54 protein-coding genes and 1 tRNA gene (2 of these 55 cut by a window edge) are annotated in these 56740 nt (G+C 58.4%); 19 read left to right on the top strand and 36 right to left on the bottom strand.

Annotated elements, in window-relative coordinates; translation table 11 throughout:
* The 11 genes from HMPREF2875_RS06180 to HMPREF2875_RS06130 form a co-directional block, all read right to left on the bottom strand.
* Positions 1–2276, bottom strand: partial view of a DEAD/DEAH box helicase gene (locus HMPREF2875_RS06180; protein WP_070671272.1) — the 5' portion only. The gene continues 523 nt to the left of window position 1, outside the view; 2276 of the gene's 2799 nt are visible here — the first part of the coding sequence; its start codon is at positions 2274–2276; the stop codon falls past the left edge of the window.
* A 78-nt stretch (positions 2277–2354) separates the two neighbouring features.
* Complete coding sequence (gene tatC, locus HMPREF2875_RS06175) at positions 2355–3308, bottom strand: twin-arginine translocase subunit TatC (protein WP_070671270.1); 954 nt, start codon at positions 3306–3308, stop codon at positions 2355–2357.
* Between the two features lie 155 nt (positions 3309–3463).
* Positions 3464–3724 (bottom strand): Sec-independent protein translocase subunit TatA, encoded by a 261-nt coding sequence (gene tatA / locus HMPREF2875_RS06170; protein WP_070671268.1) that lies wholly within the window; start codon positions 3722–3724, stop codon positions 3464–3466.
* 73 nt (positions 3725–3797) lie between these two features.
* Positions 3798–4760: a helix-turn-helix transcriptional regulator gene (locus HMPREF2875_RS06165; RefSeq protein ID WP_070671266.1), complete on the bottom strand. Its 963-nt coding sequence runs from the start codon at positions 4758–4760 to the stop codon at positions 3798–3800.
* Entirely contained in the window at positions 4753–5751 is a 999-nt protein-coding gene (locus tag HMPREF2875_RS06160; protein WP_070671264.1) for a helix-turn-helix transcriptional regulator, read from the bottom strand. Before HMPREF2875_RS06160 ends, HMPREF2875_RS06165 begins: the two co-directional genes overlap by 8 nt.
* A 58-nt stretch (positions 5752–5809) precedes the next feature.
* Positions 5810–7192, bottom strand: a complete 1383-nt coding sequence (pafA, locus tag HMPREF2875_RS06155; RefSeq protein ID WP_070671394.1) for a Pup--protein ligase — start codon at positions 7190–7192, stop codon at positions 5810–5812.
* 47 nt (positions 7193–7239) lie between these two features.
* Positions 7240–7431, bottom strand: a complete 192-nt coding sequence (locus tag HMPREF2875_RS06150; protein ID WP_070671263.1) for a ubiquitin-like protein Pup — start codon at positions 7429–7431, stop codon at positions 7240–7242.
* 56 nt (positions 7432–7487) lie between these two features.
* Complete coding sequence (dop, locus tag HMPREF2875_RS06145; protein WP_070671392.1) at positions 7488–9032, bottom strand: depupylase/deamidase Dop; 1545 nt, start codon at positions 9030–9032, stop codon at positions 7488–7490.
* Positions 9033–9043: 11 nt separating this feature from the next.
* Positions 9044–10600: a proteasome ATPase gene (gene arc / locus HMPREF2875_RS06140; RefSeq protein WP_070671260.1), complete on the bottom strand. Its 1557-nt coding sequence runs from the start codon at positions 10598–10600 to the stop codon at positions 9044–9046.
* 36 nt (positions 10601–10636) lie between these two features.
* Positions 10637–11473, bottom strand: coding sequence for a tRNA (adenine-N1)-methyltransferase (locus tag HMPREF2875_RS06135; protein ID WP_070671258.1), 837 nt, complete (start codon positions 11471–11473; stop codon positions 10637–10639).
* Positions 11474–11514: 41 nt separating this feature from the next.
* Positions 11515–12786: a M18 family aminopeptidase gene (locus tag HMPREF2875_RS06130; protein ID WP_070671256.1), complete on the bottom strand. Its 1272-nt coding sequence runs from the start codon at positions 12784–12786 to the stop codon at positions 11515–11517.
* An 89-nt stretch (positions 12787–12875) separates the two neighbouring features.
* On the opposite strand from HMPREF2875_RS06130, the gene HMPREF2875_RS06125 reads away from it, so the two are divergent.
* Positions 12876–13670: a RecB family exonuclease gene (locus tag HMPREF2875_RS06125; RefSeq protein WP_070671254.1), complete on the top strand. Its 795-nt coding sequence runs from the start codon at positions 12876–12878 to the stop codon at positions 13668–13670.
* A gap of 58 nt (positions 13671–13728) precedes the next feature.
* On the opposite strand, the gene HMPREF2875_RS06120 is transcribed toward HMPREF2875_RS06125, so the two are convergent.
* The 9 genes from HMPREF2875_RS06120 to HMPREF2875_RS06080 all read right to left on the bottom strand — a co-directional run bounded on the left by HMPREF2875_RS06120 (position 13729) and on the right by HMPREF2875_RS06080 (position 23191).
* Positions 13729–15396, bottom strand: coding sequence for a formate--tetrahydrofolate ligase (locus tag HMPREF2875_RS06120; protein WP_070671252.1), 1668 nt, complete (start codon positions 15394–15396; stop codon positions 13729–13731).
* Between the two features lie 47 nt (positions 15397–15443).
* A complete protein-coding gene (locus HMPREF2875_RS06115; protein WP_070671251.1) occupies positions 15444–16751 on the bottom strand; it encodes an anaerobic C4-dicarboxylate transporter in 1308 nt (435 codons plus the stop codon).
* A gap of 357 nt (positions 16752–17108) precedes the next feature.
* A complete protein-coding gene (gene aspA, locus HMPREF2875_RS06110; RefSeq protein WP_070671249.1) occupies positions 17109–18632 on the bottom strand; it encodes an aspartate ammonia-lyase in 1524 nt (507 codons plus the stop codon).
* Positions 18633–18723: 91 nt separating this feature from the next.
* Complete coding sequence (gene hisG, locus HMPREF2875_RS06105) at positions 18724–19569, bottom strand: ATP phosphoribosyltransferase (RefSeq protein ID WP_070671247.1); 846 nt, start codon at positions 19567–19569, stop codon at positions 18724–18726.
* A 14-nt stretch (positions 19570–19583) separates the two neighbouring features.
* Complete coding sequence (locus tag HMPREF2875_RS06100; protein ID WP_070671245.1) at positions 19584–19847, bottom strand: phosphoribosyl-ATP diphosphatase; 264 nt, start codon at positions 19845–19847, stop codon at positions 19584–19586.
* A 77-nt stretch (positions 19848–19924) separates the two neighbouring features.
* Positions 19925–20626 (bottom strand): HAD family hydrolase, encoded by a 702-nt coding sequence (locus HMPREF2875_RS06095; protein WP_256389705.1) that lies wholly within the window; start codon positions 20624–20626, stop codon positions 19925–19927.
* Positions 20627–21010 (bottom strand): hypothetical protein, encoded by a 384-nt coding sequence (locus HMPREF2875_RS06090; protein WP_070671239.1) that lies wholly within the window; start codon positions 21008–21010, stop codon positions 20627–20629.
* Positions 21011–21034: 24 nt separating this feature from the next.
* Complete coding sequence (gene mshC / locus HMPREF2875_RS06085) at positions 21035–22294, bottom strand: cysteine--1-D-myo-inosityl 2-amino-2-deoxy-alpha-D-glucopyranoside ligase (protein WP_070671237.1); 1260 nt, start codon at positions 22292–22294, stop codon at positions 21035–21037.
* Between the two features lie 72 nt (positions 22295–22366).
* Positions 22367–23191, bottom strand: coding sequence for an undecaprenyl-diphosphate phosphatase (locus HMPREF2875_RS06080; RefSeq protein WP_210388164.1), 825 nt, complete (start codon positions 23189–23191; stop codon positions 22367–22369).
* Positions 23192–23293: 102 nt separating this feature from the next.
* On the opposite strand from HMPREF2875_RS06080, the gene HMPREF2875_RS06075 reads away from it, so the two are divergent.
* The gene (locus HMPREF2875_RS06075; RefSeq protein WP_070671233.1) at positions 23294–24319 is read left to right on the top strand and encodes an NHL repeat-containing protein; all 1026 of its coding nucleotides are present in this window, start codon (positions 23294–23296) and stop codon (positions 24317–24319) included.
* Between the two features lie 96 nt (positions 24320–24415).
* Positions 24416–25528: a quinone-dependent dihydroorotate dehydrogenase gene (locus HMPREF2875_RS06070; RefSeq protein ID WP_070671231.1), complete on the top strand. Its 1113-nt coding sequence runs from the start codon at positions 24416–24418 to the stop codon at positions 25526–25528.
* On the opposite strand, the gene HMPREF2875_RS06065 is transcribed toward HMPREF2875_RS06070, so the two are convergent.
* Positions 25525–25908 (bottom strand): hypothetical protein, encoded by a 384-nt coding sequence (locus HMPREF2875_RS06065; protein WP_070671229.1) that lies wholly within the window; start codon positions 25906–25908, stop codon positions 25525–25527. The genes HMPREF2875_RS06070 and HMPREF2875_RS06065 overlap by 4 nt on opposite strands.
* 23 nt (positions 25909–25931) lie before the next feature.
* The gene (locus tag HMPREF2875_RS06060) at positions 25932–26507 is read right to left on the bottom strand and encodes a YbhB/YbcL family Raf kinase inhibitor-like protein (RefSeq protein WP_070671227.1); all 576 of its coding nucleotides are present in this window, start codon (positions 26505–26507) and stop codon (positions 25932–25934) included.
* Between the two features lie 183 nt (positions 26508–26690).
* Here HMPREF2875_RS06060 and HMPREF2875_RS06055 point away from each other — a divergent pair.
* Together HMPREF2875_RS06055 and HMPREF2875_RS06050 are read left to right on the top strand one after the other, a co-directional pair.
* Positions 26691–26776, top strand: a tRNA-Leu gene (locus tag HMPREF2875_RS06055).
* A gap of 475 nt (positions 26777–27251) precedes the next feature.
* Positions 27252–27521 carry a hypothetical protein gene (locus HMPREF2875_RS06050; RefSeq protein ID WP_070671225.1) on the top strand — a complete coding sequence of 90 codons (270 nt, stop codon included), beginning with the start codon at positions 27252–27254 and terminating at the stop codon, positions 27519–27521.
* A 31-nt stretch (positions 27522–27552) separates the two neighbouring features.
* Here HMPREF2875_RS06050 and HMPREF2875_RS06045 read toward each other — a convergent pair whose 3' ends face one another.
* Positions 27553–28212, bottom strand: a complete 660-nt coding sequence (locus tag HMPREF2875_RS06045) for a DedA family protein (RefSeq protein WP_210388155.1) — start codon at positions 28210–28212, stop codon at positions 27553–27555.
* Between the two features lie 184 nt (positions 28213–28396).
* Here HMPREF2875_RS06045 and HMPREF2875_RS06040 point away from each other — a divergent pair, with 184 nt between their 5' ends.
* Positions 28397–29137: a TVP38/TMEM64 family protein gene (locus HMPREF2875_RS06040; protein WP_070671223.1), complete on the top strand. Its 741-nt coding sequence runs from the start codon at positions 28397–28399 to the stop codon at positions 29135–29137.
* A gap of 37 nt (positions 29138–29174) precedes the next feature.
* Positions 29175–29750 carry a MarR family transcriptional regulator gene (locus HMPREF2875_RS06035; RefSeq protein WP_070671222.1) on the top strand — a complete coding sequence of 192 codons (576 nt, stop codon included), beginning with the start codon at positions 29175–29177 and terminating at the stop codon, positions 29748–29750.
* A 15-nt stretch (positions 29751–29765) separates the two neighbouring features.
* Here the strand turns inward: HMPREF2875_RS06035 and HMPREF2875_RS06030 are convergent, their stop codons facing one another.
* Entirely contained in the window at positions 29766–30614 is an 849-nt protein-coding gene (locus HMPREF2875_RS06030; protein WP_070671221.1) for a DUF3097 domain-containing protein, read from the bottom strand.
* Positions 30615–30647: 33 nt separating this feature from the next.
* Between HMPREF2875_RS06030 and HMPREF2875_RS06025 the strand changes: the two genes are divergently transcribed.
* Positions 30648–31415, top strand: a complete 768-nt coding sequence (locus HMPREF2875_RS06025) for a hypothetical protein (RefSeq protein ID WP_070671219.1) — start codon at positions 30648–30650, stop codon at positions 31413–31415.
* Here the strand turns inward: HMPREF2875_RS06025 and HMPREF2875_RS06020 are convergent.
* The 3 genes from HMPREF2875_RS06020 to HMPREF2875_RS06010 all read right to left on the bottom strand — a co-directional run bounded on the left by HMPREF2875_RS06020 (position 31412) and on the right by HMPREF2875_RS06010 (position 36642).
* Positions 31412–32530, bottom strand: coding sequence for a ferrochelatase (locus HMPREF2875_RS06020; protein ID WP_070671216.1), 1119 nt, complete (start codon positions 32528–32530; stop codon positions 31412–31414). The two genes, HMPREF2875_RS06025 and HMPREF2875_RS06020, sit on opposite strands and share 4 nt — an antisense overlap.
* 26 nt (positions 32531–32556) lie before the next feature.
* Positions 32557–34416: a DIP1281 family NlpC/P60 protein gene (locus HMPREF2875_RS06015; RefSeq protein ID WP_070671213.1), complete on the bottom strand. Its 1860-nt coding sequence runs from the start codon at positions 34414–34416 to the stop codon at positions 32557–32559.
* Positions 34417–36135: 1719 nt separating this feature from the next.
* A complete protein-coding gene (locus HMPREF2875_RS06010; protein WP_070671211.1) occupies positions 36136–36642 on the bottom strand; it encodes an Rv1476 family membrane protein in 507 nt (168 codons plus the stop codon).
* Positions 36643–36927: 285 nt separating this feature from the next.
* Between HMPREF2875_RS06010 and can the strand changes: the two genes are divergently transcribed.
* The 6 genes from can to HMPREF2875_RS05980 all read left to right on the top strand — a co-directional run bounded on the left by can (position 36928) and on the right by HMPREF2875_RS05980 (position 43889).
* On the top strand, positions 36928–39744 hold the full coding sequence (can, locus tag HMPREF2875_RS06005) for an aconitate hydratase (protein ID WP_210388154.1): 2817 nt from the start codon (positions 36928–36930) through the stop codon (positions 39742–39744).
* Between the two features lie 219 nt (positions 39745–39963).
* The gene (locus HMPREF2875_RS06000) at positions 39964–40533 is read left to right on the top strand and encodes a TetR/AcrR family transcriptional regulator (RefSeq protein ID WP_070671206.1); all 570 of its coding nucleotides are present in this window, start codon (positions 39964–39966) and stop codon (positions 40531–40533) included.
* A 371-nt stretch (positions 40534–40904) separates the two neighbouring features.
* Positions 40905–41390, top strand: coding sequence for a hypothetical protein (locus tag HMPREF2875_RS13930; RefSeq protein WP_246817045.1), 486 nt, complete (start codon positions 40905–40907; stop codon positions 41388–41390).
* A gap of 105 nt (positions 41391–41495) precedes the next feature.
* Positions 41496–42278: a hypothetical protein gene (locus HMPREF2875_RS05990; RefSeq protein ID WP_070671202.1), complete on the top strand. Its 783-nt coding sequence runs from the start codon at positions 41496–41498 to the stop codon at positions 42276–42278.
* An 86-nt stretch (positions 42279–42364) separates the two neighbouring features.
* The gene (locus HMPREF2875_RS05985; RefSeq protein ID WP_141754580.1) at positions 42365–43024 is read left to right on the top strand and encodes a hypothetical protein; all 660 of its coding nucleotides are present in this window, start codon (positions 42365–42367) and stop codon (positions 43022–43024) included.
* Between the two features lie 199 nt (positions 43025–43223).
* On the top strand, positions 43224–43889 hold the full coding sequence (locus HMPREF2875_RS05980; protein WP_083311864.1) for a hypothetical protein: 666 nt from the start codon (positions 43224–43226) through the stop codon (positions 43887–43889).
* Here the strand turns inward: HMPREF2875_RS05980 and HMPREF2875_RS05975 are convergent.
* Positions 43886–44575: an NAD(P)H-binding protein gene (locus HMPREF2875_RS05975; protein ID WP_070671199.1), complete on the bottom strand. Its 690-nt coding sequence runs from the start codon at positions 44573–44575 to the stop codon at positions 43886–43888. The two genes, HMPREF2875_RS05980 and HMPREF2875_RS05975, sit on opposite strands and share 4 nt — an antisense overlap.
* A gap of 79 nt (positions 44576–44654) precedes the next feature.
* On the opposite strand from HMPREF2875_RS05975, the gene HMPREF2875_RS05970 reads away from it, so the two are divergent.
* The 4 genes from HMPREF2875_RS05970 (at position 44655) to HMPREF2875_RS05955 (ending at position 47643) form a co-directional block, all read left to right on the top strand.
* Positions 44655–44924: an ACT domain-containing protein gene (locus HMPREF2875_RS05970; protein ID WP_070671198.1), complete on the top strand. Its 270-nt coding sequence runs from the start codon at positions 44655–44657 to the stop codon at positions 44922–44924.
* A gap of 15 nt (positions 44925–44939) precedes the next feature.
* Positions 44940–46304, top strand: coding sequence for a PFL family protein (locus tag HMPREF2875_RS05965; RefSeq protein WP_070671197.1), 1365 nt, complete (start codon positions 44940–44942; stop codon positions 46302–46304).
* A 72-nt stretch (positions 46305–46376) separates the two neighbouring features.
* Positions 46377–46868 (top strand): MerR family transcriptional regulator, encoded by a 492-nt coding sequence (locus HMPREF2875_RS05960; RefSeq protein ID WP_246817044.1) that lies wholly within the window; start codon positions 46377–46379, stop codon positions 46866–46868.
* A 190-nt stretch (positions 46869–47058) separates the two neighbouring features.
* The gene (locus HMPREF2875_RS05955; protein ID WP_070671195.1) at positions 47059–47643 is read left to right on the top strand and encodes a hypothetical protein; all 585 of its coding nucleotides are present in this window, start codon (positions 47059–47061) and stop codon (positions 47641–47643) included.
* On the opposite strand, the gene HMPREF2875_RS05950 is transcribed toward HMPREF2875_RS05955, so the two are convergent.
* Together HMPREF2875_RS05950 and HMPREF2875_RS05945 are read right to left on the bottom strand one after the other, a co-directional pair.
* Positions 47622–48377, bottom strand: a complete 756-nt coding sequence (locus tag HMPREF2875_RS05950) for a hypothetical protein (protein WP_070671194.1) — start codon at positions 48375–48377, stop codon at positions 47622–47624. The two genes, HMPREF2875_RS05955 and HMPREF2875_RS05950, sit on opposite strands and share 22 nt — an antisense overlap.
* Before the next feature lie 168 nt (positions 48378–48545).
* Positions 48546–50177 (bottom strand): ABC-F family ATP-binding cassette domain-containing protein, encoded by a 1632-nt coding sequence (locus tag HMPREF2875_RS05945; protein WP_070671193.1) that lies wholly within the window; start codon positions 50175–50177, stop codon positions 48546–48548.
* A 161-nt stretch (positions 50178–50338) separates the two neighbouring features.
* Between HMPREF2875_RS05945 and HMPREF2875_RS05940 the strand changes: the two genes are divergently transcribed.
* Positions 50339–52339 (top strand): fructose-specific PTS transporter subunit EIIC, encoded by a 2001-nt coding sequence (locus tag HMPREF2875_RS05940; protein WP_070671192.1) that lies wholly within the window; start codon positions 50339–50341, stop codon positions 52337–52339.
* 120 nt (positions 52340–52459) lie between these two features.
* Here HMPREF2875_RS05940 and HMPREF2875_RS05935 read toward each other — a convergent pair whose 3' ends face one another.
* From HMPREF2875_RS05935 to sufB, 6 genes are all read right to left on the bottom strand, one after another.
* Positions 52460–52885 carry a metal-sulfur cluster assembly factor gene (locus HMPREF2875_RS05935; RefSeq protein ID WP_070671191.1) on the bottom strand — a complete coding sequence of 142 codons (426 nt, stop codon included), beginning with the start codon at positions 52883–52885 and terminating at the stop codon, positions 52460–52462.
* Positions 52886–53335, bottom strand: coding sequence for a Fe-S cluster assembly sulfur transfer protein SufU (sufU, locus tag HMPREF2875_RS05930; RefSeq protein WP_070671190.1), 450 nt, complete (start codon positions 53333–53335; stop codon positions 52886–52888).
* Entirely contained in the window at positions 53332–54579 is a 1248-nt protein-coding gene (locus HMPREF2875_RS05925) for a cysteine desulfurase (protein ID WP_070671189.1), read from the bottom strand. The genes sufU and HMPREF2875_RS05925 overlap by 4 nt, the downstream gene beginning before the upstream one ends.
* Positions 54580–54647: 68 nt before the next feature.
* Positions 54648–55406, bottom strand: coding sequence for a Fe-S cluster assembly ATPase SufC (sufC, locus tag HMPREF2875_RS05920; protein WP_070671187.1), 759 nt, complete (start codon positions 55404–55406; stop codon positions 54648–54650).
* 27 nt (positions 55407–55433) lie between these two features.
* A complete protein-coding gene (sufD, locus tag HMPREF2875_RS05915; RefSeq protein ID WP_070671185.1) occupies positions 55434–56624 on the bottom strand; it encodes a Fe-S cluster assembly protein SufD in 1191 nt (396 codons plus the stop codon).
* A protein-coding gene (gene sufB / locus HMPREF2875_RS05910; RefSeq protein WP_070671183.1) for a Fe-S cluster assembly protein SufB crosses the window boundary here: on the bottom strand, positions 56625–56740 show its end. The gene runs 1330 nt beyond the window's last position; 116 of the gene's 1446 nt are visible here — the last part of the coding sequence; the start codon falls outside the window, past its right edge; it ends in the stop codon at positions 56625–56627.

Raw genomic sequence — 56740 nt, 5'->3', positions numbered from 1 at the left:
CGGTCATCACCGTAGCCCTCAAACTCGACGTAATCCATCTCAGCGAGAAGATCAACGATGCGCTCGAAGGTGCGGCCCAAGGTATCCGTGGCACGTTCCACCTTGGCTTCGAGCTTTTCCAAGTCCCGCTCACGACGAGCCAACTTCTGGGCCACCCCAGCGAGCTGTTCACGGTCAGTAGCCGGCCAGTGGTGGACTGGGTGCTGGCGAATCGCGTCGCGCAGCTCTCCCACCTTTTTATTGGGACGGTTTCGTGGTTCCGTGCGCATCTTCTTCGGCCGCTTATAGAAGTCCCGCTTGAAGGCATCCTGAACATATTTGTTGTTGCGGCGCGGATTCTTCTGCACTCCGCGTGGCAGCTTCATGTGGCCCACGGTGATGGGCGGGTTCTCAATACCTTCGGCGTCGATGCGCCCGGACCACCCTGTTTCGGTGGTGACCCACGGGCGGGGATCAGCGGTTTGATTAGCTGGAGTAATGACGACTGCCAAGGTGGGGCGCTTGCGCGTGGCGATGGCAATGACGTCACCTACCTGGAGGCGCGCAAGGACAGTGGCGACTTCCTTGCGGCGTTCGTGTTTCTTAGTGGCCTGGGCGGCCTTCTCTTCATCAGACAGTGCCCGGCGAAGGCGCATATAGTCCATAAGGACCTCGGCGGCATCTTCGCCGTCGGTTGTGGGCGGCGCCAAATGGGAAATGGCATCCTCAAGTTGCGCTCTAAGTTCGCGCACGCGGTGCTCTGCACGTTCAATCTCACGGGTCTCCTCCACTACGGAACCGTCGGCTTGGAACTGAGCGAAGGACTTCTCCAGCAAACGGAGAGACTCGTCAAAGCCGAGCATGCCGAGCAAGTTAATCGCCATGTTGTAGCCCGGCTCAAAGGTGGAAATAAGCGGGTAGGTGCGCGTAGAGGCAAGCCCGGCGACGGCCTGCGGGTCCATAGCCGGCGCCCACTGGACAACTGCATTGCCCTGGGTATCGATACCGCGGCGTCCCGCGCGTCCGGTGAGCTGCGTGTATTGTCCCGGGGTGAGATCGACGTGAGCCTCACCGTTGAATTTGATGAGTTTCTCCAGCACCACCGTGCGCGCAGGCATATTAATGCCAAGGGCCAAGGTCTCAGTGGCAAAAACAGCCCTGACCAAACCTTTGACGAAAAGCTCCTCCACGATGTGCCGGAACGCCGGCAACATACCGGCATGGTGGGCGGCGAACCCACGGGACAGCGCTTCGCGCCAACGCTTAAAGTCCAAGACCTGCAAGTCTTCTTCCGGGATTCCTTCCACTCCGCGGTCCACAATGGCCTTGATTTCAGTTGCTTCCTCCGGAGTGGTCAGAACCATGCGGGAGCGCAAGCACTGGTAAAGGGCACCATCGCAGCCAGCGCGGGAGAAGATAAAAGTAATTGCCGGCAGCATGTTCATGGACTGCAGCTCTTTGAGCACCTCTGGGCGGCCGAGCGGTCGGTAGCGATCCTGGGCGCGGGGCGCTCCGCTGCGCCTGTCGCCACCTTTGTGGCGTGCGCGAGAGCGAAAGCTGGCACGCTTGTACTCGTAGCGGTCGTTGCCGTGATCGGATGTGCGCTCCCCTGATTCGAGCCGCTCAATGCGGCGCGCCAATTCAGTGTTGACCTGTCCGCCGGAATCCGGTTCGAAGAGCGGGTAAATCTTACGCCCCACCATCATCCATTGGTCCAGCGGGACTGGACGCTTCTCAGACACGATGACGGTGGTATCGCCACGCACGGTGCTCAACCAGCGTCCAAACTCTTCCGAATTAGACACGGTTGCGGAAAGTCCAATGATGGAGACGTGCTCATCAAGGTTGAGGATGACCTCTTCCCACACGGCGCCACGGGAGGCATCTGCAAGGAAATGGATCTCATCCATGACCACGTGGGTCAGCCGGTCGAGTGCTCCGGAGCCGGCATAAATCATGTTGCGCAGGACCTCAGTCGTCATCACCAGGATGTCTGCGGAGGAGTTGATGGAAACGTCACCAGTCAGTAGGCCAACAGCGTCGTCACCGTGGGCTTCGACGAGATCGTGGTATTTCTGGTTGCTCAGGGCCTTAATCGGCGTGGTATAGAAACAACGTGTGCCCTGGCTCAGCGCTAGGGACACGGCAAACTCACCGACGATAGTCTTACCTGCGCCCGTTGGCGCACAGACCAAGACACCGTGGCCGTCCTCGACGGCCTGGCAACCTTCGATCTGGAAGTCATCCAGGGAGTACGGCAGGGCGCGGGTAAACTCATCCAGATGCGTCAGTGTCATAAGCACCCAGGGTACCTGCCCAGCGCACCTTCGGCGCAGTGAGGCGCCTGTCTCAATTAGAAGTTGGAAACGGCAGGTTTAGAGAACGTCGTCGAAGAACCCACCCTGGGGCGGCTGTGTACTTGGCTGGGAGCTCTGCGGAGTGGCCTTGGAGGGCGATGGAGACGCCGAGACACTCGTCGGGGCTTCAACGGGAGTCGGTGCCTCAATGCCGCCTGGCCCCTCGCCCAGTGGAGAGGCTGTCTCATCGTCGAGGTCCATCCACTCTGGGCGCTTACGGTTGTTGCGCTTGTCGTTGATACGGCAAAACTGGAAAGCGATTTCTACGAGCAAGACCAGTGCCAACGCCAAGACCAGCATGGAGAAAGGATCCTGGCCCGGGGTGACCACCGCTGCAAACACCATGATCACGACGATGACGATGCGGCGTTTGTCTTTAACGTGCTGGTACTCCAAAACGCCGACTAAATTGAGGCACACGATGAGCAGCGGGATTTCGAAGCTCACGCCGAAAATCATGAGCAGCGCCAGCAGGAAGTAGAAATACCGTTCGCCGGTGAGCGCTGCAGTTTGGTACTCAGAACCCATTCCCATGAGAAACTCGAGTCCTACAGAAAGGATGAAGTAGGCCAGCACAGCTCCAAGCACGAAGAGGACCACGGCGGAGGTCACGAAGAAAAAGGTGAAGCGCCGTTCGTTCTTATGCAGGCCAGGAACGACAAAGGCCCACACTTGGTAGAGCCAGATTGGTGAAGCCAAGACAACCCCAGCCAGTGCGCCAACCTTCATACGCAGCATCAGCATTTCAAAGGGGCTAGTAGCCAGAAGGCGGCATTCGCCGTCAGCAGTAAAGGAAACGCGACTTTCCTCAGGCAGCGAACAGTATGGTCCGCGAAGGATTTCGCCGAGCGGCGCTATGTTAAACGGGGCGTTCTGATACCAGACAAAGCCGATGATGGTGCCCACAATGAGCGCCAGCAGAGAGATGACGATACGCCTGCGTAGTTCTTGCAGGTGCTGAACTAGGGTCATCTCCCCGGTAGGGTTCTTAGGCTTGCGGCGAAGCTTTGAGGTCCATTTCTGCCTGCGAGACGTCGTCGTAGTAGTTGGTGGTGTGCTCCTATCGCTCAAGGCACACGTCCTCCCCTCTCAGGCAGAAAATTCTAGTAGTGGTGTGAGGACCGCGCCTAGTCTTGCGTGCCGTCAACCGGCTTGGTCGAGCGCGGCTGCATCTCTGGGCTATTCCAGAAGTCCTCGTCGTTCTTCTTCGATGTAGCGATCTGACCCTGCTCGTTAGTGGTGTTGTTCTCGTCCTTCATCTCCTTGACCTCGGACTTGAAGATGCGCATAGAGCGTCCCAACGAACGTGCTAGCTCGGGCAACTTTTTGGCGCCGAAGAGCAACACTACGATTAGGATGATGATTGCCCATTCCCAAGGTCCCGGCATGAGATTCCTCATTTCATTCTGTTAAGTGATTGAGTCACGGAATCACCTTTGTGAAAGCCGACCGTGCTCCCATTTACGAGCCACTAGTATAACGCTCCACGGCGCGTTTTCTATGCTGCGAAATCGTCTTAACCAGTTTCTCAGGCCCCACAACACGCAACCTATCGCCCTGACCAAGGGCAAAACGGCTAAACCAGTCTTCCGATCCGACCGGCATCGTCGCAGCTATGAGGCCATTTCCTAACTCTTCACCGAGAGTGATGTCATAGTGCTCTGCTAGCCAGGTGAACTCTTGGTGAATCTCAATCTGAGCGGTGAGAGTGTGATCTAGACCAAAGGGTGAATCGGGGTTGAAGTCCAACTCCCTCAAGTGAGGGGTCGCGGCAGCATCGAGAACCTCAACATTGTGCATGCGGTCAAGGCGGAACGTGCGGTGCTCCCCCGCTGGGTCATCCCACGCCGCCAGATAGGGTTCACCATCCACGATGAAGATACGAGCTGGGTGAACCGTGCGTTCGGTGGTGCGGTTAGAGGACCTGCTCCAGTACGTGAAACGTACTTGCTGGCGCTTGTCGACGGCCCTCGCAAGCGCCGCCTGCACCTCGGATTCCTCGGGGTCTGTGGTGGCCAGGGAATCGTAGATGGCGGCAGTCTTGTCATCCATAATGGCGCGCAACTTGGAAGCGGCGGAATGGACCGCGGAGACGTCGACAAGCCCCGGCATTGCTTCCAAGGATTCGAGGGTGAGCAGCAGCGCGCCGGCTTCCGTTGGCGTAAGGCGTAGCGCTTGGGTTAAGCCCTGGTCATTGTAGATTTCAATGCCATCGCGGTAGCTGAAGCTCAAATCAATGAGGTCTTCAGTATTGCGCCCCACACCGGAGCAAAAGAGCCTATCGATGGCGTCTTTAAGCTCCACGGGCGTCATCCCGAGGTCCTCAGCAGCTTCCATAGGACTCAGACCCGGATGGTTGCGCAGATACGGGATCAGGTTGAGGGAGCGCACGAGCGCCTGCAACTTGTGGGACTGATCAGCCATGGGCTTCTTCCTCCCTACCTTGGCGAAGCAAAAACAGGATGTCAGCGCGGACGTCCTCAGGCTCAAGGACAACAACGTCCGGTGCGTAGCCTGCGGCAGTGCGGATGAGCCAATCACGATCGACGTCGCAAAGCTCGACGCGCTCATCCGAGCGCCGCGTCCCCGCATCCACTAATTCCGCGGCCTGGCCTTGAGGTACCTCGAGCACCGCAGTGACGGTTTCACCTCGCTGTAGGGCTGCGACGACGAGGTCTTGCAGTGGTGCACTCTGCTCGAGATGCGTGGCCTCTTGGCGGGAACGGCGGACATCATCGATACGTGTAGCGCGAAAGGTGCGTGGAGCCTCACGGTCAGCGTCCCAGCCCACGAGGTAGACACGGTCACGGTGATTGACCAGGCCCCAGGGATCCATGAGTCGGCGCACCGGTTCGGAGGCCGGAGTGGCGTAGTAGTCAAAGGAAATGCGCACGCCAGCGCGGACGGCGGTGAGAACAGCCTTGACCAGCTCCGGGCTAAGCTTGGTCATGTCATTGACGGCCGTGTATACGGGTGCTCCAGAAAGGTCACGGGAAGCGCCCGAGGCAGCAATCTTGGTCCACGCGGACAAACTGAAGTCGCTAAGACCCCCAGGCGTGCCAATACCTCCGGCCACGCCAAGGACCATGGCTTCCTCGGGAGTGAAATCGACCGGCGGAAGCTGGTAGTCCTCCGGGTTGAGCCGGTAAAGCGGCCCCTCAGCACCACTGGAATGCACCACCGGCACACCGGCGCGCTGCAGTGTACGTATATCGCGGGAGAGCAGCTTGCTAAAGGCATCGTCGCTTTTGTCCTGGTAGCCCTCGACATGGCTGCGAATCCAAGACGCACTCCGGTCTGGAACACCTCCCTGGTGAGCGGCACCGTGCAACGCGAAGGTGAGGTTGGTGAGCCTTTCGATAGCCATATCCCGTGCAGGAGCCCGGGTGGCTGTGCGGTCAGTGGACGACGGCATAGTGCTAGGCTCCTTCAGGCTCAAGACGGCGGCTTTTCAATGGGGCGTGAGCTAAGCGCTAAACGCTGTGGTGCGAACGCATGTAGTCTAACAATCCATCCAAGCGCGGGTCCGCGGACACGAAGGGCTCGGAAAACTCTTCTGTCATGGGCTCTGGACGGTTGACCTTCATCCGTGTCCAATCCACCGTGATGGCCGCATTGAGCTCACGCGCGGTGGCAAGGAACTCACCGCGCAGCTTGGCACGCGTAGTCTGAGGCGGCTCCTCAACGGCAGCAGCGATGGCAGCATCATCAATCCAGCGCTTAACCATGCCTCGCTGCTCGAGCACGCTATAGAGCCCGCGTCCGGGGCGAATATCGTGGTAGGTCAGGTCAACTTGGGCCAGCTTGGGGTGGCTCCACTCCCCTCCTAGGCGGGTGCGGTAGCGCTCCAGAAGGCTTCGCTTGATGACCCAATCGATCTCGCGGTCAATTCCGGAAAAATCCTGGAGCTCGATGGCCGCGAGCGTACGCTGCCACAGGTCAACCACGCGTGCCATCTCCGCGGTAGGGGTACCGGCATCCTCGCGGTGGTCAAGCCAACGCGCAGCAGCATCGCACAAGGCCTGTTGGACCTCTAGGGAGGTGACCGTGGAGCCATCGTCAAGCGGCAGAGCCGTGCTCCCCGTGGGATCGAGAGCAATTGCGCGAATGTGGTGGATAGGATCCTGTACGGAAAACTGCGGTACGTCGAAGCCTGCCTCAAGCATCTCCAGCATCAGCAGGGCGGAGCCTACCTTAAGCGCCATTGTCGGTTCCGCCATGTTCGAGTCACCCACGATGACGTGCATGCGCCGGTAAAGCTTGGAATTGCCGTGGGGCTCATCGCGCGTATTGATGATGGGCCTTGATCGAGTCGTCGCCGAGGACACGCCTTCCCATACCTGGTCGGCGCGTTGCGACAGCACGAAACGTGCCGGCTCATCGCCCTTAGCCTTCTGGATCATTCCAGCGCCACAGATGAGCTGGCGGGTAATCAAGAACGGCAGCAGCGCCTGGCCCAAGTCCTTGAGCACAATCTGGCGGCCAATGAGGTAGTTCTCATGGCAGCCATAAGAGTTTCCAGCGGAGTCCACGTTATTTTTGAACAGGTAGACTGCGCGTTCTTCGCCTTGTGCGGCGAGAGCCTCTTCTGCTTGTCGAGCTAGGCGGTCCACCATCACATCACCAGCGCGCTCGTAGGCGATGAGCTGGCTCAAGCTATCGCACTCCGCCGTAGCAACTTCTGGGTGGGACCCCACATCGAGGTAGAGGCGCGACGCATTGGGAGCGAAAATATTTGAGGAAGAGTACTCCGCCACGACGGGGCGAAAAAGCAGGCGGGCAATCTCATCTGGGGACAATGCCCGCTGACCGGAAGCCGTTGAGGCGGTGATACCGTACTCGGTTTCAATGCCCATGATGCGCCGAGCGTATACAGGCGCAGTATCGGCGGTGTTCTCCACCTTTATTCGCCGCCCTTTTGGACGTAGGAGCGCACAAACTCTTCGGCGTTGGACTCCAGCAAGCCATCGATCTCATCGAGGAGATCGTCGGTACCAGCGGTGTTGATGCTGACCTGACCGGACTCGAACTCTTCGGCGTTTTCGCCGGAGTTGTTGCCGCCTCCGGCATTGATCTGGGATTGGTTGCCACTCATGGTGAAGGCTCCTTTCGTGAGCTACAAACGAGATGACGCAGGTTAAGACGCGCGCTCTAATACAACGTAGGGTACTCGATGGGCACGCCCAGCTGGCGTAGTCCCTCCACGAGTTCTTTCGCGTGCGCGCTGGATTCGAGCAGCGTGCCGACGTCTTCCCTCCCCAGCCGCGTGGTCACATCGAGGGGAACATGGGCAGCGCCAGACTCGGCGCCATTGGATTCGCCAACGTGGAATGTCAGCGATTGCCAGGAAGCGGCGAGGACGTCCTCACCAAACTTCTGAGTGGCGAGCCCGCGCAGGTAGGCGCGAGTATCACTCGGTGGATTCTCGGCGGCGTGGATAAGCTCCTCTTCGGTGACGAGCGTGCGCATCTGCCCTTTGCGCACGAGCGCGTGGTGCAGTGACTTGGCGGGATCGATGTCGGTGTACTGAAGATCGATGAGCGCGAGCTTGGGATCCTCAGGGGCGACACCACGGTCGAGGTAGCCCTTAATAAGGCGGTACTTGGCTACCCAATCCAGCAGGTGCGCAGCTTTCAAAGGGTCGTCAGCAAGAAGTGCCACAACCTCGTCCCAGGCAGCGAGAACCTTCTCATCTGCCACCGAGGTGGCGGTGACGCGTTCGCGGTAGTCACGGAGGATGTCGAGGGCGGTGAGGCGGCGGCCGTCATGAAGCACCAGCTCATGGCTCAAGGTGAGGTCGCGGCTGACACGCTGAACCTCTGCCACGGGATCTGCCAAGCGCAGGTCACTAAAGTCGATGCCGTCCTCGATGGCATCGAGCACAAGCGAGGTCATGCCGAGCTTGAGAAGATTCGAGGTCTGGGACATGTTGGCGTCACCAATGATGACGTGGAGGCGGCCAAAGTCTTCTGCCACCGCATGCGGCTCGTCGCGGGTATTGATAATGCCGCGGTTGAGCGTGGTTTCTAGGGAAATCTCGGTCTCGATATAGTCCGCGCGTTGGGAAATCTGGAAACCGGGTTCATCGCCATCGGGTCCTAGGCCGATGCGGCCGGCGCCGGTCACCACCTGGCGGGTCACGAAGAAGGGAATCAATCCCTGGGCAATGTCCTCAAAATCGGTGCCACGGGAGTACTGGTAGTTCTCGTGGCTGCCATAGGATGCACCTTTGCCGTCGACGTTGTTTTTGTAGAACTTCAACGGCGGGCACGGGTCGTGGTGTGCGAGGACCGAGGTGCCCTGGGCTGTGAGCTCGTTGACGGCGTCCGCGGCGCGGCGCAGGATGAGGTCCCCGGCGGCGTCGTACAGCATGGCATCCCACGCGTTTGTGCATTCTGGCGAAGAGTACTCCGGGTGCGCATGATCGACATAGAAACGGGCACCATTGGCGGTGACTACGTTGGCGACGCCGATCGCATTCGGATCTACGACGGGAACGGTGTGATAGCGCTTGAGATCAAACCCTCGGCTATCGCGCAGCGGGTGTTCCTCGCGGAAATCCCAGCGCGAACGTGCCCCGGTGTGCAGCGCGGCATAGGCTACGACGGCATGCGTTGAGGTCACGATGGGAGACAATGCTGGGTTTGACGGGGTAGCAATACCGTACTCGGTTTCAGTCCCCATGACTCGGTTGATACGGCTCATTGTTATGCTCCCATCACTTCGACGCCGGTGACGTGTGCGCCGGCAGAGGTTCCGGCGACGATCTTGGCCCATTCTTCCGGTGTGGCGGAAGTAGGCACATACTCGGATTCGGCCTGCTCCGCGGCGATGGCCTCGTGGAGGTGCTGTGCGGTAATTCCAGGACCAGTTCCATCGGCTGAGTCGAGCGCTTCTTTAAGGGCGAGTTTCTTCGCACGAGAGACGATATTGGCAATCATCGCACCAGAGACGAAATCGCGGTAATGCAGCACGCGCGGCTCAGTATTGGCGTAGAGCAGCCGAACGAAGGGGCGGTCAGCGTAGAGATCGTCCACGGCGGCGTCGATAAGCTCCGCGAGGTCCCCCTCGTGTGGCACCGTCTCTGGGAAGTGGCGGGCAAAGATCTCGCGCGCGCCGTCTTTCGTGGGACGGTTGATGCGAATCTTGATGTCGAGGCGCCCTGGGCGCATGATGGCCGGATCTATGAGCTCTTCACGGTTGGTCGCACCGATGACGATGACATTGTTGAGCTTTTCCACGCCGTCGAGCTCCGTAAGCAGCTGCGGAACCACTGTGGTTTCCATATCGGAGGACACGCCGGAGCCGCGAGTGCGGAAAATGGATTCCATCTCATCGAAGAAGATGATCACTGGGCGTAGGCTGCCGTCTTCGGAAGGCTCAGAGGCCAGCTCGCGGGCGCGTTCAAAGATGAGTCGGATGCGGCGCTCGGTTTCGCCAACATACTTGTTGAGCAGCTCCGGGCCCTTGACGTTGAGGAAGTAGCTGGGCGCAGTCGTGCCTAAGGAGGTGGACAGAGAATGCGCCACAGCCTTGGCAATGAGGGTCTTGCCGCATCCCGGGGGACCATAGAGCAGCACGCCTTTGGGCGGCTGAAGATCGTATTGGCGGTAGAGGTCTGGGTGGAGGAAAGGCAGCTCTACAGAGTCCCTAATCTGCGAAATCTGTTCATCAAGTCCGCCAATGTCATCGTAAGAGACGTCTGGAACTTCCTCGAGGGTCAGCTGCGCCACCTCAGTTTTGTGCACGCGTTCGGCCGCGACGGCGGACTTCGGCTCGATAAGAAGGGTATCGCCGGCGCGCACATTGTCCCGCAGGTGCGCGGCGAGCACAACGACCTGCTCCTCCCCTGCGGAGTTGGTGATGACTGCACGGTCGGTGCCGAGGCGCTCGTGAAGCGTGGCAAGCGAGCCCGTGTTGACCGGTGCACAAGCTTCCACCACAACGAAACCTTCGCCCAAGCGCACCTGCTGGCCTACCTTTAAAGAGCCAGGCTCGAGGTTGGGCGAAATCTTCACACGCATGACGCGGCCATTGGTATACACCTCGGCATCGCGGCGCGAATCGTGTGGCCGGCCGGAATAGCTTAGGAAGACTCCATACGTGGAGGCAGGTTCCGCCAAAGCGTCAACTTCAGCCAGAAGCTGCTGGAGCTTGACGCGCGCATCCTTCAACAAGGCGGCGAGCTTGGTGTTGCGCTCAGAGAGTTGATCTATCTGCCGGCGCAACTGGGTGTGCTCGGAGGCGTTGGTGGCATCGTTCATAGGATCCACCCTAGCGCGCGGGCAGGCCCTTACCCCCTACTTTCGTGCGCGGCGCTGTGGGCGGGGCGGCGTGACGCCGTCGGCAAGCCGGCGCGTCCAAATAAGGAAGGCCGTGTGGGCGTTCATGCGGTGCTCCGGGCGTGTAGCTAGGCCCTCCACCTTCCACTCGCGCACGAGTGACTCCCACGCCTTGGGCTCGGTAAAGCACTTAAGCTCACGGATGCCTTCCATCACCTTCATAAGCTGTGGCACGGTGGCCACATAGGTCATGAACACGCCACCCGGAATGAGGATGTCACGTACCTTTTCAAGATGCTCCCACGGCTCGAGCATGTCGAGGATGACGCGGTCCACAGGGCCGTCCAGATCCTCGACGGTCACATCTGCCAAGTCCCCCAGGCGCGGGCTCCACCACTCGGGCTGCTCGCCGAAGTATTCCTTGACGTTGTCCACGGCGTATTCGAGGTGATCATCGCGGACTTCATAGGAGTACACGTGGCCCTGTGGGCCCACGGCTCGCAGCAACGTCATGGACAACGCACCGGACCCGGCACCGGCCTCCAGCACGCGGGCACCCATGAAAATATCGCCTTCGACCAGGATCTGTGCGGAGTCCTTGGGGTAAATCACTGCTGCACCGCGCGGCATGGAGAGCACGTGATCCACCATGAGGTGGCGGAAGAGCAGGAAGGAGCTGCCCAGGGTGGAGTCGATGACCGATCCTTCATCGAGCCCGACGATGTCATCGTGATTGATGATGCCCTTGTGCGAGTGGAACTGGCCTCCCTCTTCGAGGACGATGGTGTAGTGACGGCGCTTAGCATCGGTGAGCTGCACGCGGTCGCCGTAGCTGAAGGGGCCAGAATATGCCATAGCGTTAAGGACCTTTCACAAGTGAGGGAGGGATGTCCGGGTTAACCCACCAAGTATGCCTCAAGAGCCTGCCCGAGCCATAGTTGGTCACGTTCGCCCACAAGCTCGCGGGCGGAGTGCATCGACAGCATCGGCACACCGACATCCACAGTGGGGATACCCAAGCGCGTGGCGGAGATAGGACCAATCGTGGAACCACACGGCACATCATTATTGCCCACGAAGCGCTGGTACGGAACACCTGCGCGGCGGCACGCGTCCTCCCAGAGGTTCACCGTGACAGCATCGGAGGCATAGCGTTGGTTGCCGTTGATCTTGGTCACTGGACCCTGGCCGATGATCGGGTGGTGCGTAGGATCGTGCTTGTCCGCATAGTTCGGATGCACCGAGTGCGCTGCATCTGCTGATACACAGCTGGAGCGGGCGAACATTTGGAAACGCTGTTCCTCGTTCGCGCCGAGCGCACGCGCGGTCCGCGTGAGCACGTCTCCCAGGATGGGGCCGCCGGCACCATATCGGGAGGAGGAGCCGACCTCTTCGTGGTCAAATGCGGCCATTACCAGGATGTCTTGGTTGTTAGGCGCTGTGCTTGACGACGCCACTCCAACCATCGCCCGCAGTGAGGCATGAACGGAGGACAAATTATCCATACGCCCGGCAGCGATGAGCTTCTCCCCCGCGCCGAAGACCTCCCCGCGCTGGGCATCCGCAGTAATGAGATTGAAGGAACCAATGTCATCGGGTTCAATGCCGAGCTGGTTGCCGATCACGCCCATCACGGAGGTCTCCGGCGTACCTACGGAGAGCACCGGCTGCATGTGGCGTTGACGGTCGGGCTTGAATTCATCCTTGCGGTAGAGGTGGATGGCCAGCGACGGCAGGCGCAGGAGTGGACCAGTGTTGACGAGGTGGCGGGCACCATCCTTAGTCAAAACTTGACCGCCCACGGTGAGCTCGCGATCAAACCAACTGTGCAACAAAACGCCGCCATAGACTTCCACAGCTACCTGTTGCCACCCAGCGGAATCGAAGTCCGGAGTGGGCTTGAGGGCAAGGCCTGGGGAGTCGGTATGAGAACCGATGATGCGGAATCCGGACTCCGGGCTAGCTCCTTCCGGCACATACCACGCCATGACTGCGCCTCCCCGCACCATGACGTGTCCACCGGGTTCGGCTGACCACTCCTCGTTTTCCTCCTGGCGGCGAAATCCCGCCTCCGTCAGCTGGCGCGCTACTTCTTCAGCAGCATGGTAGGAGGAGGGGCTGGCAGCGATGAAGTCGAGAAAGTCTTTCGTGGTATCCGTCGTAGTCATACCTTCTAGCTTGCCACGGTTAGCAGCAGTGCGTCCTCAAGTATGCGCAGCAGGGTTTTCATGAGCCGTGCGCTAGGCTAGGCAGCATCATGCCGAAACGACTAGCCCTCTCCCCTTCCCGCGCGTCCGACTACAACCAGTGCCCTTTGCTCTATCGCTTTAGGGCTATTGACAAACTCCCTGAGCCCAAGACCAGGGCGCAGGTCAAGGGAACGCTGGTTCATGCTGTTTTGGAAAATATGCATAAGCTCCCCCGCGCGGAACGTGACTACCCGGCCGCAGTAAAGATGATTAAGCCGGAATGGTCCACGATGATTGAGGCCGACCCTGATTTGAGGGAGCTCGTCCCTGCCGAGGAAGAACTAGACTTCTTCGTCGAGGCACGTGAACTGGTCAAGGGTTATTTCCAGATGGAGAACCCACAGGGCTTCGATGCCCACGAGTGCGAGATGTACGTGGATACGGTTTTGCCCAATGGTGTGCCCGTCCGCGGCTTCATTGATCGCGTTGATGTAGCACCCACCGGAGAAGTACGTGTAGTGGACTACAAGACCGGTAAAAAGCCTCTTCCCCGGTATTCACACGATGCGCAGTTCCAGATGCGTTTCTATGCACTCGTGTATTGGCGGCTTATGGGCACGATTCCGGCGCAGTTGCGCCTGATGTATCTCAAGGTGCTGGACTCAATGTTCCTTACCCCAGGGCCCGAGGAACTCGAATATTTCGAGCGTGACTTGGGTGAGCTCTGGGCGAAAATCGAAGGTGATGGCAAGGCTGGCGTTTTTCGCCCCAAGACCTCGAAGCTGTGCGGCTGGTGCTCATTTCAGGACCTGTGCCCGGCCTTTGGCGGAACGCCGCCCGAGTACCCCGGCTGGCCGGAGTAGAACGGTCGAATAGCCGCTCTACTAGCGTCCACACAACCCAGCCGCACCGGGCCTAGCCTTAAAACAGGCCGGAAATCGTTCCATCTGCAGCAACATCGATGTTGTTCGCTGCTGGCTTCTTAGGCAAGCCCGGCATGGTCATCACATCACCCGTCAACGCCACGATGAAGCCGGCGCCAGTGCGCGGCTGGAGCTCGCGGACGTGCAAGGTATGTCCCTCCGGTGCACCGAGTTGGCTCGGGTCGTCAGAGAAGGAGTACTGGGTCTTAGAAATCACTACTGGGTAGTTTTCCCAGCCGTTGTCCTTAATGTACTTCAGATCCTTGAGAGCCTTGGAAGAGTACTCAACGTTCTCAGCGCGGTAGATCGTGGTGGCAATGGTCTGGATAGACGCCTCAATGCCCTCTTCAGGATCGTAGAGCTGCTTCGAGCTGCCCTCAGAGAGATTCTCGAGCAACAGCTGTGCAAGGTCGATTGCGCCCTCGCCACCTTTGGCCCAGACATCAGCCTCCTCGAGAGCGACACCGAATTCCTTGGCCCACTGACGCATGAAGTCACGCTCCGCGTTGGTATCGCTGCCGAACAGGTTGAGGGCAACAACTGGGGTCAGTCCGAAGCTGCGGAGATTCTCTACGTGGCGCTCGAGATTGACCACGCCCTTCTTCAACGCGTCAAGGTTCTCTGTAGTGAGTTCCTCGCGCGGCTGGCCACCGTTGTATTTCTGCGAACGAATAGTGGCCACAACCACGGCACCGGCTACATCAAGATCACCAAAGCGGGCCTTGATATCCATAAACTTCTCGCCGCCGAGGTCAGCGCCAAAGCCAGCTTCAGTCAGGACGATGTCACCAAAGCGCATTGCAGTCTGGGTTGCGAGCAGAGTATTGCAACCGTGGGCGATGTTGGCGAAGGGGCCTCCGTGGACGAAGGCCGGCGTCCCAGCCAAGGTCTGTACCAGGTTTGGGTTAAGTGCGTCCCGCATAAGCGCAGTCAAGGCACCTTCGGCATCCAGTTCGCGCGCTGTCACTGGCTTCTGGTCGTAGGTGTAGCCCACCGTGATGTCACCAAGGCGCTTCTTCAGATCAGCGAGGTCCGTAGCAAGACCCAAGATTGCCATGATTTCAGAGGCTGCCGTAATGGTGAAGCCAGTCTCCCCCGGCACGCCGTGGGCCGGTCCGCCCAAACCAGTAACGACGTTGCGCAGGGCACGGTCGTTGACGTCGACGCAGCGCTGCCACGTTACGCGACGCGGATCGATGTTGAGCGCATTGCCTTGGTGGATGTGGTTATCAATGATGGCTGCCAACGTGTTGGTGGCAGCAGCGATAGCATGAAAGTCACCGGTGAAGTGGAGGTTGATGTCCTCCATAGGCACAACCTGTGAATATCCACCACCTGCAGCGCCGCCCTTGATACCCATGACGGGACCCTGGGATGGCTCACGCAGAGCGACAATAGCCTTGTTGCCTAGTGAGGCAAGGGCATCAGTGAGGCCAATGAGAACCGTCGATTTACCTTCGCCGGCCGGAGTTGGCGACACACCAGTGACGAGAACAAGCTTTCCTTTCGTGGGCATGTCCTCGATCTGGGTGATATCCACTTTGGCCTTGGTGTGGCCGTATGGAATCAGTGCTGAATCTGGAATACCGGCGCGGGCAGCGATCGAAGTAATCGGTTCCAGTTGGTGGGCTTGGGCAATTTCAACGTCTGAAGGTTGCGTACTCATGCCCACCAGTTTAGCGCGGTGAGGGGCCGATTTTTAGCGTGCTCCGGCTAGATAATGACGGCGCCGAAGACGTAGCAGAGAACAATCGACAGAACGATGTTCAGCACGCCCGGAACGATGAATGGGTGGTTGAAGACTGCCTTGCCAATACGCGTCGAACCGGTATCGTCCATCTCCACTGCTGCGAGCAGAGTCGGGTAGGTCGGCAGGATGAACAGTGCGGACACTGCCGGGAAGGCAGCAACAGCGGTAAGTGGGTTAACACCAAGCGCCAACGCAGCCGGCATGAGGGCCTTGGTGGTGGCTGCCTGCGAGTACAGGAGAGCCGCAGCGAAGAAGAGAACGAGTGCCAGCAGCCACGGTGCCGATGCGATGACTTCTCCGGAAAGCGCCTGGATATCCTCCATATAGTGGTTAATCAGTGAGGTGCCCAGCCAGGCGACGCCCAGCACGCAAATACATGCGGACATACCGGACTTGAAAACCGGGGTATTGAGTACATCGCCGGCCGGAACCTTAGTCAGCATCACAATCAGGGTTGCTGCGGTAAGCATCACCGTCATGATGGCCTCATTGCGCGGCAGCGTTGGCTCCTCGATGAGTCCCACCTGCGACGAGGTCAGCGTAGCCCACAGCATGACGATGACGATGGCCACCAGGAAGATGATGACGGAAGACTTCGCACCCTGCACTGGGCTGTAGTTGGAAGCTCCTTGCGAAAGCTTGACGAGGCCCTGTTCCTTACGCTGCTGGTATACGGGATCGTCCTCAAGTTCAACACCCGCGCGGTTGGCTACCCATGCTGCCGGGAAGATCGAGAGGAACGTTGCAGGGATTAGAACGGCCAAAATCTGGAGGTAGCCCACGCCCATTGGCTCAAGCAACGAGGCCAAGAGGACGACTGCTGCAGAAATCGGCGACGCACAGATCGCCATCTGCGAAGCTACAACAGAAATGGACAATGGACGGGACGGGCGAACCTTTCCTTCCTTGGCCACCTCGACAATGACCGGGAGGGTAGAAAAGGCGGTGTGACCAGTACCGGCAAGTACGGTCATGAGCCAGGTAACTACTGGTGCATAGAAGGTGATTCGCTTTGGATTCTTACGAAGGAATTTCTCGGCGAGATAGACCAAGTAATCCATACCGCCCGCGCGCTGCATGGCAGCGATGGCGGCGATAACGGTCATGATGATACCGATGACGTCGAAAGGAATGTCTTCGCGGGTAATGGGAACGCCGGTTAGACCGAGAACCAAGACGCCAAGACCACCGGCCATACCGATTCCGATGGAACCGATTCGGGCACCCAGGTAAATCGCCGCTAGGACAATAAGAATGTGCACAACAACCATTGTGTGACTCCAATATTCGCAGCAGTACTGCAAGACAAGGTGGGTAAGTCGCGCCCTACCCGATGCCTGTGGGGTCAAGCACGACAACTGACTGTTTTTATTCTGCCCTATTTGAGCGAAAGAATGAGTACTTAAGCCCGATTGTGTCCACCTACACACCCGTAAGGAGGTTCCCCCTTCTCTCCTCCCCTCTTCTTTTCCGCATACCGCAAAGAGTTGCCCGAAAAATCTCGGCGTATCTTTGCCCAACCATCGAAGAGACGAATCAGCGCCCGCACACGCCAGTTATGGCGGTGCGAGCGCTGGAGGTAGCAGCCCTTGACACCCTCACGTGCAGGGGGGTGTCAACGCTGTGATTTACTCGTCAACGTAAAGCTGGCCACGGAACTCTGGGTGCATCAGGTTCTCAACAGACAGCACACGGTTGAGGGTCTCTTCGTCGAGCAGGCCCTTCTCCAGGACCAGTTCCTTGACGCCCTTGCCGGTCTCGAGGGATTCCTTGGCAATGAGGTCACCATTGTGGTGGCCGATGAACGGGTTCAGGTAGGTGACGATACCGATGGAGTTCTCGACGTAAGCACGGCAGACGTCAGCGTTGGCGGTAATACCCTCAACGCACTTCTCACGCAGGGTATCTACGGCATTGCCCATAATGCGGATGGACTGGAAGAGTGCTTCACCGATAACCGGCTCCATGACGTTGAGCTGGAGCTGGCCGGCTTCAGCAGCCATGGTCACGACGTGGTCGTTACCGAAGATCTTGAAGCACACTTGGTTGACAACCTCTGGGATAACCGGGTTGACCTTACCCGGCATGATGGAGGAACCAGCCTGACGCGGTGGGAGGTTGATCTCTGCCAGACCAGCGCGCGGACCCGAGGACAGAAGGCGCAGGTCATTACAGATCTTGGCGAGCTTCATGGCGGCACGCTTGATCGTGGAGTGCAGAAGCACGTAAGCACCGCAGTCAGAGGTTGCCTCGATGAGATCGCGAGCGGTCTTGATTTCCAGACCGGTGACCTCAGACAGGGCGGCGGTGACCTGGTGGCGGTAGCCAGCCGGCGTATTCACACCGGTACCGATGGCGGTTGCACCCAGGTTGATCTCGAGGAGACGCTTCTGAGAATCGCGCAGAATGGCCTGCTCCTCCGCAAGATTGTGAGCGAAGGCCTTGAACTCGTCACCGAGAGTCATCGGAACGGCGTCCTGGAGCTGGGTGCGGCCCATCTTCAGGATGTCGTAGAAGTCGTTGCCCTTGGCATGGAAAGCGGCCTGCAGGGCATCGATACGGTCAATGAGGTCCTCCATGGCGTAGTACAGGCCTAGGCGGAAGCCAGTCGGGTACGCATCGTTGGTGGACTGAGACATATTGACGTCATCATTAGGGTTAATGACGTCGTAGGCGCCCTTTTCCTCACCGAGGTGCTCAAGTGCCAAGTTAGCCACGACCTCATTGGTGTTCATGTTGAGGGAGGTGCCGGCGCCGCCCTGGAAGACATCCAGCGGGAACTGATCCATGCAGCGACCCTCTTCCAAGATCTGGTCACACGCCCAGATGATGGCTTCTGCCTTCTTCTTTGGCAGTACGTGAAGGCGGCGGTTGGCCATTGCGGTGGCCTTCTTAACCTGAACCATGCCGCGGATAAAGTCCGGAATGGTGTTGATGGTTACGTAGGAAATCTGGAAGTTCTCAATTGCGCGCAACGTATGGACGCCGTAGTACGCGTTGTTGGGAACCTCCATGGAGCCGAGGAGGTCGGTTTCAGTACGAGTCTTTTTGGTGCTCGTAGTCTTCGGGGCCTTATTCGTGGCCTTCTCCTCAACCTCAGACTTGGCGGCCTTGGTCTCGGTCTGAGCATCCTTCTTAGTGGACTTTGCCATGATGGCTGACTCCTTGCATATAAATCGAAGAACGACGGTGGTCACCCTTCATCGTAGCCAGGAGTACGAATAAAATGTTTGGAATCTGCCCCTAAAATCGGGCAATACGGAGATCTGACGCGAGAATTGCTTCAGCTCCGAGCTCGGCAAGGCTGTCCATGACCTGGTTAGCCATCTTGCGGGGAACCATCACACGGACTGCTACCCATCCTTCACGTGCCAACGGGGAAATTGTCGGACCTGTTAAACCGGGCGTGACAGCTTCGACATCCGGGAGATTCTCCTTGGCCACATTGTAATCGAGCATGACGTAGTGACGGGCGTTGAGGATGCCGCGAATACGGCCGAGCACAACGTTTTCTTCATCGTTCAGTTCTTCCCCCGCGCGTTTTATGACAACAGCTTCCGATGCCACAATGGGGTCACCGAAAGGCGCGAGACCCTGCTGGCGAAGTGTGGCTCCCGTCGAGACGACGTCGGCAATCACATCGGCCACGCCCAGGTGGATGGAAATCTCGACCGCTCCGTCAAGGCGGATGACCTCTGCCGAGATGCCATTGGCAGCCAAGTGGTCGCGGACAACGTTGGGGTACGAGGTGGCAATACGCTTGCCCTGCAGCTTGGCCACAGTCCATTCTTCACCAGCGGGCGCTGCATACCGAAACGTGGAAGCCCCAAACCCAAGGTTAAGCACCTCGTTGAACTTGGCGCGGGAGTCTTGGGCAAGGTCACGGCCCGTAATGCCTAGGTCAAGCACGCCTTGAGCAACGTAGATGGCGATATCCTTGGGGCGCAGGAAGAAGAATTCAACGCCGTTCTCCTCATCAACGACGTTGAGAGACTTATTGTGTCCGCGGCCTTTGTAGCCTGCCTCCTTGAGGATTTCGAGAGCAGACTCGGACAGGGAACCTTTGTTGGGAACAGCAATTTTTATCATGGATGTGGCTTTCTCTAGAGGTAGCGGTAAATGTCGTCGAGCTTCAGGCCGCGCTTATGCGCCATGACCTGCAGCCAATACAGCAGCTGTGACATTTCCTCAGCGAGTTCCTCATCGGACTGGTATTCCGCGGCGATCCATACCTCACCAGCCTCTTCGATGATCTTCTTGCCCAGATGGTGAATGCCTTTGTCAAAGGCCTCCACGGTGCCAGAGCCTTCAGGCCTCGCGGTGATCTTCTGGGACAATTCCTCAAACAGGCTCTCAAAATTCTTCACAAGCGCATATTCTTCCACACCGCTGCATAGAATTCTGCTCTCCGGCCGAAATTGATACTGCCGAACTCTATGTGGTGTTAGCGCTGGATGCGGGTGAACCAGGAATACACATCGTCGGCAGTAGCACCTACAAGGTGACGCGCAGAATGCAGGTGGGAAATCTCGGTTGCTTCTGGTGGAACCTCAACGTGGTCACCTTCAGGAAGAGCGATGACGACACAGCCGGCGTCGACAGCCGCACGCATTCCGGCAGCAGAGTCTTCAAACACGAGGCACTCCCCTGGTTCTAGGCCGAGTCGGCGTGCGGCCTCGGCATACATATCCGGAGCAGGTTTGCCATGGGGTACCTCGTCACCGCATATGGTGTCCACAAAGTAGCTGCGGCCCAGCGCCTCAATAGCAGAATCCGCCACATAGCGTTCCGTATTGGTCGTCACCATCATCGGCATGCCGTGTGACTTGAGTTCGCTGAGCAGCTCAGGAACGCCAGGGAAAATCTCGAGGTGTTGAGCAAACAGCGATTTAACGTAGTCAAACATGAGCGTGCGATAGCGCTCCGTATCGCCTGGCTGCAAAGTCACGCCAGCCTTATCGGCGCAGATATCCAGCGTGTCCTCAAAGGTCGCGCCCACAGTGGCAAGACGCTCAGTTGGCGTGAGACGGCGTCCCAAGCTCTCTGAGAGATGGAACGTGGCCTCTTCCCACAACGGCTCGGAATTGGTAAGTGTGCCATCCATATCCCAGAAGATTGCGGATGGTCGACGAATCTGCACAGTCAATTAGAAGTCTAGCTCCGGAAGCTGCGAGAGGGCCTCATCGTCGGCGCCTGTGGCAGCCGAGGCAGAGTGAATAAGCTCGGTCAGCTCTTCCTTCTCCTCTGGCTCCAAAACAGCATCGGCATTCTTACGGTTGAAGGCTCCAAGCTTCTCTACTGATGGCTTCACTGCAGCGCTCAGAATCGGACCTTCTGGGTCATCTGGAAGCTTGTCCAAATTATCGAGGAAACCTTCGATAATCTCCTTCAGTTCCGGGAGGACTGCGGCATCGAAAGGTGCCTCCCAGAACTCCTTCTCATCCTCCTTGAGGTAATCGCCGGTGGCGAAGGATTGAAGGTTAGAAATGAACTCGTCAACGGTGGGCTGGAATTCTGCGCGAATGCTCATGAGCTAGATAATGCCTGAAGATCTCTAGAGGCGCACGCCCAACAGAGAATTAACTGCGGTGCGGATGAGTGAGGCAGCGTCTGCAGTGCTCTCTTCGCTGGTATCAGCGCTTTCATTGATTGCCTCAGCTGCCCAGGCGTCAAGGGTTTCAAGCGCTCGTGGGGTGTCAAGATCGTCGGCCAAAGCTGCTCGCACATCCTGGATTACCGTCTGCACGGACTCCACAGAGCGTGGGCTCTTTGCGGCAGCACGCCAGTGCGTCAAACGCTCTTGAGCGGCACCAAGCACCTCATCAGACCAATCACGGTCTCCGCGGTAGTGGCCGGCATACACTCCGAGACGGATCGCAGAGGGGTCCACGCCAGCTTCAACTAGCTTGTGCACGAAGACGAGGTTTCCCAGTGACTTCGACATCTTCGTGCCCTCCAGTCCAATCATGCCGGAGTGGACGTAGACCTGTGCCATGCGTTCAACCTGGAGTGCAGCTTCTGCGTGGGCTGCGGAGAACTCGTGGTGCGGGAATTTCAAATCAGAGCCACCACCTTGAATCGTGAAGGTGGAACCAAGCCGGTTGGTGGCAATAGCAGAGCACTCGATGTGCCATCCCGGGCGGCCAGGACCGAAGGGAGACTCCCAGGCGGGTTCGCCGTCACGGTGTGCCCGCCAAATCAGAGCATCAAGGGGGTCACGCTTGCCGGGGCGGTCGGGGTCACCGCCACGCTCGGCAAAGAATGTCTCCATCTGCCCGCGCGAGTAGTTGGACTCATAACCAAAGTTATCCGTGGCCTGGATTGACGCGTAGACATCGGGATACTCTGGGTCATCGACGGTGTAGGCCGCGCCGACGTCGAGAAGCTTCTGCACCATCTCCGTAATCTCATCAATAGCTTCCATCGCTCCGATGAAATGCTGCGGTGGGATCACAGACAATAGCTCCATATCGGAGCGGAAGAGATTAATCTGCGAAGTACCCAACTCGCGCCAATCCACGCCATCGCGCTCGGCCCTTTCAAAAAGTGGGTCGTCGACGTCGGTGATGTTTTGCGCGTAGTTGACCTTATAGCCGTTGTCCAGCAGCTGGCGATAAATAAGGTCAAAGGTAAGATACGTTGCCGCATGGCCCAAATGAGTGGAGTCGTACGGCGTAATGCCACAGACGTATATGCTGGCGGTATCACCCGTGATGTCTACCTTTGAGACAACCTCATCGGCCGAATCATAAAGGTGAAGCGGGGCGGGAGTGCCAGGTACAGAATCGACGTGGGGTGTAGGCCAAGAATGCATGTCCACAATCCTAACGCGCGCCCTGCTCTGATGACACGACCGCAGCCAGCAAGCCACGCCTCAAGGCAATCGTTAGGGCGCGAGCACTCCCAGAGCCAGCAAGATCATGACGATGATGCCGACTGGGATACGGTAAGCAGCGAACCACTCGAAGGAGTGGTTACCCACAAACTTCAGCAACCATGCGATGGAGGCGTAACCGACGATGAAGGCAATGCCTGTTCCCACGAGCAACTGCATACCGGTAGCGGACTGACCAACGGTGGGGCCGAAGGCGTCGCCCAGCGAGAAGAGCCCGGAAGCCATCACCGCCGGAATGGCCAGAAGGAAGCTGAAACGGGTAGCTACCTCGCGGTCAAGGCCAAGGAAAAGGCCACCAGAAATCGTACCGCCGGAGCGGGACACACCGGGGATAAGCGCAAGGCACTGGCACAGGCCCATGACGATGGCATCACGCATGGTTAGTTCCTCAAAGCTGCGGGTCTTTTTACCCATGCGCTCAGCCGCGATGAAGACGAAAGAAAAGAGCACCAACATAGAAGCCGTGATCCACAAATTGCGCAGATTGTCACGGATAAGGTCTTTGCCAAGGACGCCAAGGACACCAATAGGAATGGAGCCGACGATAACCATCCACCCCATGCGATAGTCCTGACCGCGCTTGTCTTTGTTGGCAAGGCCAATGAACCAACCTTTGAGGATCTGCCAGATCATGCCGGCAAAATACACGATGACGGCGAGCTCGGTACCGAGCTGAATGACAGCGGTAAAGGAAGCGCCTGCGTCCTGCCCCCAGAAGAGCGTAGAGACGATTCGCAGGTGGCCAGACGAGCTCACGGGCAAGAATTCAGTAAGGCCTTGGACAAGGGACAGGACAATGACCTGCATCCATGTCATGGCGTCAGAAGCAGCTGTTGTAGTCACTCGCGACAGCCTACTCGTCGCACGTGCGGCTTCCGGTGTGCACCACGCTGGCTGCTAGGATGAGGAATCGTGAAAATGCGTCGAGTTTTGCTTTCTTGTGCCCTCCTCACCAGCGCGTCTGCCCTCGCAGCGTGTGATCCCACGGTGGGAGTAGGAGGAGATCCCGACTCGGCCGTCTACGGCCAAGCAGAACCTGTCGACTCCCCTGCTACGCAGGACCCGGCTGGCAAGGTCGTGGATTTCGACAAGGTTACTGACTCCGCTGCGTTAGGTGACGTTCTCGCAGTCCGTACCGCAGAAGTCCTCACGGTAGGCACTCAGTCTGACTTTGAGGCGGATAAGGCGACGCGCGTGGACATCGATAAGCACTGTGGAGACCTCACCGCATCTTCCTCTCATTTTGTCGTAGCCTGCGGCGATAAAGTTCTTCTCATTGATCCACAGCAGCCAGCTTCTCCGCAGGAGCTTGCGGTGGATGAGGAAGCACCAGTGACAGTCGCCGCCGAAACCTCTACTGGTGAGATCTTCGTGAGCTCGGCGGATTCTGCGACTGTGGGCGTCTACGAGGATGGCGAGCGGACCGGCACTATCACAGTAGAAGCAGGCAGTGACCAGCTTATTTCCGTGCCTAATCCGGATGGGGCGGATGGCGTCGTCCGCGTTCTGCGCCAGGACTCCACAATCCAATCCCTGGATTGGGAGAAGGACCGCGCCGGCGGCCGTTTGCGCGTGGGCCAGGGTGTTGGTCAGATTGCCGGCGGTGACGGAGCGGTGGTCGTCGCTTCGGATACCGTAGGCAAACGTGTGGCAATTTACACTGCGAGCGACGTCATCCGTCTCCACCAATTCGGCAACACGGAGGGCACGCCCTGGGCTGTAGCCTGGGACAATGAACGGGAACTGGCCTGGGTCACGACCACCGACAACAACCTGCTTCATGCCTACACTGTCTCCTCCGGAGTTCCGGAACTCGTCGGAAGCGTTGAAACGGTAGCGGGCGCGCAGAATATTGCCGTGCTTAGCGACGGCACACTGGTCGCCGCTTCTGTCAGCGGTGACGGTCTGCAGTTCATCAACGATCCGGAGCTTGGCGACTCCTAGGCACGTCCAGCAACTGAGTCACAGAGACACTAACGGCAGTTATCCCATTCCATCACTTACTCTTCCACCAGCCACTACGGATTAGAAGGATTCTCCATGCAGTATTCCGCGCTCGACCGCGCTCGCCACACCGCCTATCAGGTAGCTCTTAAGGGAATGTTCCGGCTGAGCCCGGAGCGCATCCACGGCATCATCACCATGGGACTTGCTGGACTGCAGGCAGCGGGTCCCGCAAACCGATTGTTGGCGAAAGTACTTCCCGTCACTGATCCCATACTGGAACAAGAAGTATTCGGTGTGCGGTTCCCCCGCCCGCTGGGTCTTGCTGCTGGCTTCGATAAGAATGCCTCCTCCCCAGACGCGTGGGCGCCCATCGGCTTCGGATACGCGGAGTTGGGCACCATTACGCCGAAGGCTCAGCCAGGTAACCCGGCTCCCCGCCTATTCCGTCTTAAACCAGACAAGGCAATCCTCAACCGCATGGGCTTCAACAACGAAGGAGCTCTCCATGCCGCGCGCAACCTGCGCAAGCGCCGCTACAACGACGTCATCGGCATCAATATTGGTAAAAACAAGGTGACCGCCCCTGAGCATGCTGTGGACGATTACCGCCAGTGTGCGTCGGTCCTTGGGGACCTGGTTGACTTTGTGGTGGTCAACGTCTCCTCCCCCAACACACCTGGTTTGCGTGACTTGCAGGCGGTGGAATCCTTGCGCCCAATTATGGAGGCAGTCGTGGAGTCCACGTCTCGCCCTGTCTTGGTGAAGATTGCTCCCGATCTGTCGGACGAAGACATTGATGCAGTGGCTGACATGGCTGTCGAGGTTGGCCTCGCTGGCATCGTGGCAACCAACACGACGATTTCTCGCGAGGGTCTTCGTACGCCTGCTGATGATGTGGCCGCGATGGGCGCCGGCGGCGTGTCTGGACCGCCGGTTGCAGCACGTTCCCTCGAGGTGCTCAAGCGCCTCAATGCCCGCGTGGGTGATGAGCTCGTTCTCATCTCCGTGGGTGGTATTTCTACCCCTGAAGAGGCATGGGAACGTATCACCGCCGGAGCCTCACTTCTGCAGGGCTATACCGGCATGATTTACGGTGGACCAGACTGGATTCGGGATATTCACCGTGGCATTGCGCTCCAGCTTCGCAACCACGGTCTACGGAATATTTCCGAGGCCGTGGGGTCTGGCCTGGGATGGATTGATTAATGCACTGTGCGGCGGATGACCGCCGCACATAGGCCTGCGCCCGCAGCGTAGAGGAAGACCACGTATTGCCCCATTGTGGTGAGAACCGTGCTCGGTAGAGCTCGGCTCGCCACGATCAGGACGAGGGCAAGCACGAGCGCAATGATTTGCTCGCGGCTGCCGCGCTGGTCGCGTCGTTGCGTGCTGAATGCGCCGACGAGAAGCGCTGCGCCCACAATGGCGAGACGCCGCCATGTCCACTCAAATGTGGCTCCCCATCCGTCGGTAAAAATGGAGACCAGCCCGAACAGTGCTAGCACGGCGGCCAGCAAGGTAAAAGCGCCACCTACTCGTAGGCCGGCGGGGATGGCTACTCCGTCGGTTTCGGGATGATTAGTCATTCTGATGAGTGTAACGGGGCGAATTAGTGAGCCTCGTACCAGCCCCAGGTAACCGCACGGCCCAAGGTGTGGAAGAAGAGGTTGAAGCCCAGCACGGTAGGCGTGGAGTCAGGATCGATATCGAGCTTTTCCACATCCACCGCATGAACGGCGAAAAGGTAGCGGTGCGGGGCATGGCCCGCCGGCGGCTGGGGACCGTAGTAGACACGCTGGCCGGAGTCACCGCGCAGGCTAATGACGCCTTCATGTCCCAAGTCCTCAGCAGATCCAGCCCCCGTGGGGAGCTCACGAACATCCGCAGGGATGTTGAAGGCAGCCCAGTGCCAGAATCCGGAACCAGTCGGCGCATCTGGGTCAAAACACGTCACAGCAAAAGATTTCGTGCCTTCGGGTACCTCAGTCCAGGCCAACTGCGGGGAGACATTCTCCGGCGCCCGGAACTTCTCAGCAATCTCCGTTCCTTCGTCGATATCGGTAGAGGTCACGGTGAACGCTGCTACCTCTCCCAACGGGGCGTAGGGATCCGGCCCCGGGAAGCGGGAGTCCGCCGCATAGCTCGGTGTAGCGGTTGCAGTCTTGTCAGATGTGTTGCTAGTCATATCTCCTTTCTACTGGACAGAACTTTTGCACGCAGAAGATTTGCTCACTATCAACTTTCATCGGTGTGTTTTAGCAAGCAAGCAGGCACAGAAAAATACGGAATGACGTCGCGATTTGTGTACTGTACGCCAATCGGGATACAGTATGCGAGTGCCCAGCCGAGAGGCTGAACAAACACCCTAGCCCGGGTGGCGGAATGGCAGACGCGCTAGCTTGAGGTGCTAGTGTCCTATTAACGGACGTGGGGGTTCAAGTCCCCCCTCGGGCACAGTGTGAAGTCTCGAGACATCGTTCCGGTCGTTGTCTCGAGATTTTTCGTTTTTGGAGCCGAGCCCGACATACAGGCTGAGACCACATTCACGGCAGATAAGGGCCAGAAACTGAATTTTGGCCACTATCTACGGTGAATGACAGTGACAGGTATTCGAGACCTGGTTCCGACCTCAGCTGTCGTTCATAGGTTCAGTCACACTTCTAGAACTGCTCCTGAAAGCGCTAGAAGCAGCAGAGCTAGGCCTCACACCGGCTTAATTTCAGCAGCCGTCACCTCGGTGCGGAAAAGCCGCAGAGGATCGATGTCTCCGAACCAGACGTCCCCTCAGGCACATAACTTAGCCCCGCGCATCACTGAGGAATGAAAGAGTCAGTGAAGCGTGGGGTTTCTGTTTGCCGGTACAGTGGGGCGTGACATGAGCCACGAAGCGCTCTTATCCCCTATCCGCGTGCCATTCAAGGAGTTCTGTATGACGGCGACCTTCACGTACCTCGACCCGTTTACCGCCCAGCGCAAGGTCATCGACGCTCCGGAGGGATCCGAGTATGTCGTCGTCAAGCGCCGCGGTGAGGCCGTCGTGGACGGTGAGGTTATGAGCTTCCACGCCACGCATTCTGAGGCTCGTGATGCTGTCATGGCTGGGCTCACGGAGGAGTTTAAGACGGCAGTGGATAATGAGCCTATCTACGTCACTCATGCGCGCCTGCGTGGCGAGTATGCGCGCTACGTTAACCTTTAGACGGTCACATGCTGTGGGGTGGGCTTAAATTTTAAGCCAGCGGGGTTAACTCTTCGACGACCGTGGCCTTCTTCTTTCCGGTGAAGTAGCTATGGAGGCCCTTGATAACGATTGGTGCTACGGAGATCACTACGACAAGAATCATGATTTTGTCGATGGAATCCGCGATGCCTGGGATGCTGCCGAGGAAGACGCCAATCAGGTTCATGGATACAACCCAGGTCACTGCTCCGCTAACGTTCCAGCCCACAAAGTTCTTGTAGGGCATGTTTGCCGTGCCAGCGGCAACTGGAATGTAGGTGCGTACGATGGGCACGAAACGGCCTAAGACGAGCGCCAGAGGGCCATGCTTGCGGAAGAAATCCTCGGCTGAGCGGAGGTACTCCAGCTTGAGAATCCTCGCGTCCTTCTTAAAAAGGCCGCGGCCAAAGCGGTGTCCAATCCAAAAGCCCACCTGGTCGCCGATAATTGCGGCTGCCATGCCGACAAACACGAGGGCCCAAATAGACACGTGCAGCTCGTGGCGCAGGGTCGCTGCCATGACGAGGAGTGAGTCGCCGGGCAGGAATGGGAATAATACGCCAGATTCAATAAAGACGACAACGGCCAGTCCGGCCACCACCCAGGGGCCAAACGCCTCAAGCAAGGTGGCTGCGTCCATGTAGGACGTGAGGTTGTGTAGAAAGTCCATGGAGGGTTCTCCTAGCGATAAGGCGCGCTCCGTGCGCGCGAACGTGTATCAGTATCCTCCTGCTTCGCTGGCAACGACGAATCGAAAGTGGCTGCCCCAGCAACTTGTTTCCAACACCACAGGAAACTGCCAGCTGCCAGCCCGGATGTAGGTGACGCGACCAACAGCGCTAGGCTTATTCCCCATGGGCTCACGGTGGATTCGCAATGCAGGTGACTTCCTAAGATCGCTAGGATTCGCCGCGTGGAACAGCGTGCGCGCATGGTCATGGCGGCGTTGGCTCCTCGTAGGTGTCGGCTGCGTGGCGTTGCTCGCGGCGGCTGTGCTTGTCGACGTTCCCGATGTCGCCGCCCTACGCCAGTGGTCGGAACACCTCGGCCCGTGGTTTGTCGTGGCCTTTACTGCCGCCTACGTCCTTTTCACGCAGTTCCCTATCCCGCGCACCGTGTGGACAGTGGCCGCTGGCGTGCTTTTTGGCCCGTGGTTGGGGCTTGGAGTGTCGCTCGTGGCTTTAACGATCTCCGCAACGCTGTCGCTTCTCGTGGTTCGGCGTCTTTTGGGCGAGTGGATTCGCCCCCATCTAAGCCATCCGGCGGTATTCACGATCAACTCACGTTTGGAAAATCGCGGTTGGTTGGCTATTGCTTCGCTTCGACTCGTCGCAGGAGTTCCATTTTGCTTAGTAAACTACGTAGCGGCGCTCACTCCTATTCCCGTCGCACACTTTGCACTTGCAACACTTTTTGGTTCCATTCCAACTACGGCTATTGGCGTCTTCCTGGGTGACGCTTTGAGCGGGCAGACTGATCCCTTGACCATCGTCGCACTCATCGCAGCCACGGTGCTGGGCGTTGCCGGCCTGGTGCTCGACACGCGCCTTCCCGCACGGCCCACCATGAACACTCAGGTCAAGCACAAGGAGTAGACTGAGGCTTGTTTCTTGCCGGAAGGAGTCTCCCACAGTGCTAGCAGTCCATGCCCGTTACCGCGGCCGTTCAGTGTGCCGAGCCGAATTGGTGCAGCGTTCCGCCGCTGCCCTATCTACTTTGGAGGGCATCGGGGAGTTTGAAGTACTGGGTGTGGAAGACATCTGTGCGGTGGCCTACTCGGCCTCCTCAGTCTGTGACGTGGTGATGGCGTTGCTCGCTGATGGCGACTGGGCCATTGGTATCGGGGTTATCCCCGGCGACGATGCTAGTGACAAGGAAACTCGCGCTGTCGCTACGGCAGCCGTCAAGGGCTCTGCCCGCGCGGGTCACGTCTACGCCAAGGTCGATCGCCGTGGCCGCGCGGCGGAAGCCAATGACATTGCTGCGGCCTTTGCGCTACTTGGGTTCGTCCTCAACAAGCGCACGATGGAAGGCCGCGAAGCTACGTCACTTGTGCGTGGTGGGCTTAACCAAAACGAGGCGGCTGAAGAGCTCGGCATTTCCAAGCAGGCCATGTCGCAGCGCCTCCAAGCTGCTGGCTGGGCGGCAGAGACTGCTGGATGGCAACTCGCGGTCAATCTCATTGAGCGCGCTAACTCGACGAACTAGGCAGTGACACTATCTTTACAGGAGATCTTCCTTCTTTAACTCCGGCGTGGTGACGAAATCCACGAGACGTTCCACCGCACCGATCAGCGTTGAATCAAGGTCGCGGAAGGAACTCACCGCATGATAGACACGACTCCACCCTTCCTTGGGGTCGGACCATCCCAGACGAGCGCAGGTACCTGTCTTCCAATCTTCACCATAAGGAACCTCAGGCCAAGCGCGAAAACCAAGGCGTTCGGGCTTTACTGCGGCCCAAATATCGATGAACGGATGCCCCGTCACCAAGACGTGCTCACCCACTGTCTGTGTTAGGCGCGTTTCCTTGGACCCTTTCACGAGGTGGTCAGCCAATACCCCAACTCGACGCCCAGGACCGGGCTGGAACTCAGCAAGGCGCTCCTCCAAGTTGTCGAGGCCCTCGAGATATTCCACGACCACTCCTTCCACACGCAAGTCATGGCCCCATACCTTTTCCACGATCGCGGCATCATGGACACCTTCCACCCAGATGCGGGAAGGTGCAGCCACCTTGGCCTCAACGTTTTCTACGCGGCGCGAGCCCGAATTAGATTTTCGCGGCGCCTGCTTCTCTACATAGCGAGTCAGGGTGACAGGTTGGCCTTCCAGCAGAAAGCCACCTTTGATTAGGTTGAAGACGCGCTCCACTCCGTGGCGATCTTCAAGCCGGACCACTGGGCCCCATGCTGTCTTATCGACGCCCATCACAGCGCCCACAAAGTCATCTCCCCGGACTTCTACTACCATGCCGGGTTCGGCGGGAACCTCAGGGTACTGCGGTTTGTGGGTGCGTGCATGTCCGGCGAAAATATCGCCGCCATAGGGGTCTCGGGGATTGATGTTCATAACGGTCAACCCTATCGTCTACACTGGCCAGCCATGGATATGCGCGCCGAGGTCTGGTCCCCTGTTCAAAACGTCTCCGTGTGGCTCGGAGCATGGTTGTGGGGCCACGAATCCACCGATGACTTCCTTGATGCCCTTACTGAGTTGGGCGGTGAGCAACTTGGGCCAGACGGTAGTCCCTTCGTCTCGCTTCTCGCTCACCTTCGCCGTGAAACCGCAGGTATCATTGCCCGCGGTGAGCGCGAACCGCTTGTGCGTCTTATCCTGTCAGGGCCTGGCGAAGCACCAGCGCTACCGGCCGGCACTGAGTCCGCCCGAGCCACCTCAGAAAACTCGGCCGGCGCTATCGTGGTGCGCACCAACGATCGCGATAGTCATCTGGTTCTCATCCCCAGTTATGCCGACGGCGCAACTATCTGGGCACTCATTGAGGAGACAGACCCACTGCCCGCCCCCGCGTGGCTGAGCCCAGGCGATGCCGATGCGCTGTTGAGTCAAGCCACCAATGAATCGGCAGCGCTTATCGAGGCCACCGGATATACGAGTGATGTTCTCCCCAACCCCCGACTCACTGTGGGTACCCTCAGCGATTTCTACGACACTCCAGGCCTGCCATCTGCGGTGCCAGCGCGCGCCGCGAAGCTTTTCGCGCGCGCCGACCGCGTCGCCGCTATCATCGAAACGGTCACGGACCGTATCCAAGACCACAGCCTCGACCCGCAATTACTCCGGTTGTGGCGGCACATCCGCCAAGCGCGCATGGCCGGGGTGGCCTACGCGCTCACCGATTTTGCGCGTTAGTGCGACTTCTTCAACGACCAGATATCGCAGCATCCCTCCGCGCACGGAGCACCATTAACGGTGCAGCCTTGGACGGTCACGTTGCCTAGGGATGCTGGTTCAGTTCCTTGCTCCAGTTCATCTATGAGATCGATGACCAAGGAGGCGAAGCGCTGTGATGGGCCGGCCGTTCGTGTGCGATACACGCTCACGCCCATCTCATCAGCTGCTTTTTTCAGCTCAGAATCGAGGTCCCAGATAACTTCCATATGATCCGAAATGAAGCCGATTGGGCATACAACAACGGCCTCAACACCATCATTAGTGTGAATCGCTTTGGTGTGGTCCACAATGTCTGGCTCCAACCACGGGGTAGCTGGGTTACCGGAACGGGATTGCCACACAAGGTCATAGTCGCCCACTCCAGCTGCCTCAGCGACGAGACGAGAAGCCTCGGCGACTTGGCAGGAGTAGATGTGCTTATCTCCTTCCGCACCACCGACAGCATCGTGCGCCGAAGGCACAGAGTGCGCCGTGAACAGCATGCGAGTCTTCGGGAGTTTGTCCTCCGGTACCTCCGCAAATGCCTCACGAATGGCCTCTGCCATCTCCTCAACGAACTTCGGGTGGTCAAAGAACTGGCGCAGCTTAGTGAAGGTAATCTCCGGCAGTCCCTTTTCCTCGGCGTAGGCGCGCAGCTTGACGATGTCCTCGTCGTACTGTCGGCAGGCACTGTAGCCGCCCCACGCTGACGTGGCGAATACCGCGACTTTGCGCACACCATCTGCAGCCATCTGCTCTACCGCCTCGGTGCCGAACGGGTGCCAGTTACGGTTGCCAAAATAAACCGGTAGATTATGTCCGCGGTCTTTCAGCTCTGTTTCGAGATTCTCAATGATCTCGCGGTTCAAAGCATTGAGGGGGCTTACCCCATCAAAATGGAAGTAGTGTTCGCCAACTTCTTCTAGGCGTTCACGTGGGATGCCGCGGCCGTGGGTGACGTTCTCCAAAAACGGAACGACCTCCTCGTTTCCTTCCGGGCCACCGAAAGAAAGAACGAGGAGGGCGTCAAATGTGGAGGGTGCTGGGCCAGTGCTAGAACCGGCACCGGGGGCAGTACGCTGTGCTTCAGTCATACGGCCCAGTTTAGCAATGGTCTTATCTAAATCAGACGCACGGCATACGGAGCCATTCCCGCCTGTCGGACTGGTGTGATGCTGACATTCTGGCCAGATTGAGGAGCCTCGACCATGGTGCCATCACCCAGGTAGATAGCGACGTGCTGGTTACCGCTTGGGCCGTAGAAGATCAGGTCACCGCGTTCAATTTCGCTGGTCGAAATCTTCTCGCCCTTCTGATACTGATACCCCGTGTAATGCGGCAGGGAGATGCCCACGCCAGCAAAGGCGTAGAGGACGAGACCCGAGCAGTCGAAACCAACCTTGTTGTAATCGCCGTGAGAGTCAGCAACGCCTCCATCGCGGATACCCTGAGTCGGGCCATTGGCGTCACCGCCACCCCACGCATATGGGACACCGACCTGAGAGGTGGCGCGTTCGATGACGGTCTCGATCTGAGCTTCACGAGACGCATCGCCCAGCTTCGATGCTGCCCTATCGGTTACACTGTCAGTCGTTTCGAGGTCTTCCAACACACCAGAGAGGTCTGAGATGAGGGAATCCTCATCGGCTTCCTCGTCCTCATCGTCGAGACCAACAGAGGTAGTTGTCGACGTTGACGTCTCGGAGTCCTCACCCTGGAGAGCGAAGAGCTTCGAGGAGCCCTGCGCCAAGGCGTCAATCTCCTCCGGTGTCAGACTATTACTGTGACTAGGTTGAGAGGCTGCCACCATCGATGCCACAGTGCCAACAACACCAATGCCCAAGGCAACGGTTTCCGGATCGATAGAGCGAGAATCGAGAGAGCTGCCACCGCTGTTGGCGCGGCGATCCGCACTCTTAGAGGAAAGCTCCTTGACATTAGGATCGGAAGAGAGCGTATCGGCAGCGCTAGAGAGTTCCTTCATCTCTTCTGGAGAAATCGACGGAGAAGTGTGTTGAGCCTGCAGCGAGCGATCACGCGCTTCCTCCGCTGAGGGGCCCTCGACGGACGCTGGCTCAGAGGCTTCTGCGCCCGGTGTCGCGGCCGGCTCTTCCGTCTCCAGCGGTTCCTTTTCGTCAGGCTGGGCACCGTCGTCAGCGATACGCGATGCCTCTTCAGTCAAGTTTTTATCCTGGACATTGTTTCCAGTCTCAATGCTTGGCTTTTCAGTATCGTCAACTCCCTTAGCTTTATTAAGCGCCTTATGAAGCTCGGACAGCTGAGATAGGAGGTCGGTTCGTTCCGCAGCGGAATCCTCAATAGTTGACTCCGATTCAGCGAGCAACTGACGTGCAGACGCCTCTGCTTCGGACGCCTGGTTCTCACGCTGCTCGGCAAGTTCTTGAGTCTTGCGCAGCTGAGATTCCTTGTTGGCCTTCTGAGTACGCTCCTGCTCCAGCTGGGTAAGAACGCCCTGCTGCTTATCGGACTGGGAGCGAAGGAAAGACTGACGCTCGAGCATGTCGGAGCGAGCGTCCTTACCGGCTGCATGCGATACGGCGTCGGATGTATTGGCGCGGCGATAAGCAGAACGTGAGATATCGTCGAGCTTCGCCTGAGCCTTCGCCACATCATCCTCGGCAGTGTCGAGCTGCTTGCGTGCCGTGGTGGTACCACGACGTGCCTGCTCGGCCTTCGTCCGGGCGTCGTTAAGATCGACGAGCGCCCGGTTCACTGCCTCACGCTGGGAGCCGATTGTGGCCTCAGCCTCGGCGATGCGTTGCTCAACCTGGGCAATAGCCCCGGCAAGGTCTGCAATGGAGGGGTTGTCAGAAGATAGCAGCTCTTTAACGTTGAGCTGCTCTGGTTCCGCCGCTACTGCTGGCGCTAGAGATGAAACTGTAGACAAAGCGGCGGTCGTCGCGATGGCAGCGCACACTGCCCTGAGACGACGAAAGCCGAAAGATGAAGTGGTGGCCACGAGAATAGTCTCCTCAACGCCTACCTAGCCCTGGCCCCAACAATTACATGAAAGGGCGCAACGATGATTTGTACCTCTCCCCAGTCGTAACGACGAAGTGGAGCGAGGTCGTTTGAGTTGCGGATACGGGGGCTTCCCCATTGCTTGCGCGTTCAAGCCACGATTGAGGTGGTACTCAATGAGCATGCATAAGGAAAGAGTGGGAGGGCCATTCTGGAGAGGCGAACTTATGAGAGGTCCTGTCACTAGCGAGGACGTGGATGATCTATCGCGGGTGTACACCGACGCTAATCCGAGACCGCGTACATGGAGATGGGTCATCCATGTGCTCTAGGGTCCCGATTGCGAAGGGGCACACGCTACACGGAGAACACCGCACTGCGAGGTTCCTCCTCGCCAGGCGCCGCGCGCATAGCTGAATGACCGCACACCCTAGAGGCAGCAGGCATCGACATGGCTGGCACCTGACCGGGAACCGACAGGACGAGATTGCGCAGCACTCCGATCAAAGAGTGCATGTGGAGCGTAAAGGAGCCTCTCCCACTCGGAAGGTAGGTGTCTTTGTGATGAAAAGTCGAACACTGGTACCGACTGCACAAAGCAGCTCATTCTGCTGCGCGCTGTGAGGCGCGGCGTTCATCCGCCAGGCGGTGATCCTCAACTGCCGTAATCGCTCGTGGCGTGCTTCCCCACATACCCGTGCGTCGTCTCTGTTGAGAGTCAAGGCTTGGCCCATGAACACATGGAGCAAGAGTCAACCCGTGAGTCGATACGTGAACCATACGTCACCGACACGCCATGTCGCACACTTTCCTCATTTTTCACATGAGTTAAGTCCAGCCACAGAGCCTTACAGGAGCACCTTACCTGCAACAATTTCGTTACCAACGTGTGACTGTGATGTTTGTCACTAACGCGTAACGCGTACCCTCTGCGACAGGATGCCGCGCACCAAAGTGGGCTAGGCGACGTCTAGCCAAACATTTCGTCAGGCACTCAGAGGCGTTCAACGCGGCAACTACACGACAAGGTTCAGGGCTTGCCCCCGTTTCCTGGCCTGGACCAACTTCGCCTTAAATCGACCGCATGTGTGGCGCCCGATTCCACCCCCGCGTGACGATGGTTGACGCCTTCGTAACCAAGCCGATATTCAACATCTCGAGGTCACATCTGTTCAACTGAAATTTCTCCCCAGGGCTTTGCCTGAGCCCCCTCAGGTCAAAGCTTTCGCGGCAATAATTCAAACCCCTTCAGGAGGCACAGATCTGGCGCCACGATGCCCTTATCTCGAGCCACTTAGACGCAGTCGGTGAGGCTGAGCGCAGAACCACTTCTCCATGCCCTAACCACTCCCCCAGGGCCAAAGTAAAGTCTTAGTGGTTGACTTCCATCACTTCCCTACCCTTCTCTCATTTTTCCAACCGAGCCGCCAAGTAGTTCGTTTATGGGCTATTGAGACCTCTTTACTACCTGCCACAGGCCCCCTATTAAACGACCTTGGTGCCGCCATCTGAGCGTGCCAGGGGCCTCCGTACAGAGGTCCCTCAGGCCGAACCCAGGGTGCCTCAATCGGAGGCTCGGTGGGCATCTGCGGGCACGTGCCGCCGCTCGCTTCAGGAGGCAGATTTCCGCGAGTCTCAGAGGGAACAATTACCCCCTCTTTGGTTGGCCGGAGAAGTGACGGTGGACGCCGCGGATTGAGTAGGCCTAGTGGCCCGGCTAGCCCACCGGAGCCTCAACGACATCTGTGGTTGTATTCATTGCGGGTTCGTGTCGAGACGCGTAGCGGAATGCGGAGAAGGCAGCTAACACTGCGAGGCAGAAAAATATTCCAACGATGGGACCCCATGGGACTGAGAAACCATCTGCCGTGGCGTAGAAATCATTAACCAGTGTGACCTGATCGAGACCTGTCGGCAGGGAATCCTCAGCTGCTTCAATAGCCGCCCGGTCGTAGGAATCGCTCACCACCGACACCTTCATGGGTACCTGAAGGATGACAGTGTCTAGACCGGTCCTATCTTGAAGAGTGGTTGCAAGATCGCGCAGATCCGGAGTTTTCTCCGGAAACACGTCGACAACCGCTACCCCATGATCAGGATGAAGGGAGGCGGCGATGGGCTCCTGGAGGGCGTCGTCAAGCGCGAGCTCTGGGTTGGAGAAGGCAACCCCATCGTCCGAGAGTTGCTCGGCGATGGCATCTACATCTACGCCAGCCGGGATCATGGAGTACTCCTTACTGTTGTGCAGCCTCGAGCCTAAGCCCGCAAGGACAGGATGAGGGTGGGTGACGCGCCGGTACCCCCGAAATGGATGAAACAGAACGCGCGTACTGTTATAGTGGCCCCAACCGCAGGTTCCAGCCTCTACAATAGATAAGGAACCTTCGCGTTCTGAGAACGTCGATGTGCCGCAGTCCTCCCCGGACGCCGGTACGGCCTCGATGAGCTCGATGGACCTTTATTAAGTGTTCGACAACCCACAAGCGAAAAGCAAGGAATGGAGCTCCCTGTGACTGAAAGCCTGAACTCCTTCGGCGCCAAGAAGACCCTTGATGTCAACGGTAAGTCCTATGACTACTTCGACATCAACGCGGTTGAGGGCCTGGAGAAGCTGCCGTACTCCCTTAAGGTGCTGGCTGAGAACCAGCTGCGCTACGAGGATGGCAAGAACGTAACCAAGGATCACATTAACGCTTTGGCGAACTGGGATCCGTCCGCAGAACCGGATACCGAGATCCAGTTCACCCCGGCTCGTGTCCTCATGCAGGACTTCACCGGCGTTCCCTGTGTGGTCGACCTCGCTACCATGCGTGAGGCCATCGCAACTCTCGGCGGCGAGCCGGATCAGGTGAACCCGCTCAACCCGGCAGAGATGGTTATTGACCACTCCGTTATTGTTGAGGCCTTCGGTTCCTCCGAGGCACTGGAGAAGAACGTAGAGATCGAGTACGAGCGCAACCAGGAGCGTTACCAGTTCCTGCGTTGGGGCGCCGAGAACTTCTCTAACTTCCGCGTTGTTCCTCCGGGAACCGGTATTGTCCACCAGGTCAACATCGAGTACCTGTCTCGTGTCGTCTTCGACAACGAGGGCGTTGCTTACCCAGATACCTGTATCGGTACTGACTCCCACACCACCATGGAGAACGGCCTCGGCATCTTGGGCTGGGGCGTTGGCGGCATCGAGGCTGAGGCAGCCATGCTGGGCCAGCCGGTCTCCATGCTTATCCCACGCGTCGTCGGCTTCAAGCTCACCGGTGAGATTCCGACCGGCGTGACGGCTACCGACGTTGTTCTGACCATCACCGAGATGCTCCGTGAGCACGGCGTGGTTCAGAAGTTTGTCGAGTTCTACGGCAACGGTGTGAAGTCCGTGCCGCTGGCTAACCGCGCCACCATCGGCAACATGTCCCCAGAGTTCGGCTCCACCGCTGCGATCTTCCCGATCGACGAGGAGACCATCAAGTACCTCGAGCTCACGGGTCGCCCGCAGGAGCAGATCGACCGTGTTGAAGCATACGCCAAGGCTCAGGGCATGTGGCTGGAGCAGGATGCTCCGGAGGCTAAGTACTCCGAGTACCTCGAGCTGGACCTGTCCACCGTCAAGCCTTCCATCGCTGGCCCGAAGCGCCCGCAGGACCGCATCCTGCTTTCTGAGGCAAAGGAGCAGTTCCGTAAGGATCTGCCGACCTACGCTTCTGGTGACGTCGTCGCCGACGAATCCACCATTGAGGCAAAGCGCATGACCGCTGAGGGCGGCGACGAGAACTCCCTCGTTGACGTTACCGGTGGCCTTAACAAGTCCCGCGCAGGTGAGGGTGAGTCCGCAGCCAAGGGTAGCTCCGGCCGTCAGTCCAACCCAGTGACTGTTACCTCCGCGAACGGTGGCGAGTACACCCTGGACCACGGCATGGTCGCTATTGCTTCCATCACTTCCTGCACCAACACCTCCAACCCGTCCGTCATGGTTGGCGCTGGCCTCATCGCCCGCAAGGCGGCTGAGAAGGGCCTCAAGTCCAAGCCGTGGGTTAAGACCATTTGCGCACCGGGTTCCCAGGTAGTTGACGGCTACTTCCAGCGCGCAGACCTGTGGAAGGACCTCGAGGCTCTCGGCTTCTACCTCTCCGGCTTCGGATGCACCACCTGTATTGGTAACTCCGGCCCGCTGCCGGAGGAAATCTCCAACGCCATCAATGAGCACGACCTGGCTGCTACCGCAGTGCTGTCCGGTAACCGTAACTTTGAGGGCCGCATTTCCCCGGACGTCAAGATGAACTACTTGGCTTCCCCCATCATGGTTATCGCTTACGCTATTGCCGGCACCATGGACTTCGATTTCGAGACCCAGCCGCTGGGTCAGGACCAAGACGGCAACGATGTCTTCCTCAAGGACATCTGGCCTTCCCCGCAGGAGATCGAGGACACCATCCAGCAGGCAATCTCCCGCGAGCTCTACGAGGCTGACTACGCTGACGTGTTCAAGGGCGACGACGCATGGCGCAACCTGGATGTACCGGAGGGCAAGACCTTCGAGTGGAATGAGGATTCCACCTACATCCGCAAGGCTCCGTACTTCGACGGTATGCCGACTGAGCCGGAACCGGTTGAGGACATCAAGGGTGCTCGCGTCCTGGCTAAGCTCGGTGACTCCGTCACCACTGACCACATCTCCCCTGCTTCCTCCATTAAGCCGGGTACCCCTGCTGCTCAGTACCTGGATGAGAATGGTGTGGAGCGCCAGGACTACAACTCCCTGGGTTCCCGTCGTGGTAACCACGAGGTCATGATGCGCGGTACCTTCGCCAACATCCGCCTGCAGAACCAGCTGGTGGACGTTGCTGGTGGCTACACCCGCGACTTCACCCAGGAGGGCGCACCGCAGGCCTTCATCTTCGATGCTTGCGAGAACTACAAGGCCGCTGACATCCCGCTGGTCGTCCTGGCCGGCAAGGAGTACGGCACCGGTTCTTCCCGTGACTGGGCTGCTAAGGGCACCAACCTGCTGGGCGTGAAGGCCGTTATTACCGAGTCCTTCGAGCGTATCCACCGCTCGAACCTCATCGGTATGGGCGTTATCCCGCTGCAGTTCCCGGAGGGCGAGTCCCACGAGTCCCTGGGCCTGGACGGTACCGAGACCTTCGACATCGACGGTATTGCAGCTCTTAACGAGGGCGGCATTCCGAAGTCGGTTCACGTGACCGCGACCAAGGAGTCCGGTGAGACCGTCGAGTTCGACGCCAAGGTTCGCATCGATACGCCTGGTGAGGCCGACTACTACCGCCACGGCGGCATTCTGCAGTACGTGCTGCGCCAGATGGTCAAGGCCTAAAGAGGCCCAGACCGCTGTGAGAGCCCACGAGGTGGGCTCTGCATAGCTCAGCGGAAGGCCAGCTAGCAACAATTTGAGTGCTGGCTGGCCTTTCTTTATCCACAAAGCTTTCCATTTACCGAGTCGTTGGAAAGTATTTCCCTACTCGGTTCCCTTCCCGTACCCACTATCGTTGCGGCAGATTCGTGCCGCGCTTCCTTCCAAGGAGATTGTCCAGCCATGCCGATTATGAGCGATTCCGAGCTCAACCGCCGCCGTAACGACATCCTCGTCGGGGCGAGAAAATGCTTCGCTGAGTATGGCTATGAAGGCGCGACAGTCCGCCGACTCGAAGAGGTGACTGGAAAATCACGCGGCGCCATCTTCCACCACTTTGGCGATAAGGAATCGCTCTTCCTTGCCTTGGCTCGGGAGGACGCCGCCCGGGAGGCAGAGGTCGTGGCCAACAATGGTCTGGTTGAGGTAATGAGTGAGATGCTTCGCCACCCAGAGCGTCACGACTGGCTCGCTACCCGCCTTGAGGTCACCTCAATGCTGCGTACCGATCCCTCTTTTGCCACCCGCTGGCGCGAGGAGCAGGAAGTCCTTGACAAAGCCGTGCGTGCCCGCTTGGAATCCAATGCTGAGAAGGGGCGACTCCGCGATGATGTGTCCATCGATACCTTGGTGACCTATCTGGAAACTTTCATGGACGGTTTCATTAACCGCCTTGCGCTGGGTGAAACGTCAAACCTGGAGCAAGTTCTTTCGTTGGTCGAGCAGACGATTCGTGGGTCACGTACTCAATAGCTGCGGATTTTTCTCCCCTGATTGCCACCCCTGATGGTCCACTAGTCCTCGTTACACTGTGTGGCATGGACCAAACTCCCCTACGACTTCCTCGTGCAAAGCTCGACATCTACTCAGGCGACAAGTCACGGCTCGCCCCTGCAGGATCCCGCGCTCACGATGCACAACCAAACCCGCACGTCGATACGTCGGGTATACGTGAGGTAATAGAGGATGCCGGTCCTCAACCAGGGCGTCTCAAGTTCGGTGACATCGCCATCTGGCTCCCTATAGCTCTCGTTGGACTAATCATAAGTAGCGTGACGTTTTCTTTCCTCACCAGTGGTTTTGGCCCTCCCCAAAGACCGCATTCCGGGTTTGATCCATTTGCTTTGATCCCAGTCTTCGGCTGCCTCTTTGGCCTTTTCTTTGTGGGGCTTGGCGTGTGGAATGTCTTCAAAGCGATTGGCCGTGCTCGGCGTCTTCGTACCGCGTGGCGAAACGGCTGGATCGAATACCGGCCCGCTCTTATCGGTGAGCTCGTTTACTTGCGCAGCAAGACCGAAGGCTCGGAAAAGAATGAGAGGACCCATTTCTATTACTCCGCTCCACTCCTCATTCTTCGGCCAGACGGCTCTTTGTCGAACGCAACGTCCGGCGAGTTCCGTGGCAACTATCCGAACGCACTAAAGTCACGGGGCGCTGCCCTGTCAGAGGCTTCCCGCGCAGCAACCGTTGATTCCACCCGCAGCAATGGGTGGACCGTAGCCGCATACCGTACGGGTAGCCAGGACTCTGAAGCAGAGATCCCTTGCGGATTATCCGCCAAGCAAATCGACGCCATTCTTCACTTCGCCGAACAGCGATGGATCACATAGCCGCCAAGGTCTTACACCCCACTCGCAGGATCCACACGGGTACTGCTCCCCTCAGGGCCTGTTGTTTATAGCCCCTAGCGTTTCACTACCGCTAACCTGTGAAGTATGACTCACTCTCCCATCCGGTTTCCGCGTACAAAGCTAAAAATCGCAGGTAAATTCCCAGAATCCCTTGCGCCCAAGGAATCCGAAACGCATGATTCTCAACCAAGGCAGGAGATCGACCGCAGCGGTATCAGGGAGGCCATTGATTCCACCGGCTTGCCCCCAGGGCGCGCCAGCGTCCACGATATGCTCTTCGGCTTCGTCTTTGGCTTCTTTGGCGTTACCGCCGCTATTCTCGCGTGCATTATGGGGTTCGTCACCCTTATGTTAGGTGGAAGTCAGGAGGAGGAGGATGACTTCGGTTTGCTACACGGCCTTCTCATTACTGCGGTATTAGCTGTCCTATTTTTGTGGCTTGCCATCTTCCTCGTGCGCAGTGAAAGGCAGAGAGCCAAGCGCATGGCCGCTGCTTGGAAAAACGGATGGATTGAATACCGGCCGGCACTCATCGGGGAACTGGTGTTGCATCGCCGCAGGAGGAGTGACGACTCAACTGATCATTTCTACAAAGCTCCACTACTTATTCTTCAGCCGGATGGCTCGATGCCGAAAGCGCACAGCGCTGAATTCAGGAGCGGGAATCCCAATTGGTTGAAGATGCGTGGATTCACCGTCGCGGATGGCCCACTGGTTGCCACCGTCGATTTCAACCACAACAACGGTTGGCATGTCGTGGCATATCGGGCTGACGATCCCAACCCCACGCCCGTGCTTCAACACGGCCTCAGCAAAGAACAAGTGGAGGCTGTCCTGACCTTCGCCGAAAACTCATGGGTGAAGTAGGTCACATGTTCCAGGATGTACTCGCACCATTCGACTTCCAGAGCCTTTTTTATTCTGACCGAACTATACCGAAAAGCAAGCGGTCCGTGTCCTCGCCTAACCCGGCACCCGCAACACCCGATGTTGCACGAGCTGTGTACGCCGCCGGCCCTATGCCAGGAAAATCAGCCCTCAATAAGAAGTCATTGCTGGGGCGTGCCATTCTTGCGCCGATGCTCTGTGCTTCCGCCATTGCCCTAGTCATGGAGGATGAGGTCATCATCCACCCGGCGATTTCCTGGGCCATCAAACTGTTCTTCTCCGCAGCGTTGATTGTGGCAGTGCTAGACCTTGGGGATGATATCCGACGCAACACGTGGGGTGCACACCGTGTTCGTCTCGCCGCACAGAACGGGTGGATCGAGTACTACCCAGCGCTAATAGGCGAAATCTGGAACACTGGCACCGTCAAACATGAGTATGCTCCGACGGAGTATTGCTACCAGGCTAGAGCGCGACTGTTCTCCCGAGATGGTTCGAGCTTTGATATCACTACCGAGATCTTTCGTGACGATCACACACCAATGGATTTTTCTCAGATGGGCATCGCGGTGGTCGACGATGAAAAGGACGCGAAGTTTGAACGAGTGAACGGTTGGTACCTGGCAGGCCACATCGCTACCAAGCCGCTGAATGAAGCTAGTTTCGCGCACCGACTCACCAAAGATCAGGTGCGGGCAGGCCTCAATGCTGCGCTACATGCCTAGCAATCGGAGCTAATCCTCCGAGTCTCCTCTACGACGCTCCCCATCCAGCATTGCATGAGCCGGCTTGTCAGTTACTGTGCGAACTATGACTCAGTCCCCCATCACGTTGCCACGCACAAAGTTGAAGCTTTCGCCGACTATGCCTCGAACGCATACAGCTCAACAATCTGCAACCGATGTATCCCAGCCGAATCCACATATGGATCGCAGCGGTATCCGTGAAGTCATCGATGGCGCCGGTCCCGCCCCGGGACGCTCCCTGTTGAAGAAGAATTCCACTGGGCTCATCACCGGAATTCTTGCCACAACAGTGGGCATCATCGGCCTCGCAATAGCTGCTGCCACCTACGCGATATACGTAGAGACCAAGGCGACAGGCCCCATCGTTCTTATCGGCCTTCTGGTCTTTATCGCACTGACAGCATTTGTTGTTGCCGCTTCCATCCGTGGCAAGAAGTCGTTGAACCGCATCGCAGAAAGCACGGATAACGCGTGGATAAACGGGTGGATCGAATACCGCCCAGCCCTCATCGGCGAGCTAGCCCACGTGCGTCAGGAGGATGACGGCGACACAGTGACGCACTACTACACCGCACCGCTTCTGATGCTGCAGCCAGATGGAACCATGCATAGGGTCCCTTCACAGGAGTTCACTTATAGGGACCCAGCGTGGCTGAAGGCGAAAAACTTCGCTGTAGCCGAAAGCCCACAGACAGCGACCGTAGATTTCGCCCACAATAATGGCTGGGACGTGGTTGGATACCGAGTGGACGTTCCCAACCCGGAGCCCCAGTTTGGACTCGGGCTCACCAAACAGCAGGTAGACGCAGTTCTTTCCTTCGCAGAGCAGAACTGGGTGCGCTAAATATCCTTGACGCTGCCGTCGCCGTCGATGAACTCCAGCGGAGAGGATGGCAGAGTCTCACGAGAGGCTACCTCGGTGACAACCTCGGCAACCAAATCGCGAGAAGTCTTCATATCCGCAGTACGCTGCGAATTCTCCGTGAGGACGGTAATGCCCTGCGCTGGCTCCTCAGTGAGAGCAGCTGGGCCAAGGATGAGGTAGTTCAGGTTAGTAGAATTGAGCTTATTGTCCACGGCCTTCTTGGACTCCACGTAGGCATACCACTTTTCATCAGCAGGATCGGTGGTATTCGTCGTGGCACCCATGTAGGAAATCATGATGTAGGCAGGAGTGTTCTTGCCGGCGGCAGCAAGCTTCTCCAGACCTGCGATCGATGCGAGCGCAGCATCGCGGTCCACCGCCCAGGTGACGTCAGCACCAGCACGGCCACCGTTGCCAGCGCCCCATACGACGACGTCATACTCGCCTAGGAGTTCAGCCCACTGTTCCTCGGAAATCTCAGTGAGATCGCGCAGAATCGGTGTGGCTCCACTCGCCTCAATATCGGGCACCTGGTTGGGGTTTCGGATAAGCGAGTGGACGTCTAGGTTGGCGTCGACAAGCTTCGGCGCTGCCAGCAATCCCACCTTGCCGTGGCCGCCGATGTAGAGAACTTTCTTACGCGCGTTAGTTGTCGTATCAGTCATGTGCGCCACCGTACGCGCCTTCCTGCGGTTCTGCAGGACCCCTGGGCAGTGCTCAGAATACGCAAGATACAATGAGATCATGATTGCCATCATGACTGTTACCGGTGCCGATCGCACCGGCATTATCGCCTCCGTGACCACTGCTCTTGCTGAGCTCAACGTCAACATCGTGGATGTTTCGCAGACTCTGATGTCTGGCTTTTTCACCATGATCCTGCGGGTCGAGTTCGATGAGAATGAGGTGAGCATCCGCGAAATCCAGGACCGTATGAACGCCGTGGGCGAGTCCACCAATCAGTCTATTCGCGTGCAGTCGGAAGCGCTGTTCACTGCCATGAACGAGATCTAGGGGCGAAAACGAGTCATGCTTAATCGCTTCAATACCGTCAGTATTCTCGACACCATCGAGATGATCGAGAAATACCGCCTCGATATTCGCACCGTCACCATGGGGATTTCCCTACTCGGATGCACCCGCCCCACCATGGAAGCCACCGCCGAGGCCGTCTACGATCGCGTGACCACTCGCGCGGCTCAGCTCGTGGAGGTTTGCGAAGGAATCGAGGCTGAGCTCGGCATACCCATCGTTAACAAGCGCATTTCCATCACTCCAGTGTCTCTCATCGTCGCCGGTGTGGAAGGCAACCCCGTTGACGTCGCTCGTGCCCTTGACCGCGCCGCGGCTGAGACCGGTGTCGACTTCGTAGGCGGCTACTCGGCACTCGTGGAAAAAGGTGCCACCACTGCTGAGAAGAAACTCATCCGCTCCATTCCGGAAGCACTCGCAGAGACCAACCTAGTTTGCTCCTCGGTGAATATCGCCTCCTCCCGCGCGGGCATCAATATGAATGCTGCTGCACAGATGGGGCGCATCATCAAGGAAGCGGCTGAGCTTACCAAGGACCGCAGCGCGATCGGTTGTGCCAAGCTCGTGATCTTTGCCAACTCCGTGGGCGATAACCCCTTTATGGCCGGTGCTTTCCATGGCATCGAGGAGCCCGACTGCGTCGTTTCCGTTGGTGTTTCCGGACCCGGTGTGGTCGACCGCGCACTCGGTTCCCTCGAGGGTGCCACGCTCAACGAGGTTGCCGAGGAGGTCAAGAAGGCAGCCTTCAAAGTCACGCGCGCGGGTCAGCTCGTGGGGTCCTTGGCATCGGAACGCCTTGGCGTGCCTTTCGGCATCATCGACTTGTCGCTTGCGCCTACTGCGGAGCTCGGTGATTCCGTCGCACACATCCTGGAGCACATGGGCCTCGATCAGGTGGGCACGCACGGCACCACTGCAGCCCTCGCGCTGCTTAACGACGCCGTCAAGAAGGGCGGCATGATGGCATGCTCCCGTGTGGGCGGATTGTCTGGTTCCTTCATTCCGGTCTCTGAGGACAAGGGCATGATCGACGCAGTGCGCTCTGGCGCTATCTCCATCGACAAGCTAGAAGCCATGACCTCGATCTGCTCGGTGGGCTTGGACATGATCGCTATCCCGGGCGATACCTCTGCTGAAACCATCGCCGGCATGATCGCTGACGAAGCCGCCATTGGCGTGATGAACCATAAGACCACCGCCGTGCGCGTTATCCCCGCCCCTGGCACTCAGGCCGGCGACGAGGTCAACTTCGGTGGCCTCCTGGGCTACGCTCCGGTCATCCCGGTTAACAAGGTGGGCAACTCCACCTTCATCAACCGTGGTGGCTTCATCCCGGCGCCGGTGCACGGCTTCCGAAACTAAGGCCCCACCAAGTCGGATTAGTTTTCACCAAGCACTTGACCCTCACACAATGTGAGGGTTCAACTTTGTCCTATGAAGATATCGGACGTCGCTGCGGTCGCTGGATGCTCAGTTCGTTCTGTACGGCATTTGCACGAGACGGGCGCAGTTCCTGAACCCGCACGTACCAGCGGAAACTATCGCGACTATTCTGTCTCTGATCTGGCTTCGGTGCTGCGTGCGCGTGCACTTATCGACGCCGGCGTCCCGATCGCTAATGTCTCATCTCCCGATGCGGTCGAGCGCTCGTTTAGCATGCTGGATGAGCGCATTGCTCGGCTGCAGCAGCAACGAGAACGTCTGCGTGCCCTTTCTCGAGCCCCCAAAGGGACACCAGAGGATATCCGCGACTCCCTCAGCCAGGTCATCGAGGATCCGGCAATGCTTCAACTCGAACTAAATTCCTGGGATCTCATGGCATTTACTGGAGTAGCTACATCCGCCACCTGGGAGCAGCTGCGACAGAACCTCGCCGACGACGACTGCCTTGCAGCTCTCCGTGAAGGTGAAACCTTATGGCGATAGCTTGGCTCGCTGTCTCCGCAAGATCGTGGGGTTGCGCGCATCGTCGACAACCTGCAGTCCCTACTTCCACGGGGTTTGATGCGAGGAATCTACCCAACGCTCCGGCCTGGCAATGCTCCGCTGACCGTGGCAGACACTCCGACAAAAGGTGCGCAAGGTGTAGCACTCGAGGCTTTGGTGGGAGGCTTTCGTGGCTAACGCCTGGCGGTTTGTGGAGAAACATCCTGGATTTCGCCTTGCCAAGTATGAAGTGGGCCTTTACCAGGATCTGTGGCGTTGGTTGCGGGGCCAGACTTTGATTCCCACCGGCGCGGTGGCACTTTCCCACCCTCCGGGCAGGCTACAGATGCTCGGATTCATCACTTCGGTGTTGGTGATTGAAATGGTCGTTGTGCACCTTCTTCTGCCCACGCGCGTTCTGCGGATTGTAGCGTTGCTACTGTCGCTCTGGGCCATCGTCTTTGTGTGGGGCTTAATTGCTGCCGAACGCATTCGACCTAGCTATGTGACCAACGAACTCACGGTTTTGCGGCGCGGAAAAACTGTCTTCGTTGAGGTACCGATGACTGTTGTTCGCAGCAAGCGGGCGGACCGTACCTTCGAATCGGCGATTGTGATAAGCGAAGGTGAACTCACGGTCGGTGGCCCAGCTGGAACCGATACCCTCTTAGTCCTCAGCGAACCGGTCCAAGCATCGCCTGACCGCTACCCATGGCAACGCGGTAGTTGGACCGAAGTAACGAGGGTGCGCTTCTATGGCGCTGCTTCTCGGTAGTTACTGGCAGTGCCCAGTTGCTCCTCGAGCTCCGCAATCAACGGCAGGGCCAGCTGCGCGCGTTCATCATCAATTCCCCACTTCTCGGGCTCGCTGCGGATCAAGTCGCCCGTGGTCTTAAGGAATTGGGCGAAGTTTTCCACTACTTCGCGGTTGCCGTTACGCACGCCTTCGGCGAGGACGGTATCGCTCAGCCGCTCGATCCAGATTTCGAGAATATGTGGCGAGGTGCTTTCTCCAATCGTGGCGCAGGCAGCGCGCGCTAAGCGCACCCCCTCGTCGTCATGCCACACCCCGCCGGGAGCGCGAAGGCGGCACGAGATAATTGCTGCCGCTTCGACGGGCGGGATCATTCCCTTGCGGACGCAGGTTTCTACGTAGTCGGCGCCATAACCAACGGCCAAGATAGGACCGATGTCTTTGACAATGCCGCGTGTGTCTTCCTCTGTGACATACCACGCGCGGAAGGCAAGGTAGTCCTCGTAATGGAAGTGGCCTGCCGCCGCGAGGACATTCAGCAACCTAGCGGACAACGCCTTAGTCCACACCTTCTCTGTACGCAGGTAACCGTTAAGGCGGTCACGAATCTGATCGAGATGGTCATCCCACTGACCTGACTCAATGCCCTCTTTCAACTCGGTGTAGGCCCAGTCCACGCGGACTTCAGGTCGTTTGCTCACTAATCCGGTGAGTAGCGGTTCGATGACAGAACCGAGGCGATCGGCGGTGCTCATGACTTCTTCCTCTCCTGCGGCAGCACGTCGGGGTCTGACCACTTCTAGACCCTGTGCGTGGGAAGCGGAAGGACCCAAGAGAAGAGTCTTGAGCGGTGTGTGTGATTGTGAGCTCGAGTCTAGCCCAGGATGTAGAACAAGGATAGAGCCATATTTGAGAATTAGTCTTTAAGCGAGCTCAACAATCTCCATGTACTCATCGTTCCACAGGTCCTCATCGCCGTCCGGCATGATGATGACGCGCTCAGGGTTGAGTGCTTTCACTGCGCCTGGATCGTGGGTCACCAAGACGACGGCACCGGTGTAGGTGCCCAGAGCATCAAGGACCTGCTCACGGGACTGGGGATCGAGGTTGTTTGTGGGCTCGTCGAGAAGCAGCACGTTCGCACGCGAGGACACCAGCGTTGCCAGGGATAGTCGGGTTTTCTCACCGCCGGAGAGCGTGCCAGCAGGTTGTTCGAGCTTGTCGCCGGAGAACATGAAGGCGCCGAGTAGGCCGCGCAGATCCTGCTGACCAGCATCCGGGCAAGCTTCGATGGTGTTCTCCCACACCGTTTTATCCGGATCGATGTTGTCGTGCTCCTGCGCAAAGTAGCCGATGCGCAGCCCGTGGCCAGTGACGATACCGCCCTCGCCGTCGGTGCGCTCAACACCCGCCAACAGTTTCAGCAGCGTCGTCTTACCAGCGCCGTTATAGCCCAGCACAACCACACGTGAGCCTTTATCAATGGCCAAGTCCACGCCGGCGAAAACCTCGAGAGAGCCATACATCTTAGTCAGGCCCTTGGCGTTCATCGGGGTCTTACCGCATGGAGCTGGCTCCGGGAATTTGATGTTGGCCACCTTATCCGCCACGCGCACATCATCGAGCTCGTTCATCATGCGCTCAGCTCGGTGGAGCATCTGCTTGGCAGCGGCAGCCTTCGTGGCCTTCGCGCCCAGCTTGGCGGCTTGCTTCTGCAACGCTGCAGCCTTCTTCTCCGCGTTGGCACGTTCGCGACGGCGGCGAGCCTCATCGGTCGCGCGGGCGTCAAGGTACTTCTTGAAGCCCATGTTGTAGACATCGGCCTCGGCACGCACGGCGTCCAGGAACCAGACCTTGTTGCACACGGCCTCCAGCAGGTCCACGTCGTGCGAAATCATGACCAAGCCGCCTTCATGCTTGGATAAGAAGCCGCGCAGCCAGGTGATGGAGTCTGCGTCGAGGTGGTTGGTGGGCTCGTCGAGAAGCAGCGTGGTCTGAGACTTGCCGGAGCCAGCTGAGGCCGCGAAAAGAATCTGCGCTAGCTCCACACGGCGGCGTTGACCGCCGGACAGCGTCTTGAGCTGTTGGTCGAGGACGCGCTGCGGAAGGCCCAAGTTATCGCAAATCTGCGCGCATTCGGAGTCCGCCTCATAGCCGCCGAGAGCGTGATACTCCTCTTCCAAGCGAGAGAACTTACGGATGGCCTTGTCGCGGAATTTATCGTCCGTGGCGGTTTCCATAAGCTCTTGCTGCTTGGCCATGCGGCGCTTGATGTCATCGAGGCCTCGTGCGGAGAGCACGCGTTCACGTGCGGTCTGCTCAATGTTGCCCTCACGGGAATCCTGGGGCAGGTAACCAATGGGGCCGGAACGGGTCACAGAGCCACCATAGGGCTCGGTCTCCCCTGCCAGAATGCGCATCGTGGTGGTCTTACCCGCACCGTTGCGCCCGACGAGGCCGATGCGGTCTCCCGGTTGGACGCGAAGGTGCTGGCCAGGGGCGTCGAGAAGCGTGCGTGCACCTACGCGCACCTCGAAATCATTGGTCACAATCACGTCGAAACAGTCTAGCAACCAGGGCAGTTAAACCCGAACCCACGATAGAACTCCCTTCACCACGTAGTCGGGCTTCCTGCTGCAAAGCCACTGTGGATTCGTGAAGCCCTTTTCGGCGCGTTTGATCTATCCACGAAGTTCAATGTGACTACATTGGCCTCATGAGCACTTCAGACACATCGAAACCACCGTTGATCCTCGCGATTACCGCCTGCCCCACTGGCATTGCCCATACCTACATGGCGGCCGAGAATCTCGAAGCTGCTGCCGCAGAGCTTGGCTACCGTATCAAGATTGAGACACACGGCTCAATCGGTGTTGAAGGTACCTTTAGCGCGAAAGACATCGACGAAGCCGATGCCATCGTGATTGGCGCCGACACCGTAATTGCAAAGGACCGCTTCCACGGTAAACGTTTGGCAGCTACTGGCGTCGATGAAGCAATCAAGCATCCAAAGGAACTTCTTACCCGATCCCTATCAGCGGCGAAATGGAAAGGAAAGACCTCAAGCAAATCGCCACAAGCTGCTGAGGACAAAGAGCGCTCCGCTAGCGCCACTGGGTTCCCAGCACTGGGCCAGACCCTTTACAAGGCTTTGATGAACGGTGTTTCCCACATGATCCCGTTCGTGGTGACCGGTGGTCTCCTCATCGCGGTTGCACTATCGATCGGAGGAACACCTACGCCCGAGGGTTTGGCGATCCCAGAAGATTCGTTCTGGAATACTCTGAACGAACTGGGCGGCTTAGCCTTCTCACTCATGGTGCCGGTTCTTTCCGGCTATATCGCAGTTGGCATTGCAGACCGTCCCGGGTTGGCGCCAGGACTCATCACCGGTCTTATCGCGACGACTGGCTCGCTGTACGGTTCCGAGGCCGGTGCCGGATTCTTGGGAGGCATTGTTACAGGCATCCTATCCGGCTACGTGGCCCTGGGGATTAAGAAGATCCCCGTCAACAAGTACATCGCCCCAATTTGGCCGATCATCGTGATACCGATTTTCACCACACTCATCGTTGGGCTTATCTTCATTTACTTCGTCGGCGCGCCCGTAGCCGGGGCATTTGAAGCACTGACCGAGTATCTCGCAGGGATGGAAGGCTCCTCTGTCATAGTCCTTGGTCTCGTTATCGGCGCGATGATCGCATTCGACATGGGAGGCCCCTTCAACAAAACTGCCTTCCTCTTTGGTGGTGGCATGATTGCCGCGGGCAATGCGGCACCAATGGGCATGGCCGCTACCGCTATCGCTGTACCGCCCTTGGCGGTGGGAGTTGCCACCCTAGTCCGCCGCGCTTGGTTCAACAAAGCAGAAAAAGACGCCGGAATCGCCGCGCTCTTCATGGGGTTCTTCGGCATTACTGAAGGCGCAATTCCTCTTGCCGCTGCACGTCCGCTACAGGTCATTCCGGCAAACGTCATCGGCGGTGCGGTGGCGGGCGCCTTGGCAGGTGCATTTGGGGTCAAGGACCATGTCATGCATGGCGGTCCCATCGTTGCGATGCTTGGCGCTGTCGACAACGTCATAGGCTTCTTCGCAGCATTGCTCATCGGCGTCGTCGTCTGTGCTTCGGTGATGCTCCTGTTGATTGGATTTACCCAAAATAGGAAATCTCAGAGCTGGAGCGAGAACAAGAGTGAACAGAACGCCGCACACGAATCTCATGTCACCGTCCCGGAAGCATCGGCCCAGGACCAACCACTGCTATCTGTCGAGACGGTGAGCCTCGACCGCAACCTGGGAAATAGCCGCGAAGAGACCATCCAAGCACTTGTTCAGCTTGTTTCAGGTCGCATGTCTGATCCCTCTGCAGTGGTTCATGCAGCCCTTGAGCGGGAATCGAAGCATTCCACCGGGGTGGGGCATGGCGTGGCCATCCCACATGCCCGGTCTGCGGGTGTGGCAACTCCTACGTTGGCTTTTGCTCGCCTCCCCAAAGGCATCACATGGGCGGAAGGCGAGGAGCCAACAACGATGGTGTTCCTCATTGCCGTGCCAGACGACGCCGGCAAGCAGCATCTCAAGCTGCTCTCCAAGCTGGCTAGGGCCATCATGAAAGAAGACTTCCGAGCCCGCCTCGAATCCGCCACAACTAAGGAAGAGGCTGTCAGCATCATCTCTTCCGCCCTGAATCCGGCATCCACACCAGCTGAGAAGTAGCGGTATGGCTAAGGCGCCCGCCCATTAGGGAAAAGAAACCGTCAGCCCGAATGCGCGGCAGGTCATGGAACAAAGACCTACAGCATCTCGGACTGATGGAAAGAGGGCTTGCAGTCGAATCTAGACGGCAAAGCCGAGGGCCTGGAGCATCTCGCGGCCCTCCTCAGTAATCATGTTCGGGCCCCACGGCGGCATCCATACCCAGTTGAGTTGGACGGCCTCAGCAAGCTTGTTGCCCACGATGACGTCCTCAATCTGCTCGCCAATCACGTCGGTGAGCGGGCAGGCCGGGGAAGTCAGCGTCATATTAATGACGCAGGTGTTCTTGCCGTCAATCTCATCGAGCCAGACGTCGTAGACCAAGCCCAGATCAACGATGTTGATGCCGAGCTCTGGGTCGATAACGTCGCGGAGATACTCGGTGATGTCGAAGACCTTAGCAATCTGCTCTTCAGTCTGCTCAGGTTTGACAGCACCGCCGTCGAAGGACGCGTTCTGGTCCTGGTACGGGTCGGTAGGATCGGTGGTCTCAGTGTTCTCTGCCATCTATTTCTCCAATTCGTTCAGCGCCTCCGCGGTGGCGGCTTGGAAAGCCTTCCACCCCAGAAGAGCGCACTTCACACGGGCGGGGAACTTGGCCACACCGGCAAAAGCGATGCCATCCCCAATGATCTCGTCGTCACCCTCAACCTCACCGCGCGAGGTGACCATCTTCTCGAACTCAGCCAGCTTGGCGTTGGCTTCGTCGAGAGGGATGCCCACGATTTCTTCCGCCATGACGGAGGTCGAGGCCTGCGAAATGGAGCAGCCTTCGGCGTCATAGGAGACGTCCTCCACTGTTACTCCATCGGCAGAGAGCTTCACACGCAAGGTGATCTCGTCACCGCAGGAAGGGTTGACGTGGTGGACTTCTGCCTGACCTTCGCGCAGGCCGGAAAACTTCGGGTTCTTGTAATGGTCCAGGATGACGTCCTGGTACATGGAATCTAGGTTCATTCGCTCACTCCAAAGAAGGCACGGGCTGCCCGCACCGCCTCAACGAGGGCGTCGACCTCGTCCTCAGTGTTGTACAGGTAGAAGCTAGCGCGTGCGGTCGAATTAGCCTTGCACGCGCGATGCAGCGGCCACGCGCAGTGGTGGCCAGTGCGAATGGATACGCCATGGGCGTCGAGAACCTGGCCCAAGTCATGGGGGTGGATTCCCTCCACGACGAAGGATACCGCTCCCCCACGATCTTCGGTGTTCTCGGGGCCAATGATGCGCAGGCCCGGAATCTGGGTGAGCTTATCCAAGGCATAAGCGGTGAGCTTCTTCTCGTGGGCATGGACGGCGTCCATGCCGATCTCACTGAGGTACTTCACGGCCGCACCGAGTCCCACGACCTGGCTGGTCATTTGGGTGCCGGCCTCGAACCGTGTGGGCGGTTCTGCAAAGGTGGTGCTGTCCATCTTCACGACCTCAATCATGGAACCACCCGTGAGGAAAGGTGGAAGCTTGGACAAAAGTTCAGCTTTGCCGTACAGCACGCCGATGCCAGTAGGACCGCACATCTTGTGCCCGGAGAACGCCGCGAAATCGACGTCCAGCGCATGGAAGTCCACCGGCATGTGAGGAACGGACTGGCAGGCGTCCAGGACTACAAGGGCGCCAACGGCGCGAGCGCGCCGCACCAGTTCCGTAACAGGAGCAACAGCTCCGGTAACGTTTGACTGATGGGTAAAAGCCACGACCTTGACGGACTCATCGAGCTCAAGGGAATCGAGGTCGATGCGGCCATCCTCTGTCATGGAGTACCACTTCAGCGTGGCACCGGTGCGCTGGCACAGCTCCTGCCATGGCACGAGGTTCGCGTGGTGCTCGAGCTCGGTGACCACCACGGTGTCACCTTCACCAACGTAGAGTTCCCCCGCACGTTCATCACTGAGCGTGTAGGCAACCTCATTGAGTGCCTCAGTGGCGTTTTTGGTGAAAGCAATCTCATCGCGGTCGGCGCCGACGAAGGCAGCGATGGCCTGGCGAGCGGACTCGTAGGCATCATCAGCCTCCTCCGCCAGCTGGTAAGAGCCGCGGTGCACCGGCGCGTTGGTGCCGAGGACAAACTCCTCCTCGGCCTTCCATACCGGCAGCGGACGTTGCGAGGTCGCTCCCGAATCCAGGTACACCAGGGGTTTACCTTCGCGGACAGTGCGCGAAAGGATGGGGAATTGCTCCCTAATCGCAGTAACGTCTAGTTCAGACATGGGTCCTTCTGCTCGGTTCTTCTACGTATCGCGCGATGTTGTCGCGCGACTCATGATGTGGATGTTGCTTACTTGAGGAACTGCTCGTAACCGTCAGCCTCAAGTTGGTCAGCCAGCTCCGCGCCACCGGTCTTGATGATCTGTCCATCAGCGAAGACGTGAACGAAGTCCGGGGTGACGTAGTTGAGGATGCGCTTGTAGTGCGTAATGAGGAGGATGCCGCCGTTGGTTTCATCCTGGTAGCGGTTAATGCCTTCAGACACGACGCGCAGGGCATCGACGTCCAGGCCGGAGTCGGTCTCATCCATGACAGCGAACTTCGGCTTGAGGATATCCAGCTGCATAACCTCGTGGCGCTTCTTCTCACCACCAGAGAAGCCCTCGTTGACGGAGCGGTGAGCGAAGGACTTGTCAATAGCCAGCTTCTCGCGGGCTTCGGTCAGTTCCTTGTTCCACTCACGCAGCTTCGGAGCTTCACCACGGATGGCGGTCACGGCAGAGCGCATGAACTGCGACATCTTCACGCCCGGCACCTCGGTCGGGTACTGCATGGCGAGGAAGAGACCAGCACGGGCGCGCTCGTCAACTTCCATCTCGAGGAGGTTTTCGCCGTCGAGAAGCACTTCGCCTTCGGTGACCTCGTACTTCGGGTGACCGGCAATGACATAGGACAGAGTGGACTTACCGGAGCCGTTCGGGCCCATAACGGCGTGGGTCTCACCGGAGTTGATGGTGAGGTTGACGCCCTTGAGAATCTCCTTGGCCTCGCCGTCCTCCTCGTTAGGGAGCACCTGCGCGTGGAGGTTCTTGATTTCCAGAGTAGACATGGAGTTGGTACCTGCTTTCGGGGAGTTTTAAGCGTTGATCTTGGCGAGCTCGTCGACGACGCGGGATTCCAGATCCTCGCGCAGGGACTCGACTGGGATGCGGGAGATGACTTCAGAGAAGAAGCCGCGGATGATGAGGCGACGAGCCTCGGCGGCTGGGATGCCGCGGGACATGAGGTAGAACAGCTCGAGGTCGTCGAAGCGGCCCACGGTGGCGGCGTGGCCGGCACCAACGATCTCACCGGTCTGAATCTCCAGGTTCGGGATGGCGTCAGCACGCGCGCCTTCGGTGAGGATCAGGTTGTTGTTCGTCTCGTAGGTATCGGTGTTGTTGGCGTCCTTGCGGATGAGTACGTCACCGACCCAGCAGGTACGTGCCTCTGGGGTCCGCGAAGCAGAGCCTGCCTCTTCCTTCTCCGCAGCGGTCGCGCCCTGCAGAGCGCCCTTGTAGAACACGCGGGAGCGGCAGTTCGGGACGTCGTGGTCGACGAGCAGGCGGTTCTCAAAGTACTGGCCTGCATCAGCGAAGTAGACGCCCAGCAGTTCGGCATCACCGCCGGGTCCGTCAAAGACCACGCGCGGGACGAGACGCACAATCTCGCCGCCGAAGATGGCGGTGTTGTGGCGAAGTACGGCATCGCGGCCGACCTTGGCAATCTGGTGGGACAGGTGGACGGCGTCGTCCTCCCAGTCGGCGTCGACGACGACGGTGACCTGTGCACCATCTTCAAGCAGGAACTCCACGTTGTCCGCGTGGGTGCCGGAACCAACGTAGCGCAGCACGATAGTGGCCTCGGCGTGGTGGCCGACGTGGATAGAGGTAGCACCGAAGGAGGTCACACCCTCACCTGCGCCGGTGATGGTGATTTCCACCGGCTTGTCCAGCTGTGCTTCTGCAGCAACAGTGACAATCTGAGCCTCTGGCATGGATGTCCATGCCTGTGCCGCAACTCGGTCAGCCGGAGCGCCTGCAGTACCAAGGCGGGAATCGTCCGCTGCCACGGTTTCAGAGGTCACGCCCTCCGGGGCAGTGACGTCGATCTTCTGGGCAGTGGCCGGGGCAAACTCCCCGTTGTGCAAACCACGCAGATTACGCAGGGCAATGAAGCGCCAGACCTCGTCGCGGCCATGCGGGACCGGGAAGTCCTCCACGTTGAACGAGGTGAACTGGTCACCCTTGGTGACGTCAGCAGGGTTAAATTCGTTGGAAGCTACCACTTAGCCCACCGATCCTTCCATCTGCAGCTCGATAAGACGGTTGAGCTCCAGGGCGTATTCCATCGGGAGCTCCTTGGCAATCGGCTCGACAAAGCCGCGCACGATCATGGCCATCG

The sequence above is a fragment of the Corynebacterium sp. HMSC078H07 genome, from assembly GCF_001812805.1.
Classification (GTDB): Bacteria; Actinomycetota; Actinomycetes; order Mycobacteriales; family Mycobacteriaceae; genus Corynebacterium.
The sequence above is the reverse complement of the archived record's forward strand: the minus strand, read 5'-3'. Positions and strand labels throughout refer to the sequence as shown.

Coding starts and splice junctions, on each gene's coding strand:
- tatC (WP_070671270.1), bottom strand. CDS start 3,308: ATGACCCTAGTTCAGCACCTGCAAGAACTACGCAGGCGTATCGTCATC.
- tatA (WP_070671268.1), bottom strand. CDS start 3,724: ATGCCGGGACCTTGGGAATGGGCAATCATCATCCTAATCGTAGTGTTG.
- HMPREF2875_RS06165 (WP_070671266.1), bottom strand. CDS start 4,760: ATGGCTGATCAGTCCCACAAGTTGCAGGCGCTCGTGCGCTCCCTCAAC.
- HMPREF2875_RS06160 (WP_070671264.1), bottom strand. CDS start 5,751: ATGCCGTCGTCCACTGACCGCACAGCCACCCGGGCTCCTGCACGGGAT.
- pafA (WP_070671394.1), bottom strand. CDS start 7,192: ATGGGCATTGAAACCGAGTACGGTATCACCGCCTCAACGGCTTCCGGT.
- HMPREF2875_RS06150 (WP_070671263.1), bottom strand. CDS start 7,431: ATGAGTGGCAACCAATCCCAGATCAATGCCGGAGGCGGCAACAACTCC.
- arc (WP_070671260.1), bottom strand. CDS start 10,600: ATGAACGATGCCACCAACGCCTCCGAGCACACCCAGTTGCGCCGGCAG.
- HMPREF2875_RS06135 (WP_070671258.1), bottom strand. CDS start 11,473: ATGGCATATTCTGGCCCCTTCAGCTACGGCGACCGCGTGCAGCTCACC.
- HMPREF2875_RS06130 (WP_070671256.1), bottom strand. CDS start 12,786: ATGACTACGACGGATACCACGAAAGACTTTCTCGACTTCATCGCTGCC.
- HMPREF2875_RS06125 (WP_070671254.1), top strand. CDS start 12,876: ATGCCGAAACGACTAGCCCTCTCCCCTTCCCGCGCGTCCGACTACAAC.
- HMPREF2875_RS06120 (WP_070671252.1), bottom strand. CDS start 15,396: ATGAGTACGCAACCTTCAGACGTTGAAATTGCCCAAGCCCACCAACTG.
- HMPREF2875_RS06115 (WP_070671251.1), bottom strand. CDS start 16,751: ATGGTTGTTGTGCACATTCTTATTGTCCTAGCGGCGATTTACCTGGGT.
- aspA (WP_070671249.1), bottom strand. CDS start 18,632: ATGGCAAAGTCCACTAAGAAGGATGCTCAGACCGAGACCAAGGCCGCC.
- hisG (WP_070671247.1), bottom strand. CDS start 19,569: ATGATAAAAATTGCTGTTCCCAACAAAGGTTCCCTGTCCGAGTCTGCT.
- HMPREF2875_RS06090 (WP_070671239.1), bottom strand. CDS start 21,010: ATGAGCATTCGCGCAGAATTCCAGCCCACCGTTGACGAGTTCATTTCT.
- mshC (WP_070671237.1), bottom strand. CDS start 22,294: ATGCATTCTTGGCCTACACCCCACGTCGATTCTGTACCTGGCACTCCC.
- HMPREF2875_RS06080 (WP_210388164.1), bottom strand. CDS start 23,191: ATGACATGGATGCAGGTCATTGTCCTGTCCCTTGTCCAAGGCCTTACT.
- HMPREF2875_RS06075 (WP_070671233.1), top strand. CDS start 23,294: ATGCGTCGAGTTTTGCTTTCTTGTGCCCTCCTCACCAGCGCGTCTGCC.
- HMPREF2875_RS06070 (WP_070671231.1), top strand. CDS start 24,416: ATGCAGTATTCCGCGCTCGACCGCGCTCGCCACACCGCCTATCAGGTA.
- HMPREF2875_RS06065 (WP_070671229.1), bottom strand. CDS start 25,908: ATGACTAATCATCCCGAAACCGACGGAGTAGCCATCCCCGCCGGCCTA.
- HMPREF2875_RS06060 (WP_070671227.1), bottom strand. CDS start 26,507: ATGACTAGCAACACATCTGACAAGACTGCAACCGCTACACCGAGCTAT.
- HMPREF2875_RS06050 (WP_070671225.1), top strand. CDS start 27,252: ATGACGGCGACCTTCACGTACCTCGACCCGTTTACCGCCCAGCGCAAG.
- HMPREF2875_RS06045 (WP_210388155.1), bottom strand. CDS start 28,212: ATGGACTTTCTACACAACCTCACGTCCTACATGGACGCAGCCACCTTG.
- HMPREF2875_RS06040 (WP_070671223.1), top strand. CDS start 28,397: ATGGGCTCACGGTGGATTCGCAATGCAGGTGACTTCCTAAGATCGCTA.
- HMPREF2875_RS06030 (WP_070671221.1), bottom strand. CDS start 30,614: ATGAACATCAATCCCCGAGACCCCTATGGCGGCGATATTTTCGCCGGA.
- HMPREF2875_RS06025 (WP_070671219.1), top strand. CDS start 30,648: ATGGATATGCGCGCCGAGGTCTGGTCCCCTGTTCAAAACGTCTCCGTG.
- HMPREF2875_RS06020 (WP_070671216.1), bottom strand. CDS start 32,530: ATGACTGAAGCACAGCGTACTGCCCCCGGTGCCGGTTCTAGCACTGGC.
- HMPREF2875_RS06010 (WP_070671211.1), bottom strand. CDS start 36,642: ATGATCCCGGCTGGCGTAGATGTAGATGCCATCGCCGAGCAACTCTCG.
- HMPREF2875_RS06000 (WP_070671206.1), top strand. CDS start 39,964: ATGCCGATTATGAGCGATTCCGAGCTCAACCGCCGCCGTAACGACATC.
- HMPREF2875_RS05990 (WP_070671202.1), top strand. CDS start 41,496: ATGACTCACTCTCCCATCCGGTTTCCGCGTACAAAGCTAAAAATCGCA.
- HMPREF2875_RS05980 (WP_083311864.1), top strand. CDS start 43,224: ATGGATCGCAGCGGTATCCGTGAAGTCATCGATGGCGCCGGTCCCGCC.
- HMPREF2875_RS05975 (WP_070671199.1), bottom strand. CDS start 44,575: ATGACTGATACGACAACTAACGCGCGTAAGAAAGTTCTCTACATCGGC.
- HMPREF2875_RS05970 (WP_070671198.1), top strand. CDS start 44,655: ATGATTGCCATCATGACTGTTACCGGTGCCGATCGCACCGGCATTATC.
- HMPREF2875_RS05965 (WP_070671197.1), top strand. CDS start 44,940: ATGCTTAATCGCTTCAATACCGTCAGTATTCTCGACACCATCGAGATG.
- HMPREF2875_RS05960 (WP_246817044.1), top strand. CDS start 46,377: ATGAAGATATCGGACGTCGCTGCGGTCGCTGGATGCTCAGTTCGTTCT.
- HMPREF2875_RS05950 (WP_070671194.1), bottom strand. CDS start 48,377: ATGAGCACCGCCGATCGCCTCGGTTCTGTCATCGAACCGCTACTCACC.
- HMPREF2875_RS05940 (WP_070671192.1), top strand. CDS start 50,339: ATGAGCACTTCAGACACATCGAAACCACCGTTGATCCTCGCGATTACC.
- HMPREF2875_RS05935 (WP_070671191.1), bottom strand. CDS start 52,885: ATGGCAGAGAACACTGAGACCACCGATCCTACCGACCCGTACCAGGAC.
- sufU (WP_070671190.1), bottom strand. CDS start 53,335: ATGAACCTAGATTCCATGTACCAGGACGTCATCCTGGACCATTACAAG.
- HMPREF2875_RS05925 (WP_070671189.1), bottom strand. CDS start 54,579: ATGTCTGAACTAGACGTTACTGCGATTAGGGAGCAATTCCCCATCCTT.
- sufC (WP_070671187.1), bottom strand. CDS start 55,406: ATGTCTACTCTGGAAATCAAGAACCTCCACGCGCAGGTGCTCCCTAAC.